The organism is Streptomyces sp. NPDC002577, from assembly GCF_053594815.1.
Window position 1 is genome coordinate 56,058 of the sequence record NZ_JBSFWK010000007.1, and the last position, 56,580, is coordinate 112,637.

A 56,580-nucleotide genomic window follows, 5' to 3' on the forward strand; every position below is an offset into this window, starting at 1 on the left:
GCGGAAGGCGCCCTCCCCCGTGAGTGCCTTGCCCAGGACCAGCGTGTGCACCTCGCTGGTGCCCTCGTACGTCAGCACCGACTCGAGGTTGTTGGCGTGCCGCATCACCGGATACTCCAGGGTGATGCCGTTGGCGCCGAGGATGGTGCGGCACTGCCGGGCGATGTCGATCGCCTCCCGCACGTTGTTGAGCTTGCCCACGCTGACCTGCTCGGGCGTGAGCCGGCCGGAATCCTTCAGCCGGCCCAGGTGCACGGCGAGCAGCATGCCCTTGCCGAGCTCCAGCGCCATGTCCGCCAGCTTCTGCTGGGTCAGCTGGTACGAGGCCAGCGAGCGGCCGAAGACCGTGCGGTCGCCGGCGTAGGAGATCGCGGTCTCAAGGCAGTCCCGGGCGGCGCCAAGAGTGCCGAACACGATGCCGAACCGGGCCTCGTTGAGGCAGCCCAGCGGGCCGGACAGGCCGCGGGCGCCGGGGAGCACCGCGTCAGCGGGCAGCCGCACGTCCTCCAGGACGAGTTCGCTGGTCACGCCGGCCCGCAGGGAGAGCTTGCCCTTGATCTCAGGGGCGCTGAACCCGGGGGTTCCGGCGGGCACCAGGAAGCCCCGCACACCCTCGTCGGTGCGGGCCCACACCACGGCGACGTCGGCCACCGAGCCGTTGGTGATCCACATCTTGGTGCCGCCCAGAACCCAGTCGGAGCCGTCGCGCTTGGCGCGGGTGCGCATGGCGCCCGGGTCCGATCCGGCATCCGGCTCGGTGAGTCCGAAGCAGCCGATCTTCTCGCCCGCGGCCATGCCCGGCAGCCACTGCTGCTTCTGCTCCTCCGAGCCGTGCTTCCAGATCGCGTACATCGCGAGCGACCCCTGCACGGACACCAGGCTGCGCAGCCCGGAGTCGACCGCCTCGAGTTCGAGGCAGGCGAGACCGTACGACACGGCGTTGGTGCCGGCACAGCCGTAGCCCTCCAGATGCATGCCGAGCACACCGGTCTCGCCCAGACGGCGGGCGAGTTCGCGGGCCGGGATCGCGCCGTGCTCGAACCACTCGGCGACGTGCGGGCGCAACTCGCGTTCTCCGAGAGTCCGGACGGTCCTGCGGATCTCGCGCTCCTCGTCGGACAGCAGCCCGTCGATGGCGAACAGATCGAAGGGGTGGACGGGCGATGACGTCATTCCGGCCTCCTGGCTGTGACTCCCCACCGAGACCAGTGCCGGCCCCGGCCCGGAGGGCACCCTAGGCCCTGACGGTTCCACGCTCCGGCTGCCGGCCGCTGGTCGGCACAGGCGCGCCCCACGTCCACCGTCCGTCCGCCTATGCCGTTCGGCACTCCGGGTGGCCCCACCCCTGCGCGTTCTTGGCGATGGACTCGCCGGCCGCGTACGAGCGGCCGCAGACGCACCGGCCCGGGAACTTCGCCTTGATCGTCCGTGAGCCTCCCGAGGCACGCTGCCGCGGCGCAGCGGCCGCCTGCGCCGGGCCGCCCGCAGAGCGGCGGCGCGCACCGCCGGCGGGGACGACGTCGGGTGCGTGCGGCGGCTCCGGGGAGTCGTACTCGCTGCCCGCCGGTTCCTGGACGAGCGCTGCGTGGCTCGCGGCCCGGTCGGCGAAGTCGTTGAGCCGGTCGCCGTCGACCTGGTGTGCCGGGACGTAGCGGAACTCCACCGAGCGGCCGTCGAGCAGCGCGTCGATGCGCTCGACGAGCTCCTGGTTGGCGACCGGCTTGCCCGCCGCCGTCTTCCAGCCCTTGCGCTTCCAGCCGGGCAGCCACGTCGTGACGGCCTTCATCGCGTACTGGGAGTCCATCCGGATCTCCATCGGCACGGACGGGTCGACGGCCGTCAACAGCCGCTCCAGCGCGGTGAGTTCCGCGACGTTGTTGGTCGCCTTGCCCAGCGGGCCGGCCTCCCACCGGTCAGGGATCTCCTCGGCCCCGGCGATGACCCAGGCCCAGCCTGCGGGCCCCGGATTCCCCTTCGAGGCCCCGTCGCACGCGGCGACAACACGTTCCACCATGTCTCCGATCATGCCAGTACCGTGAGGGTGGCCCGGCCACACCGGCCGGAGGCCGCCGCCCGGCTCGTCTGCTCCGGAAGGACCGCGATGAGGAAGATCGTGCTGATGATGTCGGTGTCGCTCGACGGCTTCTTCGAGGGACCGGACCGCGAGATCGACTGGCACATGGTCGACGACGAACTGCACGACCACTTCAACGAGCAGCTCAGAGCGATGGGCGCGTTCCTGGACGGACGCGTCTCGTACGAGCTCATGGCGGAGTTCTGGCCGACGGCCGACTCCGATCCCGCCAGTGCCCGGCCCATGGTCGAGTTCGCCGCCATCTGGCGGGACATGCCCAAGATCGTGTACTCGCGGACCCTGGAGCGGGCCGACTGGAACACCACCATCGTGCGGGACGTGGTGGTCGACGAGGTCATGGCGCTCAAGGCCCAGCCGGGCGGAGATCTCGCGCTCGGCGGTGCCGGCCTGGCCGCGGCCTTCATGAAGCACGATCTGATCGACGAGTACCGTCTCTACGTCCACCCGGTGCTCATCGGCCGGGGCAGGCGCCTGTTCGAGGAGACGGACACAACGACCCGTCTTCGGTTCGTCGAAACGCGGACGTTCGGCAACGGAGTTGTGCTCCTCCGTTACGAGCGGGTGGACACCTCCCCTCGCTGATCAGCTCAAGTCCGGCACTCGATATCGTGTCGCCACGAATCGAACGCAGGCAGGCAGGCGGAGGGGTGCGCTGTGTCGGACGAAGGGCGGCTGGTCGCCGGGCGATACCGGCTTACCGAGCAGATCGGCCGTGGGGGCATGGGCACCGTGTGGCGTGCCCAGGACGAGCTCCTCGGCCGTCAGATCGCGCTCAAGCGGCTGCATGTGCAGCCGCATCTGGCCGACGACGAGCTGATCACTCTCTATGAACGCACCCGCCGCGAGGCGCGCAGCGCCGCCCGTATCGCTCACCCCAACGTGGTGGTGGTCCACGACGTCGTCGAGGACGACGGACTGCCGTGCATCGTCATGGAGTACGTGCCCTCGACCACCCTCGCGACGCTCCTCAAGGGCGGCAGGACCATACCGCCCACGGAGGCCGCCCGCATCGGGCGCGGCATGATCGCCGCGCTGAGGGCCGCACACGCGGCCGGGGTCCTGCACCGCGACGTCAAACCCGGCAACGTGCTGCTCGGCGCCGACGGCCGGATCGTCCTCACCGACTTCGGCATCGCCATGGCGACCGGAACCTCGACGCTCACCAAGCCCGGGGAGGTCGTCGGGTCGATCGACTTCATCGCGCCGGAGCGGATCAGGGGCAGGACGCCCGGTCCCGCCTCGGACCTGTGGGCGCTGGGTGCCACGCTCTATCAGGCGGTGGAGGGGCGTCCGCCGTTCCGCAAGGACACGGCGGTGGAGACGGCGTACGCGATCGCGGTCGACCCTGCGGAGCCGATGAAGCAGGCGGGGCCGCTCGAGCCCCTGATCAAGGCGCTGTTGGCCAAGGACCCCGAGGAACGGCCCTCGGCGGAGGAGGTCGAGCGGGGGCTGCGGGCACCGGAGGCGCAGGCGGCGACGGCGATGACGCCGGTCGGGACCCCGGCCCCGCAGCACAGCGTCTCGGACCGGGGCGCCTCGAGTCTGACGTGGGACGGCGTGACCGTCGTGGACGACGCGGCCTCGGGCCGGGACGGCGAACTGTCGTATGCGGCAGCGGACCCGGCGCCGGGCGGGAATGCGGCGGCGCCGGAGCCGGTACGGAGCGGTGGCGACGGCAGGAGCGGCCGCGGTCGCCGGAGCCGTGCGCCGCTGTGGACCGCCGTGGCGGTGGTGGTCGTGGCCGCGGCCGTGGCGGGTGGGCTCTATGGAATGTCGCGCAGCCCGTCCGGCACCCCGCACAGCGCGTCCGGCGGCGGCACGGCGACGACCGCCGCTGCGACCACCCCCGCGGCCGCACCGACGTCGTACGCGCCTTCGCCCGTCCCCCAGGGCTACCACCTGGTCGAGGAACCGAAGCTCGGGGTCGCCTTCCCCGTACCGGACGGCTGGAGGCCCGGCGAGCGTTCCGCCGAGCAGGTCAACTACATCGACAGTTCGGGCCTGGTCGGCATCACGATCGGCGTCGTGGACCCCGCGGGCTCGGACCCGCTGGCGCACTTCGAGGACGTCGAGACGAACACGAAGGTCAACTATTCCGTGTACCGGAGGCTGTACCTTCAGCACGCCACGTTCCGCGGGCAGCGCGCGGCGGTGTGGGCGTTCACGTTCCAGGGGCGGGTGCGCGGGTTCCGCGCCGTCGAAATCGGGTTCACGCAGGACGGCAAGGAGTACGACATCTACCTCTCGGCCCCCGAGACGACGTGGGACAAGTACCAGCCGGTCTTCGACAGGGTCAAGGACGGCTTCCGTCTGAGCTGAGCCCGTCCGGCGACATGGCCGGTGCCGCGTCAGAGCACCAGCTCCGGGTCCGTGGTGACCTCGACGACGACCCACGGGTTGTAGGGCAGGGCGGCGAGCTCGTCGCGCAGCGTCCGCCGCACACGGTCCTCGTCCGTGACGTTCCAGCGGCCCGGCGGTACCACGAAGCCGACCTCGACGTAGAGCTTCTGGCCCACCTTGCTCGTGCGCAGCACCGGCTCGGGCAGCCGTTCCACGACCCGCACGCTTTCGACGGCATCGCGGATCAGCTGCTCCACGGCCGGCTCGGGCGCGGACTCCAGCAGTTCGGACGCGGCCTGACGGAGCATGCGCACGGGCAGCCGGGCGAGCATCACGCAGGTCACCAGGACCAGCACCGAGTCGGTGTACGCCCTGGCGCCGCGCCACGCCGTCGTGCCCAGCAGGATCGCGACGACGCCGCCGGCCACGACGACGAGGCTGGTCACGGTGCCCGCGAGCCAGGCCGTCGCCTCCGCCCGGATCAGGTCCGACTGCGGACCCCGCCGCACCAGATAGCCGTACGCCGCGAGGCTCGCGAGTCCACTCACCGCTCCGTACACGACCAGGGCCCCCGCCGCCACGTCGGACCCGCCCTCGAGGATGACCCGGACGGCCTCCACGGCGGCGTAGACGAGCGTCCCGAGCAGCGCAAGGCCCTGCACGCCCACGACGAGGGGCACGAGCGACTCCCGGCCGAAAGGGAAGCGCGGCGTCGGGCCGGCGGCGGCGAGGCGTGAGGCGTACAGCGCGAGCCACGACAGCCCCAGGCCGAGGACGACGTAGACACCGTCGAGCAGGATCACCTGCGAGCCGGCTGCCAGCCCCCAGGCCAGAGCCACGACCGCGAGCGCGACCGAGACTGCCATCGAAGCCCTCAGCGCGCGCTGCTCGTACCGCGCCGACCGGGACGGTTCTCCACCCGCCATCACACCATGGTCACGGGGTCCGGCTGCTACGGCGACCGGACTGTACGCGGCCGTCGTTCTAGAGGCCGACGATGAGCTGGATGCAGACGATCTTCACGAGGATGGCGAGGGCGAACAGCGTCGAGTAGCCGGTGTTGACGCGGCTGTCGGTGACCCGGCTGTTGGCGTACGCGGTGATCGCCGGATTGCCGACGTACCCCGCGAGCAGGCCCATCGTGCGCTCGCGGCTCTGCCCGAGCAGTCGGCACGCCACGACCAGCAGCGCATAGCTGACGACGGCTCCGATCAGCAGAACGACCAGGAGTTTCAGGCCGAACAGCGAGAAGGCGTCCCGTCTGAAGGAGTAGCCGGAGGTCAGCCCGACGCAGGCGAGGAAGACCAGCAAGCCGATCTGACGCAAGGTCACGTTGGCCCGGGTCGGCAGCGTCCATACCAGCGGCCCGGTACGACGCCGCCAGCCCAGCACCATCGCCACGAGCAGCGGGCCGGCAGCCGTGCCCAGGGAGAGCGTGGTGCCGCCGATGGTCAGGCTCGGGATGCCGATCAGGAAGCCCAGGGCGAGTCCGAGGCCGAGACTCACGGCGCTGACCTCGCTGACCTTGGCCTCGGTGTCGCCGAGCAGGTTCGTCACCTCGGTGGCCCTTTCGCGCGGCATCACCACGCGTACGCGGTCGTCGAGTTGCAGCAGGAGCCCGCCGTGCGCCAGCAGGTCCACGTCACCACGCCGTACCCGGGACGCCATGGCTCCGAAGCGGCCCTCGAGGTCGAGTTCGCCGACGGTGCGTCCGGCGAGGTCGGGGTTGGTGAGCAGAATGCGCCGGTAGTCGACGGTGTCGCGCCGGTCGAGGAGGTGGTCGGGCGCGTACTCGCCGAGGGCCTTCGCTCCCGCTTCGACCTCGTCGGGCCCGCCCACCAGGACCAGTTGGTCGCCGGCGGCCAGCTGATCGAGGCTGTGGGCGACACTTGTCGCCCCGTCGCGGGAGCGGATCGCGCTGGCCAGCAGACGTCTCTCGGCGACGCCGGGGACCCGGGCCCACTCGGTGGGCCGCGTCACCAGGACCGTTCGGGTGACGAGCCGGTCGGGCAGGCCCTCACCGGGGTCGCGGCGGGACGGCCAGTTGCGCCGCCCCGCGATCGCGGCGACGAACATGATGGTGACGATCACGGCCAGGGGGTAGCCGATCGCGTAGCCGGTGGCGGGCTCGGTCGGGTCCGCGGAGGCGGCCTGCGCGGCTGCCAGGCCGGGTGTGGTGGTGCCGATGCCCGCATAGCCGCCCGCGAGGAAGGGGCCGCTGATGCCGAACACCGAGTTGCCCAGGAATCCCACCGCCAGGGCGGTGATGACGAGGGCTGCCACCGCACCGAGCATCACGATCAGTTGCGGCCTCAGTTCGCGGAAGAAGGCCGGTCCGGCCTCCAGGCCCACGGTGTAGACGTACAGCGCCAGCCCGAACACCGAGAGTCCGGCGGGCACCGCCGGGCCGATGTCCGGATCCAGCGCCCCCACCAGCAGGCCGACGAACAGGACCCCCGCCGCCCCCAGCTTCACCGGCCCGAAACGCACCATGCCGAAGAGCGACCCCAAGGTGATCACTGCGAAGAGCGTCTCCCAGGGGTTGTCCGCGAAGAACTGCCACATACGCACACTCAGCCACACCGCCGGGCGGTTCGCATGTCCACCCGGGCAGCCGAACGACGGGCGGACCGCGGGCGCGCCGGACTGGCCGACGGCGGGGTCCGGCCGGCCGCGTCAGGTGATCGCGCGGAGGATGCGGTCGGGTCGGCGGCGCAGCCGCTCCATGGCCTGCGCTGTCGCTTCGTCGGCGGGCAGCAGAACGACCAGTTCCTGCGCGTCGGTTCTCGGCAGTTCCAGTCTCTCCCGGTGCCAGCGCAGCTCGTGCGCGGTGGGGTGGTTGAGCCGGAGCGGGAGGTGCGGTGGGGGCAGGTGGTGGTTGAGTCGTCGGGTGAACTCGGTTCCGGCGACGGGGGCGAGCTCGGCCTGGAACCACTCGGCGGTTCCCGCGGTCGGCGCGAGCCACAGATCGAAAGCTTGTTCGTCGGCGACCTGGTCCCAGTCGGCGAAGAACGTCCGGGCGCGCGGATCGGTGAACACGTACCGCGTCAGGTTCGGCGACTCGGTCTCCAGCAGCCCGATCCCGCGCATCACCAGGTCGAACCCACTGGTGTGGGCGAGCAGGTCGCCCAGGCGGTTGGTGACGAACGCGACCCCGGGCTCGAGAAGCCGGAGGGTCTCCAGCACGGTCGGCCGCACCTGGCGGTTGGGCGGTGCCGGCCGCTGATGCCCGACGCAGGCTCCGCCAGTGATCTTGGCGAGGTAGCGCAGGTGATCGCGCTCGGTCGCATCCAGGCTGAGGCCGTCTGCCAGAGCGTTCACCACGGCAGGGGACGGGTTGCGGTCTCGTCCCTGCTCGATGCGGGTGAGGTACTCGACGCTGATCCCGGCACGCATGGCCAGGTCCGAGCGTCGCAGTCCCGGGGAGCGGCGGCGGCCGCGGTCGGGCAGCCCCAACGACTCCGGCTGGATGCTGTCGCGCTTGGCGCGGATGAAGTCGCCCAACGGCGTGCTCATGTTCAGGAGTCTATGGCGATACCGACGTCCCTTGACCCCCGCAGGGTGGCCCTGCGGGGGCCAGTCTGCGCCCGGCCTGGTTGCCCTCGTCGCAGCGATGGATCGTTGAGCGCATGAATGAGAAGCACAGGTTGGTCATCATCGTCGGAAGCGTCCGAGAGGGCCGGTTCGGGCCGGTCGCCGCTTCCTGGGTCGCCGAACAAGCACGTGAACACGGCGGGTTCGATGTCGACATCGTCGACCTCGCCGATGTCGAGATTCCGTTGTCGTTGCCGGCGGTGTCACCGAAGTTCGCCGGCGACGCCTACCCGCGCCCGGAGTCGATGGCGTCCCTGACGTCCCGTCTGGACGAGGCGGACGCGTTCATCGTGGTCACGCCGGAGTACAACCACAGCTACCCCGCCTCGCTGAAGGCCGCCATCGACTGGCACTTCACCCAGTGGACGGCCAAGCCCGTCGCTTTCGTCAGCTACGGAGGCGCGGCCGGCGGCCGCCACGCCGTCCTCCACCTGGAGAACGTACTCACCGAACTGCACGCGGTGACGATCCGCGACGGCCTGGCGTTCCCGAACTACTTCACCACCTGGGAGGACGGCCGGCCCCTGGACCCGGAGACGCCCGGATACGCCAAGACCCTCCTTGACCAGCTCGCCTGGTGGGCCGCCGCGCTGCGTACGGCACGCGATGCGGCCCCGTACCCGGCCTGAGGGTTCGGCTGCCGATCCGTCAGGCCGTCTGCTCCCGGGCTGTCGCGGCGCCCTGTGGTGCGTATGCGGCCGCCCAGTCCACGATCTGCACGGCCGCACCGGCGGACTCCAGGCCCTGGCAGTGTGCGTCGTGCCTGCGGCCGATGCCGTCCAGGTCGAGGTGGGAGCCGAAGGCGGCCAGCGACGCCAGACGACGGGCGTACGCCCACAGCCGGGGGTGACCGGCGATGCGGTGCACCGCTGCGGCGTCCAGGTGGCGGCGGTGCACGGTGTCCAGCTGCAGCAGTGTGACCCACACCTGCACGTCGGCGGTCGTCAGTTCGCCGCCCAGTACGTGGTCCTGGAACGCGAGCCGCCGCTCCAGCTCGTCCAGCGCGGCGAAGAGGGTGCCGAGAGCGGCGTCGCGGGCAGTGCGGTCGATGCCGGGCTGCCCGGCGCGCTGCGCGGCTTCGTTGATGCCCTGCTCACAGAGGCACCCGAGGGCGTCGCTCTCCTCCTCTGAGCCGTAGGGCTGCAGATCCGGGCTGCGGTCGCCGAACTGCCGTACCAGGTCTCGCAGGATGTCCGGGGTGTGCGTACTGACGATCCGTCCCGTCCATCCGTCGCTGAGCACCGGAGCCGCGGCAGGTCCCGGGTACTGGTGCGCACTCGCCTCGTACAGCGGACGCAGAGCGGCATGGCTGCCGTCGGGACCGTCCGGCACGGACGGCAGCAGCGTGACGGGGAGCGCCTCGCCGAGGCCGAGCAGGCTGTGGGTGATGGCGATCTGGAGACAGTAGGGGCAGGTGAGGGAGAGATGGAGCCGGTAGCGGTGCGGTGCGGCGTAGTAGCCGCTGCGGGTGTCGCAGCCGATCCTTCCGCGGAAGGGCGGCGTTGCAGTCGAAGGTGCGGCGAGCATGGGTCTCCCTCGGTCCGGTCCGGGTTGCGGCACGCGGCTGATGGCGGGCGGTCTGCTACGTCGGGTTGGTGACGCAGACATGCGGCGGGCGTGGCGCGCGGCGGCGTCGGCGCGCGACCAGGCACCTGGAGATCAGGAGTCGGGAACGCGAAGTGGGAGGGGGTGCGGTGTCACAGCCGCGACGTCGCTGCTGCCTGCGGAATTCCGCTGCTACCGCTGCCGCCTCACGCAGGAAGACTCGCCGCGCTGCAGACGCGCAGCAGATCGACGTGGCGACGGGAGGTCAGCAACGGCAGCTGGAGCGCGCGAACCGCGCGGCTGGTGCCCAGCTCCGAACGCTCCATGATCTCCTGCCCGTTCGCTCGCATACTGCCTGGAGTGTCGAACTACTCGCGGGCCTCGTCAAGAGTGTCTGCGGTGGCGCTCGTTGACCCCGCGGGCACGGCCCCCCCTCTAGGGGTTCGTCCAGGCCTCCGGGTCCTCGGCGAGGCCCAGCACCTCGTCGGGCAGCTTGGCAGCCGCCACCTCGGCGAGGGTGACCTCGCCGAGGATCTTGCGGACGTTGGCGCGTACCGCGATCCACAGCGGCAGGAGAGCCTCCGCCGGCCCGCTGTACGACAGTTCCGGCGGGCGCACGCCTCGTACCGACACCAGAGGGCCGTCCACGACCCGGATCACGTCGGCGATGGCGATCGAGTCGGCCGGACGGGCCAGGCGGTAGCCGCCCTTGCCGCCCCGCTGGCTGGCCACCAGCCCGCCCCGGCGCATATCGCCCAGGATGCCCTCGAGGAACTTGTGCGGGATGCCCTGCGCCGTGGCGATCACCTCGGCCTTGACCGAGGTGTCGTCCCCCGCCGCGGCCAGCTCCAGCGCAGCCCGCACCGCATAGTCCGCCCTCGCAGAGATCCGCATGCCGCGATTATCCGACACCGGTGCGCGGGCGGATCGCCGGGCACGCGCGCGGGGCAGCGGCGGTGGTCTGGCCGTTCCGTACAGCTGACTGCATGCGATCACGAGGGCAGGACGAAGGGAGGGTGTGAACCATTGAGGAAGTAGTCCCCGACCTCACGGAGTCTGTGGGCGACGGGCTCGTAGAGGGTGTGCGTGCGGGCGTTGCGCCAGAAGCGGTCGAGGCCGTGGCGCGAGGATGCGGAACCGGCGCCGATGACGTCCAGAGCGCGGGCGGTGATCTGCTGGGCGGCCCGGGATGCGGCGGCCTCTGCCGCGGCGGCGAGTACGGCGATCTCGGCGCACTCGTCGTCGTCGAGGTCCTCTCCCCGTGCAAGCCCCTGATCGAGGGCGTCCAGGGCCTGGTCGGCCAGGGCGGCCGCGGCGCGCGCGGCCACGGCGAGCTCTCCGTAGACGGTGAGGACGTAGGGGTCCTGGGGCGGGCTGTACGGCTGCGCGTGTGAGTTGACCGGCCTGCTGTACTCACGGGCTTCGGCGAGTACGCCTTCGGCGATGCCTAGGCAGAGCTGGACGGAGATCAGACGGGCGGCGGGTGCGGCGAGGCCGGCGAAGGGAGAGAGCACACCCTCATCGGGGGAAAGAGAACCGAAGACGCCGTCGTCGGCGACCGGCACGGAGTCGAACTCGACGCCGCCGCCGGCCGCCAGCCGCTGTCCGAACGTTTCCTCGTCGTCGCCGCACACGACGCCCGGGTGCGCGGGATCCACGAGGACGGCCAGGGGCTCGCCGGTGTCGGACCGGACGGCGCGGACCGCGAGCCGGTCGGCGACCCTGGCTCCGGTGGGATAGCTCTGGTAGCCGTCCAGCAGATAGCCGCCCCCGGTCGCCGTGAGGGTCAGATGCGGTTCACCGGGGGCGAAGCCGCCTCCCCAGCACCACTGGCCCGCCGCGGACTCCCGCTGCACACGTGCGGACAGGGCGGGCCCGGCGAAGAACCGGGCGCTGTACGACAGGAAGTAGTGGCAGCCGAGCAGTTGGCCGATCGCGCCGTCGGCCGTGGCGATGTGCCGGACGACGGCGTAGGCCGTGCGCCAGTCCGCGCCTCCTCCGCCGTGTTCGGCCGGGATCAGCAGCGTCAGCAGTCCTGCCTCCCGCAACCGGGCCACCTCGTCGAACGGTGCTTTCCCGGCCTGCTCGCGGGCGACCGCGTCCATGGCCAGGTCGTCCGCCACCTCGCGGGCGATGTGCAGCCACCATGCGTGGTCGGGGCCTTCGTCCGCTGCCCGCCGCTCCACTGCCGTCGCGTCCGTCGTCACGCCGGCTCTCCCGTGGCCGGGTGGCGTCGGCTCGTACAGGTGCCGTCGTCGGCACGGACCTCCCGGCTGCGGCGTGGGCGTGCGGTGCCGGTACAGATGGGCGGCGCAGCGACGCCGGACGGAGCTGGGGCAGTGCCCACTGAGGCCTCCAAGACTGTCGACAGGGGGTGTGAACACGGCGGCGGGGAGATTCGAACTCACCGTGTTCGAGAGCAGCTCGGCCCGTGCCCGGCCTCCGTGCGCCTGCGTGAACGCCGCGCGGTGGCGATGGCAACGGGGTCTCTTCGAAGACGCGGATACCGCCTGGGCAGTACCCGCCGGGGCCGGGAGACGGGCGGGGCGCGGGAACGGTTCAGCCGCGGCTCGGCACACAACAGCAGGCGGCGCTGGCGATGCGACAGAGGTCGACATGCCGACGACGAACGAGCGGCTGCTGCGTGTGGGGCATGCACCTATCCTGCTCAGCCCGCCGACCCGGCGTCAATGTTTCCCTAGTAAATCGATAGGAAAACTAGGGATCAGAATCGGCCAGGGGCGCGACCGGGTGCCTTTGCGCCGAATGGGGGAATTCGACGAAATCCTAACGGTGCCTTAACGCCCGTCTGCCCCCTCACCGTTACCCCTGACGCCCATGTGCCGACTTACGCTCGCGCCGTGTTCAACGTGACCGGTGTCCTGAAACGCTTGGTGATCGGCCGGGCCATGCGCAGCGACGAGCTGCACGAGACGCTCCTGCCCAAGCGGCTCGCCCTGCCGATCTTCGCGTCCGACCCGCTGTCATCGGTGGCGTACGCGACGCAGGAGATCCTGCTCGTGCTGACGCTGGGCGGGCTGGCGTATCTCCACTTCACGCCGTGGATCGCGGCGGCTGTGGTGGTTCTGATGACGGTCGTGGTGCTGTCCTACCGGCAGGTGGTGCACGCCTACCCCAGCGGCGGCGGCTCCTACGAAGTGGTCTCCACGAACCTCGGCCCGTCGGCGGGGCTGGTGGTCGCCGCCGCACTGCTGGTCGACTACGTGATGACGGTGGCGGTATCGGTCGCATCGGGCGTGGACAACATCATCTCGGCGCTGCCCGCGCTGGCCGACCACCGCGTGGCCATGGCCATCGGGTTCGTCGCCCTGCTGACCGCCATGAACCTGCGCGGCGTCCGCGAGTCGGGCAGAGCCTTCGCCGCGCCCACGTACCTGTTCATCGGCGGCGTCCTGATCATGGTGGTGACCGGCCTGATCCGCTACGTCCTCGGTGACGCGCCTGTCGCGGAGAGCGCGCAGTACGGCATCGTGCCCGATCCCGCGGAGGCCCATCTCACCGGTCTGGCGCTGCTGATGCTCGTGCTGCGCGCCTTCTCCAGCGGATGCACCGCGCTGACGGGCGTGGAGGCGATCTCCAACGGCGTACCGGCCTTCCGTAAACCCAAGTCGGCGAACGCGGCCGCCACGATGACCGCGATGGGCGCCATCGCGGTCGCGATGTTCGCCGGCGTCACGGTGCTCGCACTGATCTCCAAGGTGCACATCACCGACGACGCGTGCCGGCTGACGGGCCTACAAGGCTGCGGCAGCTACACGCAGCGCACCGTGATCGCCCAGCTCGCCGCGGCCGTCTTCGGCGGCGAACACAGCATCGGGTTCTTCTTCATCCAGGCCGCCACCGCCCTGGTGCTGATCCTGGCCGCGAACACCGCCTTCAACGGCTTCCCGCTGCTCGCCTCGATCCTCGCCCAGCACCGCTATCTGCCCCGCCAGATGCACAACCGCGGCGACCGGCTGGCGTTCTCCAACGGCATCGTGGCGCTCGCCGTCGTCGCCGCGCTGCTGCTGTGGGGCTATCACGCCAACGTCACCAGCCTCATCCACCTGTACATCCTGGGCGTGTTCACCGCCTTCACCCTCTCCCAGCTGGGCATGGTGCGGCACTGGAACCAGGAACTGCGCACCGAACGCGACCCCGCCGTACGCCACCGGCACCACACCGCCCGCGTCATCAACGGCTTCGGCTCCCTCGTGACCGGGCTCGTCCTGGTCATCGTGCTGGCCACCAAGTTCACCGAGGGCGCCTGGCTGGCGGTGCTCGCGGCGATCGTGCTGTGGGTGATGATGCGGGGCATCCGCCGCCACTACGACACGACCGCCGCCGAACTCGCCGTCACCGACCCCCACGGCGAACTCGTCGCGCCATCCCGGGTGCTGGGCATCGTCCTGGTCTCCACCCTCCACAAACCCACCCTGCGCGCCCTCGCCTACGCCCGCGCCTTCCACCCCGACCGGCTCGAGGCCCTGACGGTCTCGGTCGACCGTGACGAGGCGGCCGCACTGCGGCGGCAGTGGGAGGAGTACGGCCTGGAGGTTCCGCTGAAGGTCATCGACTCGCCCTACCGCGAGGTGACCCGGCCGGTCGTCGAATACGTGCGCTCCATCCGCCGGGAAAGCCCCCGCGACGTCGTCGCCGTGTTCATCCCCGAGTACGTCGTGGGCCACTGGTGGGAGAACCTGCTGCACAACCAGTCCGCGCTGTGGCTCAAGAGCCGCCTGCTGTTCACGCCCGGCGTGATGGTCATCAGCGTGCCCTGGCAGCTGACCTCCTCCGCCCGGGCCGACCGCCCTGCCGCCCGTGCCCCCGGCTCCGTGCGCCGCGGCGAACCCCCGGTGAGGGCCGCCCACGAGCACCACCGAATCCGGACGGGACGCCCGTAGGCGGCCCGGGCGAGCTCTGGGCGAGGGGGGTCAGTACACGTCCCGCACGTACCGCTTGTCGGCGGCAAGCTGCTTGAGGTACGCCGCGGCACCGTCCTCGTCCAGGCCGCCGTGGGTGATGGCGACGTCCCGCAGCGCCCGGTCGACGTCCTTCGCCATCCGCGATGCGTCGCCGCAGACGTAGAAATGGGCCCCGTCCTGGAGCCAGGACCACAGCTGGGGGCCGTGCTCGCGCATCCGGTCCTGTACGTAGACCTTGGCGCGCTGGTCGCGGGAGAAGGCGGTGTCCAGGCGGGTGAGGGTGCCGTCGTCGAGCAGGGCGGTGAGCTCATCCTCATAGTAGAAGTCGGTGGCGCGGTGCTGTTCACCGAAGAAGAGCCAGTTCCGGCCGCGGTGGCCGAGGGCGCGGCGCTCGTCGAGGAACCCGACGAAGGGGGCGACGCCGGTGCCGGGGCCGACCATCACCATCGGCGTCGCGGGGTCGGCGGGCGGCCGGAAGTGCGGGGAGCGCTGGACGAAGACGGGCACCGGCGTACCCGGCTCGGCGTCGGCGAGGAAGGGCGAGCAGACGCCCTGCCGCGGGCGGCCCTTCAGGTTCTCGTAGCGGACGACGGAGACCGTCAGCGAGACGAGGTGGGGGTCGACGAGCGGGCTCGACGATATGGAGTACAGGCGCGGCTGCAGCCGCTTGAGGACCTTGGCCCACTCCTGGGCGGAGGCGCGTACGCCGTACTCGGCGACGACGTCGATGGCCTGGCGGCCCCAGCACCACTGTGCGAGTCCGTCCTTGTTGTCGGGACGGAGCAGCCTCTTCAGGTCACGCGGGTCGTGGGTGCGTTCACTCGCGAAGCGCAGCAGGTCGGGGGTGATCCTGGTGATGTCGAGGTGCTGGTGCAAGGCCTCACCGAGCGGGAGCTCGCCGGCGCCGTTCACCTCCACGGGAGCGGAGGCGTCGAGGCCGGTGACGGCGAGCCATTCGGTCACCAGGTCGGGCTGGTTGACCGGTCGTACGCCGAGTGCGTCCCCGGCCTCGTAGGTCAGCGGGGTCTCGCTGTCTCGGGTGTCGAAGGTGAAGCGCCGGACCTCCTTGCCGGCGCCGCGGAGGCTGAGCAGGCGGTTCCCGGTGAGGCTGGCGGTGACCGGGGTGGGCTTCCTGGAGCTGGGAGAACGGGGAGAGCTGGGAGCGGAGGCCGGAGCGAGGACGGGCGTCGGCCCCGGGCCCGGAGCGAAGGTACCCGGAGCGGGAGCCACCGGTTCCCCGGTCAGGGCGGTGAGGACCTGATCGAGCCAGGCCTGGGCCGAGGGCTCGTAGTCGGGTTCGCAGTCGGTGCGCGGGGCGAGTCGCACCGCACCCAGCTCGTCCATGCGCTGGTCCAGGCGTCGTCCGTGGCCGCAGAAGTCGTCGTAGGAGGAGTCGCCGAAGGCGAGGACCGCGTACCGCAGGCCGTCGAGGCGCGGGGTGTCGGGTGCGGCCAGGGTGTCCCAGAAACCAGTCCCGTTGTCGGGAGCGTCGCCGTCGCCGAAGGTGCTGGTGATCAGGAGGACGTCGGCGCCGGGCGGGAGCGCGCGCAGGTCGGTGTCGTCCATGCCGGCGAGGGTCGTCCTGTGTCCGGTCCCGGCGAGCCGCTCGGCTGTCGCCGCCGCGAAGTCCTCGGCGTTGCCGGTCTGCGAGGCCCACAGGACGACGACTTCCCGTACGGGGGTGCGGGGTTCCGCGGTCGGCGACGGGGTGGTCCGGGAGTACATCCCGGCCAGCACGCCGTTCACCCACAGCGCGTGTTCCGGGCTGAAGGGCGCCCCGGACGGGAGCACGGGCACGCCGGGGCTGCCGGAGTCGATCCCGGCGAGGAAGCCGACCAGGTACTGGCGCTCCTGCGCGGTGAGCACGGGCGGGGGGGCAGGCTCCAGACCGAAGACGCCCGCGGCCGAGCCGGGGGTGACGGCGGTGGGTATGACAGCGACGGGCGTGACCGCGGAGGAGGCGGCCTCGTCCCTCGTGACGGAGTCCGCGGGGGCGGCCGCAGGCGCCGACGCCACCTTCGTGAGCGACACCGCGCACACCTTCAGCTCCGGCTGGAAGGAGAGCGGGTCTACGGCGTCGCTGGTCACGGCGTTGACGCTCAGATACTCCCCGAAGAGATCGTTCCAGTGGAAGGGCGCGAAACAGCCGCCCGGCTGCACCCGGTCGGTCACCACCGCGGGCAGCACGGCCCGGCCGCGCCGCGAGGCGACCTCCACCGAGTCACCCTCCGCGATGCCCAGTGCCTCGGCGTCCTGCGGATGCAGCTCGACGAACGGCCCGGGGTTGAGCTTGTTGAGCTTCGCCACCTTCCCCGTCTTGGTGAGGGTGTGCCACTGGTGCTGGAGCCGTCCGGTGTTCAGGACGTACGGGTAGTCGTCGTCCGGCATCTCGGCGGCGGGGATGTGCGGCCTGGCGTGGAACACGGCCCGCCCGCTCGCCGTGGGAAAGACCGGCCCGCCGTCGCCGTCCACGTACCGGATGGGGTTGCGGTCCGGGCCGTTCTCATCGGACGCGGGCCACTGCACGGAGGTGTCCCGAAGCCGCTCGTATGTGACACCGCGCAGGTCGTAGCCGGTCTTGGGGTTCCAGGCGCGCTTGATCTCCTCGAAGATCTGCTCCGCGCTGTCGTACGTGAAGCCCTTCTCGTAGCCCATCTCGCACGCGACGGCGGCGATGATCCGCCAGTCCGCCAGGGCATCGCCCGGCGCGTCCACCGCGGGCTGGGCGAGGGTGAGGTTGCGCTCGCTGTTGATCAGGACGCCCTCGGTCTCGGTCCACAGGGCGCCGGGCAGGACGATGTCGGCGTACGCGTTCGTCTCGGTGTCGGCGAAGACGTCCTGGGTGACGACGAACTCGGCCGCCTCCAGGCCCTCGATGACGGTCCTGCGGTTGGCGACGGAGGCGACGGGGTTGGTGCAGATGATCCAGCACGCCTTGATGCGGCCGTCCGCCATCTGCTGGAACATCTCCACGGTGCCCTTGCCGACGCCGTCCTTCCTGATCGTCGCCGGGGGCAGCTCCCACAGGTCCTCGACGAAGGCGCGCTCGTCGTCCACGAGCACCGAACGCTGACCCGGCAGTCCCGGGCCCATGTAGCCCATCTCGCGGCCGCCCATGGCGTTGGGCTGGCCGGTCAGCGAGAACGGTCCGCTGCCGGGACGGCAGATGGCACCGGTCGCGAGGTGCAGGTTGACCAGGGCGTTGGTGTTCCAGGTGCCGTGGGTGGACTGGTTGAGGCCCATGGTCCAGCAGCTCGTCCACTCCCCGGCCTCGCCGATCAGCTCGGCCGCCCGGCGGATGTCCTGCTCCGGGATTCCGGTGATCTCGGAGACGGCGGCGGGCGGGTAGTCGGCGAGGAACTCCGGCATCGCCTCCCAGCCCTCGGTGTGCTCGGCGATGAACGCCTCGTCCGTGTGCCCGTTCTCGTACAGCAGGTGCAGCAGGCCGTTGAGCAGTGCCAGGTCGGTGCCGGGCTTGATCTGCAGGAACAGGTCCGCCTTCTCGGCGGTCGCGGTGCGTCGCGGATCGACCACGATCAGCTTGGCGCCGGCCTTGACCCGGTCCATCATCCGCAGGAAGAGGATCGGATGGCAGTCGGCCATGTTGGAGCCGATGACGAAGAAGACGTCGGCGTGGTCGAAGTCCTGGTACGAGCCGGGCGGGCCGTCCGCGCCCAGCGAGAGCTTGTAGCCGGTGCCGGCGCTGGCCATGCACAGGCGCGAGTTCGACTCGATCTGGTTGGTGCGTACGAAGCCCTTGGCCAGCTTGTTCGCCAGGTACTGGGCCTCCAGGCTCATCTGCCCGGAGACGTAGAAGGCGACCGCGTCAGGACCGTGCTCGTCGATGATCGCCCGCAGCCGGCGCGCCGTCTCGCTGATCGCCGCGTCCACGGGGGTGGGCAGGGACTCCTCGTCGCGCCGGGCGCGCACGAGCGCGGTTCCCAGCCGCCCGGGGGCGGCGAGCATGTCGGCGGTGGTGGCGCCCTTGGTGCAGAGCCGTCCGGAGTTCGCGGGGTGCGCCTTGTCGCCGTACGCCTTGAGGACCGTCCGCCGCCCGTCCGGGCCCATGCCGATGTCGAGGACCATTCCGCAGCCCACACCGCAGTACGAGCAGACCGTTCGCACCTGGTCGGCGGTCTCGGTCACGGGCGGCCCCTCTCGTGCGGTTTCAGCACGTCGACCGTACGAAATGCCCGTTACGCCGATGTGACACGAGTGGATCATGACCGGTTACGCGGTCTGCACAGCGGGTGGTGGGGGCGTGTGAGCGGCGCCGGAGAGGGCGGCGGAGGTGTGTCTTCCTGTTACGGAAGACACACCTAGGCGGCGAAGCCGACGTTCGTGACGTACTCGTACTGGCCCCACTCGGAGCCGAGGTCGACGATCTGGTCGGTCCATGCGTCGTCGAGCGCCTGCGCGTCGCCCGCCGCCCAGGCCTCGACGATGCGGTCCCCCGCGGCCCGCGAGGCGGGCCTGACGGTGACGGACCGCACGCTCAAGGCATGGCTCGAGGGCAGGCGCAGCCCCACGCACCGCGGGCACCGTACTTGCCGAACTCGATGGTGCGCTCAGGCACGTGCGGTTCCTTCCGTCACCGGGCCGGGGTCCGAGCCGACGGTGTAGACGTCCTTGACCTTCACCTCGGCAACGCCGCGGCCCTCGGCGAAGACGCGCCGCCAGTCGCCGATGACGTGCAGCTCGTCCGTACCCATCGCGCGCACCACGGTGAGCCCATCGCCGTGGGCCTTGTACGCCTTCATCCACAGGTTGGCGAAGGCCTGGGAGCGGATGAGGCGCATCCAGTCCGGCCGGTACAATTCCCGGTTGAAGTTCGACTCCCCCATCGTCGCGACGAACTTGGAGTACATCGCCTTCACATACTCCGGCGCCACCTCGTCCTCGTCGGCGATCGCCCTGTCCCGCGCGTCCTTGAGCGCGACACGGAACTTCTCCAGCAGGTTCTCCGTGGCGCCGGAGGTGAACGACTCGTGGATCACCGGGGGTTCGCACAGCCCGTACTGCGGGCCGGACAGGCGCAGCAGCAGGCGCAGTGTGGGTTCCGTGACCCACAGCGGGCCGGGTTCGTCGCGGTTGCCCAGCGGGTTGGGCAGGACCGCGTCGTGCTGCCAGTCGGGCGGCGTGATCAGGTGCACGCCGGCGCGGCGGCGGTCGTGGCCGAAGCCGGCGGAGTGCTCCAGCTGACCGATCGGCAGATGTGTCTTGAGGGCGGACAGATACGCGCCGTTGACGTCCAGGGCCGTCACCTCATGGCGGCCCACGGGCAGCTCCGGCCGCGCCCACTTGGGCCGCGCCTCCCAGATCTGGTCGGCTCCGCGGGACGTCTGCTTGCGCAGGATGTCGGGGATCCAGGGGTACGCCACGATGTCGTACCGCCCGCCCTTGCGCGCCTCGTCCAACAGCGCCATCGCGTCCGGGATGGCGCGCTTCACCAGGGCGGCCGTCGCTGCCTCCACGTCACCGGCGTGCTGGGCGAGCGCCGCCGCGACCGCCTCGCCGATCACGTCCCGCGTCTCGGACGCCTCCTGCGTCCGGCGGCCGACCGGCACCACCTTCACCGGGCGATGCCCGGCTCGGTCGCGCCCATCGCCTCCATCTGCCGCGGTCCGGTCGGCTGCTCCCGCGGGGGGCGCCGAACCGGTCTGTTCGGCGGCCCCGGCGCACTCGGCCGGATCGAGGTGCTGAGCGAACCCGGCGACCTGATGGGCGGCGGGCTGCCCGCACAGTACGCACGGCTGGGGCACCGCCTCCTGCCAGCAGTGCGTCGATCGCCTCGAAGCCCGTCACTGTGCCGCCGCCCCCTTCGTCGTGCCCGCATGACGCCGACGGCCCGTACGCGCAGAGCTGCGGCGACGCCGGGAAGTCAGGGATTCGCAGGCCCGGGTGGGACCGGCGAGCAGGTCGAGGACGTCGATCCCGTAGTGCGCGGCCAGCGCGTCGCAGTCGTCCAGGCTCCACGCGGCACTGCCCGTCTGACGGCGGCTCACCTGCGTCTGGTTCACGCCGAGCGCGGCGGCGAGCTCCGCCTGGGACTCGCCGGTGATCTGCATCAGCGCTGCCACGGTGACCCGCACTCGCTCGCCAAGAGACATTCCCACGGCGCACAGCCTAGCAAGTCTCATGCGGAAAAGGCCTGAATCTCGCAGATTCGGCATAGAGCCCCCATGCCTGGCGAAGCAGTCGGCAACCGGTGACGGTCGGTGAACGGTACGCGGCGGCGAACCAGCCCCCGAAACCCGGTCGGCTCGCGGTCGGCAGCGCACCGCAGGCATGATCACCGAATCAGACATATGGTGCATATTGGCTAGTCGGTGGCCCGGGAGGCACCATGTCAGAACCCCTCGTGATCGGCTCTCCTCAAGCCCGGCATCGCAGCCAGGAACTTGCCGCCCAGCTCACCGGCGCGGACCGCTGAGGAACGCAGGCCGCGGGCGGGGCCTGCGCCCGCCAGGGCCAGAGCCCGCCGCACACGGCGCGCCGTCCATCGCCCCCGGCCGTGCGTCACCGACCCTCTGAACCCGGAAGGAGCGTCATGCAGCCCGCTCTCAGCCCCTCCGCCCTTTCCCGACTGCGCCAGCCGCGGCCGTATCCGGCGGTGTCCCTGCTGATGCCGACCCACCGCCGGGAGCCGGACAACTCCCAGGACCCCGTCCGCCTGCGCAACCTGCTGGCCGAGGCCAAGAAGCAGCTGGAGGCCGACCCCGCCGTCACCCGGGAGCGGCGGAACGACGTCCTCCAGCAGCTCGAGAGGGCCACGTCCGACATCGACCTCGTCCACGCCGAGGACGGCCTGGTCATCTTCGCCGCTCCTGGAGAGCACGAGGTGTGGTCCCTGGCTCGCTCCGTGCCCGAGCGTGTGGTGCTCTCCGACACGTACCTGACCCGCAACCTCGTCGCAGCGCAGGCCGCCGAGCGCACGTTCTGGCTGCTCGCGGTCTCGGCCGACCGCGTCACCCTGTGGAACGGCGGTCCGGACCGCGTCGTCGAGGAGCGCAGGGGCGGCTTCCCGCTGACCCGGAGCCTCCAGGACCCGGACGCCGAGCCTCGGGGCCAGCAGCAGATCGGCGATGTTCCGAGCACGTTCCGTGACGAGGCGTCGCGCCTGTGGCTGCGGGAGGCCGACAACGCGCTCGGCCGCGTCCTCGACGCCGAGCCGCGGCCTCTGTACATCACCGGCGAGCCGGCGGCCCTCTCCCTGCTCCGCGAGGCCGGCACGGCAGCCAAGAACGCCACCCCCGTCCCGCACGGCGGGCTCGCGCACCGCACTCCCGAAGCCGTGTGGCAGGCCATCCAGCCCGTCATCGCCGCCGAGGAGAAGAAGGAGGTCGCCTCCGTGCTGTCGGACCTGGAGAAGGCCCGTGGCCGGAAGGAGTTCGCCGCCGGCGTCGACGAGGTCTGGCAGGAGGCGAACGCCGGCCGGATCCGCCTGCTCGCCGTCGAGGAGAACTACCGCCTCACGGTCCGCGACGACGGCGACCACCTGGTCCCGGCCGAGAGCACCGACCTGGACGCCCGCGACGACATCATCGACGAGATCGTCGAACAGGCCCTGGAAACCGGCGCCGACGTCCGCTTCGTCCCGGACGGCACCCTCGACGAGACACAGCACATCGCGGGCGCCCTGCGGTACTGATCCCAGCCGCGCCCACCCGGGCCTTGCCCGGCGACAGAACCGATACGAAGAGAGGCGGCGCCCTGCCCGGCCTCGGGCAGGGCGCCTCAGTCTGGTCGGAGGACCGCTCGGCAAGCTTCACCACTCGTCGTCGAGCCGGACGTCGCGTCAGTAGTCGGCGAGGCTCTGCTCGGCCCAGATCGTCTTGCCTGCGGACGTCTGGCGCGTCCCCCACGCCTGGGTGAGCTGCGCGACCAGGAGGAGTCCGCGCCCGCCCTCGTCGAAGACGCGGGCCCGGCGCAGATGCGGAGCGGCGCTGTTGGCGTCCGACACCTCGCAGATCAGCGTGCGGTCGTGGATCAGGCGCAGCTGGATGGGCGAGCTGCCGTAGCGGATGGCATTGGTGACCAGTTCGCTGACCACCAGCTCGGTCACGTACGCCGCCGCCTCGCCGAGGCCCCACGTCGCCAGCTGACCAGCGACGAGCGAGCGTGCCTCGGCGACCACGGCCGGTTCCGAGGGGAGCGTCCAGGTGGCGACCTGGTCCGCGGTCAGGGCCCGGGTACGCACGGTAAGCAGCGCGACGTCGTCGGAGGGGCGGTCGGACAGCAGGGCCTTGAGCGCCGACTCGCAGGTGGCCTCGAGGGAGGGCGCCGGTTCCGCGAGGGCGTGCAGCAGTTCGCTCAGCCGGACACCGACGTCGCCGTCACGCGATTCGATGAGCCCGTCGGTGTAGAGGGCGAGCAGGCTGCCCTCGGGCAGTTCGATCTCCGTGGATTCGAACGGGATGCCGCCGAGGCCGAGGGGCGGGCCCGCGGGCATACGGATGTAGCGCGCCGTTCCGTCCGGTGTGACGAGGGCGGGTTCGGGGTGGCCCGCGCGGGCGAGGGTGCAGCGGCGGGAGATCGGGTCGTAGACCGCGTACAGGCAGGTGGCGCCGATGTCGCCCCGGGCGCCGTTCGGCTCCTGTTCGGCGTTGAGGCGGCTGACCACGTCGTCCAGGTGGGTCAGGAGTTCGTCCGGGGGCAGGTCGACGTCGGCGAGGGTGCGCACGGCGGTGCGCAGCAGGCCCATCGTCGCGGAGGCGTGGATGCCGTGGCCCACCACGTCGCCGACGACGAGGGCGACCCGGGTGCCCGACAGCGGGATGACGTCGAACCAGTCGCCGCCGACGCCTATCTGGGGCCCTGCGGGCAGATAGCGCGAGGCGACCTCGACGGCCGCCTGGGGCGGTAGATGGCCCGGCAGCAGGCTGCGCTGGAGCGTGACGGCGGTACTGCGCTCACGGGTGTAGCGACGGGCGTTGTCGATGCAGACGGCGGCGCGCGCCGCGATCTCCTCGGCGAGGAACAGGTCGTCGTCGTCGAAGGGGAGCGGCTGCTCGTGGCGCATGAACAGCAGGAGCCCGAGCGTGGTGCCCCGCGCCCGCAACGGCACGCTCATCAGCGAGTGGACCCCGTACCGGCGGACGCTCGCCTCGCGCCGCGGGTTGGCGTGGAGCCAGGCATGGACCTCGGGATCACCGACGTAGTGGCGGGTGGCGCGGCCGGTTACCAGGCAGCGGGCCAGCGGTGAGATCGCGGGGTACTCGTGTGCCTCCCCCGACGCGACCACCGATTCGGGATGTCCCTCGAGGACCGACTCCTGGGCCATGCGGACCAGCGTGACCGAGCCGTCCGGCGGAGGCACCACGCCCGGGGCCTCCAGCTCCTGTTCCAGCAGGTCGACGGTTGCGAAGTCGGCGAGCATCGGAACCACCAGCTGCACCGTCTCCTCGGCGGTGCGGTGTACGTCCAGTACTCCGCCGATACGGGTACTGGCCTCGTTGAGCACCGTGAGGCGCCGACGGGCCCGGTACTGCTCGGTGACGTCGAACAGTGCGGTGCACGCGGCGCGCACCTCTCCGGCCGGGTCCTTCAACGGCGAGATCACCGTGGTCCACGCGCGCACCTGGGTCTCCGGCGGCACACGGTCCAGGATCTCCTCCATGGAGGGCTCGCCTGTCCGGAGCGCGAGTTCGATGGCCCGGTCGAGGCGCGTGGCGGTGCGGGTGGCCGGGGCGATGTCCGGAGCTCTCAGGCCGCGCATCTGCTCCTCGGAGCGGCCCAGGATCCGTGTCATCTCGCTGTTCGCCCGGATCATCCGCCGTTCGCCGTCGTGGAGGGTCATGGCGATCGGGGACTGGTTGAAGACCCATTCCAGCAGTTGGGCGACATCGTCGGACGTGGTCGGCTGCGCCGGCTGCCGCAGGGTGAGGAACCACAGCGGCCGTCCCTCGCCGTCCAGCAGCGGCACACCGCGCAGGTACACCTCCAGCAGGCGGCCGTCGCGGTGCACCATGGTGACCGACTCGGTCCACTCGGTGGTCTGCCCAGCCGCCGGGAACCCGGCCATGGCGGCCTCACGATCTTCCGCGTCGATCAGCCCGGCCAGCGGCCGGCCGACGACGTCCGCCGGTGCGTGGCCCAGCAGCCGCTGAGCCCCGGCGCTCCAGGCCGTGACGTTCCCCTGCGCATCGACCGCGACGGACACGGGTTCCGGACCGGACGTCCGCTCGCCCGCGTTGTCCCGCCCTGTCATACGAGGGCCCATCTCGTATCGCCGATCTTTCCTCGATGTGCTCGGTCCAGGCACCAACCACGCGCCACCAACACCAACACCAACACTCGGCACTAACCATGCTGCCTCGCCACCGCCGGATCGGCCGCTCGGCGGCTGCCGTGGACGGCGCCCATGCGCGACCGGGCGCGCACGGCGGAGTGCGCCTGCCTCGGATCAACTCGGCGTCGCAGGCCCGCCGAAGCCGGCTTCCGCTCGCAGGTGGCGGCCCAGCATGAGCGACGCGGTCATGGCGGTGGCGGCGAGAAGTCCGGCGGCCAGCCAGAAGGCGACCTGGGCGGCGTGGAGCGCGCCCGCCGCGCGGGCGGCGCCGACGCCGATGGTGCGGAGGAAGGCGGTCCCGAGGACAGCGGTACCGAGCGTCGCGCCCAGTTGCTGTACGGCGTTGAGCAGACCGGCGGCCGAGCCGGTCTCATGGGGCCGGACACGCGACAGGGCGGTGGTGAAGAAGGGCACGGTGAACACTCCGTTGCCGGTCCCGACGGCTGTGAGAGCGATGAGCAGAGACCATGGATAGGTGCCGGGCCGTGCGGTGTGGCAGACGGCGACGGCACCGAGCAGGCCTGCGAGCATGACGGCAAGCCCGGCGAACATCGTCCGCGGTCCGTAGCGAGGCACCAGACGAGCACCCGAGACCCATGATGCGACGGCCATCGCGGCCGTCCACGGCAGCAGGGTGAGCCCGGCGGTCATGACATCGCGGCCGAGGCCGAGCTGAACCTGCAGTACGACCACCACCATCAGCCCGTTCATCACCGCGAAGAACAGCGTGGAGGTCGCAAGAGCGGCGGGGAAGCCACGGTCACGGAAGAGGCTTGCCTCAATCAGCGGGCTGCGACCGCCTCGGGCGCGGTGCCGCTGGTGGAGGCCGAACAGCGTCAGAACGGCGCATCCTGCGACGAGTGAGTACCGGCTCCATACGGGCCAGCCCACAGCGCTCGCCTGGATGAGCGGATACACGATCAGCGTGGTGCCGATCACCGCCATCCCCGTGCCGGTCGCGTCCAGGCACCCCGGCCGGCTGCCTTCACCGGCGCCGCGACCGGGCAGCAGAGGCACCATGCCGAGCACGACGATGGCGAGGGGAACGTTGACGAGGAACACGGCCCGCCAGGAAGAGCCGAACAGATCCGCGTGGGTGAGCGTGGCCCCCAGCAGCGGTCCCAGGATCGCCGCCAGACCCATCACCGGTCCGATGCTGCCCACGGCCCGGGCCAATTCGGCGCCGTCGAACATGGAGCGGATCAGACCGATGGTCTGCGGAATGATCAAGGCGGCCGCGGCCCCCTGCACGGCTCGGGCACCGATCAGCAGTCCGGCCCCGGGCGCCAGCGCACAGAGCACGGATGCCAGCGTGAACACGGCGACTCCCAGCGCGAACACCCGCCGCCGCCCGGCCACGTCTCCCAGTCGGCCGCCGCTGACCAACAGCACTGCGAACGGCAGCGTGTACGCGGCGGCGAACCACTGGACGTCAGAGGCCGCACCACCGAGATCGGCACGGATCACCGGCGCCGCCACGGTCACGATGGTCGCATCCAGCAGATTCATCGCCTCGGCGATCAACAGCGTGATCAGCGCGAACCAACGCCACCGATAGGCCCTGACGACCTGAACTTCGTCCTGCACCAGCATGGCTCCCCCCTCATCCCGGCAGTCCGTCCGGAATCAGGGTCGGTCCATCGCTTCGCTTGCTCCATCCATGCCGGCCGACTGGGAGTTTTCTTCCATGAACTGGGTCCGGGTGAGAAAATACGTCCATGCTGGACGATCTCGAGCGAGGCATTGTGCACGCCCTGCACATCGACGGGCGAGCACCGTTCAGCCGGATCGCCGAGGTCCTGGGCGTATCCACCCAGACCGTGGCGCGCCGCTACCGGCGGCTCCGTGCCGAGTCGGGTCTGCGCGTCGTCGGCCTTCCCGATCGAGACCGCTCCGGCGAGACGCAATGGATGGTCCGGATCACCACCACGCCGGCCGCCTCCCAGGCGCTCGGGCACTCACTGGCCCGGCGCTCCGACACCTCATGGGTCAAGCTGACCTCCGCGGGCACCGAGATCTTCGCCATCGTCCACGCCCCCCACGCCGAACAGCCACTGCTGCTGCGCGACGTCCGCCGCGGAGCGGGCATCACCGCGGTCTCCGCGCACTGCCTGCTGCACACATACCTGGGCGGGCCCACGGCATGGCGTGGTCGCCTGCAGACACTCAGCCGCCACCAGCAACAACAGCTCCGGCCGACGCTCCCGGTCCCTTCCGGTCATGGACCACTGAGCAGTCAGGGACCGCTGAGCAGCATGGACCATGCCCTCATCGACGCCCTGCGCCATGACGGCCGCGCCCCGTACGCTCAACTCGCCGCAGCCACCGGCTGGTCACAGGCCACGGTTGCCCGGCGCCTGAGCGATCTACGCGCCCGCGGTAACGTCTTCTTCGACGTGGAGATCGACGTCGCCGCATACGGCGTCAGAACCCAGGCGCTGCTGTGGATGGCCGTCGCACCCGCGGACCTCGATCATGTCGCGACCACTCTCGCCACCCACGACGAGCTCGCCGTGGTCGTCGCCACCACCGGGCCGACCAACGTACTCGCCCAGGCACTGTGCTCCGACCCCGCCGACCTGCACCGCTATCTGACTCGCCGGCTCGGCACCCTCGACGGGATCCGCACCCTTGAGACCGCCCCCGTCCTCCGCACCCTCAAGGCCGTCGGCCATGTCACCCTCACCCCTGGGACAGCTGTCCGATCGCCGGGGACGGTGCAGCGGATCTGAGCGACGCAGGACGGAGTCTCTTCGGCCGTCAGGCCGATTCCCGCTTCACGAGCTCGGTCGGGAGTATCACGGCGGACGGATCCTCGCCGCCGATCTGTGCCAGCAGCACCCGTACCATCTCGGCGCTGATGCGGTCCCAGGGCTGCCGGATCGTGGTGAGGGCCGGGCTGGCCGCGGTCGCCGCGGGCGAGTCGTCGAAGCCGCCGACGGCGACGTCCTCCGGCACACGCCGGCCCGCCCGCTGCAGGGCGGTCAGCGCACCCTGCGCCATCAGGTCGGATGCGACGAACAGCGCGTCCAGGTCCGGTACGCGGGAGAGGAGTTCGGCCGCTCCGGCCTCACCCCCGGCCCGGCTGTAGTCACCGGGGACGATGAGGCGTTCGTCGACCTCGACGCCCGCCTCGCCGAGCACCTCGCGGTACCCCGCGAGGCGTTCGACGCCGCCCGGGGTGTCGAGCGGGCCGGTGATCATGCCGATGCGCCGGCGGCCCAGCGACAGCAGGTGCTGGACCATGTCGCGGGCGCCGTCCCGGTCGTCGGCGGCGACGTAACTCACCTTGGAGGCCTGCCCTATGGGCTTGCCGCAGGCCACCAGCGGCACCCCCGCGTCGCGCAGCTCGGCGGCGACCGGATCTCCGGAGTGGCTGGAGACCAGCAGCACTCCGTCGACATGGCCCGCGGTGATGTACCGGCTTATCCGCCGCCGCTCGTCCTCCGTACCCGCGATCATGAGCAGCAGCGGGATGTCGTGCGCGGCGAGCGCCTGGGTGCACCCTCGCAGCAGCACGTTGAAGTTCGGGTCCTCGAAGAACTTCTCCTGCGGCTCCGTGAGCAGGAAGCCCACGGAGTCCGAGCGGCCGGTGATCAGCGACCGGGCGTGCCGGTTGACGACGTATCCGGTCTTGCGGATCGCGGCGTTGACCGCCTCCTGCGCGGCGGGGCTGACGTAGTGCCCGCCGTTGAGGACCCGGGAGACCGTGCCCCGCGAGACTCCGGCCTCGCGGGCCACGTCGTGGATCGTCGGCGGCCTGCGCCTGCCCCCCGCCTGATTGCTCATGGTCACGACTTTACGGCCCCGGACAGCAGGTCCAGGCTCCAGAACCGCTGGATGACCAGGAACAGGGCGATGAGCGGGATGATCGCCAGCAGAGCGCCCGTGATGACCAGGGTGTAGAGCGCCGGCGTGGTGTTGCCCTGGTTGAGCAGGGTGAACAGGCCGAGCGTGATGGGGAACTTCTCGTCGTCGCTCAGCATGATGTACGGCAGCAGGAAGTTGTTCCAGATCGCCACGAACTGGAAGAGGAAGATCGTCACCAGGCCGGGCACCATCATCGGCAGCCCGATCCGTGCGAAGATCCGCCACTCCCCGGCACCGTCCATACGTCCCGCCTCCACCACATCGGCCGGCACGGCCGCGGTGGCGTAGATCCTGCCGAGGTAGACCCCGTACGGGGAGAGGACCAGCGGCAGCAGCACGGAGGCGTAGGAATCCGTCAGGTCGGCCTTGGCCAGCAGCAGGTACTGCGGTACAGCGAGGATGACCGGTGGCATCAGCACACCCGCCAGCAGGATGTTGAAGACAGTCTCGCGTCCGCGGAAGCGGTAGATGGCGAGGGCGTAGCCGGAGACGGCGGAGACCGCGGTCGACAGCAGCGCCCCCAGTCCCGCATAGAGGGCCGAGTTGCCCATCCACTGCCAGTAGATGCCGTCGCGGTAGGCGCTCAGGTCCGAGAGGTTCTGGGCGAAGCCCGTGCCCGGGAGGAAGGTGAAGGTGGAGAACAGCTCCTTCCCCGACTTGGTGGCGGCCATCACCACCCAGACGACGGGCAGCAGGCAGTACACGGCGCCGAGCAGCAGCGTGAGGGTGGGGATGAAGGCGATACGGCGGCGCAGCGGCGGCCCTTGGGCCGTGCCGGGGGTGGTGCCGGCGGCCGGGGCGGCCTTACGGACGGCAAGAGAACTCATCGGGCTTCCTCCTGCTTGGAGCGGGCGTTCGCGACGCGCAGGAATCCGAAGGACAGCACCAGGGTGGCGACGGCGATGATCACGGCCTGGGCGGCGGCCGAGTAGATGTCGTTGTTGCCGAAGGCGTCCTGGTACACCTTCATCAGCGGACTCCAGGTGGTGGAGACGGAGTTGGTCAGCGGCTTGAGGGTGGTCGGCTCGGCGAACACCTGCAGCGTCGCGATGATCGAGAAGAAGAAGGTGAGCACCAGCGAGGGCGCCACCATCGGGATCTTGATCCGCAGCGCGGTCTGCAGCTGGGAGCAGCCGTCCAGCTTCGCCGCCTCGTACACCTCGGCCGGGATGGACCTCAGCGAGGTGTAGATGACGATCATGTTGAAGCCTGTGCCGCCCCAGATCGCGATGTTCGACAAGGCGATGAACAGCGGTCCGCCGTCCAGCAGGTTGGGCTCGGGGAGGCCCGCCTTGTCGAGCAGGAAGTAGAAGGGACTGACGCTCGGCAGGTACAGGAAGCCCCACAGCAGGGCGGCGATCACACCGGGGATGGCGTAGGGAAGGAAGATCGCCAGCCGTGTGAAGGGGGCGAGCCGCACCCGGTCGGTGTCCAACATCAGCGCGAAGAGCAGCGCGGAACCGAGCATCACGGGGACGACGATCGCGCCGTAGCCGAGGACGCGCAGGGCACCGTGCACCAGCTCGGAGTCGGAGAGGGCGGCGGTGTAGTTGGACAGCCCCGTCCACGCCTCGTGCCGAGCGCCGGATCCCAGGCCCAGGCCCTTGACCTCGACCTTGCGGAGGCTGAGGTAGACCGCGTAGCCGATGGGCAGGACGAAGAACAGCAGGAACAGGACGACGGCGGGGAAGAGGAACGCGTACGGGGCGCGCCGCACGCTTCCACCAGTGGCGCGGGCGCGCGGCGCGCGGCCGGAGCCGCGCGCCACCTTGCCGGTGATCTCGGTGGTGCCGGACATCACTCGGAGACCTCGAAGCCCTGCTTCTTCATGTCGGCGACGGTGTCGTCCTGCATGGCGGTCAGCGCGGACCCGAACTGGGCCTTGCTCTTGGCCTTGGCGGCCTTGCCGAAGGCGTCCTTGAAGGTGGTGTAGGCGACGTTGACGTTGGGACCCCAGGCGGACGGCGCGGTGGTCTTCGCGATCTCGGCGGCCTTGGTGTAGAAGTCCGGCTGGTTGGAGAAGAAGTCCGGGGCCTTGGACAGGGCGTCACCGGTCTGGGCGGCCGTGGCGGCCGGGTAGATACCGCCGTCCTTCACCATCGCGGCGAGGGCCTCGTCGTCGGTGTTCAGCCAGGTGGCGAACTTGGCCGCGGCCTCCTTGTGCTGGGAGTCGTTGGTGATGCCGGTGGAGGAGCCGCCCCAGCTGCCGGTGGCGTTCTCGCCGGCGCTCCACTGCGGCAGCGGGGCCATCGCCCACTTGCCGGCCGTGTCCGGGGCCGCGGTGGTCAGCACGCCGGGCGCCCAGACCGCGCTGACCCAGGCGATCTGCTTGCCGGTGTTGAGCGCCTTGTTCCAGGCGGGGGTGTACATCGGCTGGTTGTCGATGGCGCCCTCCTGGACCAGGCCCCCCCAGAAGTCGGCGACCTTCTTGGTGGCCGCGTCGTCGATGGAGACCTTCCACTTCTGGCCCTCAGCGGTCCACCACTTCGCTCCGGCCTGCTGGGCGAGGCCCGCGAAGAGACCGGAGTCGTTGGAGGAGAAGGTGGTGAGCGCCTTGGAGGAGTCCTTCTTCTTGAGCGCGCGGGCGGTCTCCGCGAACTCGTCCCAGGTGGTCGGGACGGACAGCTTGTACTTCTTGAAGAGGTCCTCGCGGTAGTAGAACATCAGCGGCCCGGAGTCCTGGGGGATCGCGTAGGCGCTGTCGGTGCCGAGGGTGACCATCTGCCAGACGCCGGGGGCGAACTTGTCCTTGGTGTCCTTCACGTCGTCCGTGATGTCGGCGAGGACGTCATTGCTGACGAGGGTGGGGAGCGCCTGGTACTCGGCCTGCACCAGGTCGGGGGCCTTCTTGGCCTTGGCAGCCGTGATGATCTTGGTGACGAGCTCGTCACCGGATGCCTGCTTCTTCACCGTGACCTGGATCTCGGGGTGCTCCTTGTTCCAGATCGCGACGACCTTGTCCATGCCAGGGGCCCACGCCCAGTAGGTCAGGGAGACCGGACCGGAGTCGGCCGAGTCCTTGCCGTCGGAGTCGGAGCTGCAGGCGGCAAGCGTGGTGGCACCGACGGCAACGGCTATCGCGGTGGCCACGAGGCGGCGGCGCATCGTGAACTGCATGGGTGGTCTCCCCTGACAAGGGCCTGAAGGCGTTGGATCAGCAAACCGGCCATGCGCGGTGTGCTGTGCTCTGTGAGCGTTCACAGTAGAGAAACATCCCAGACACTTGTCAATGGTTGTTGCTGTGCGGTTATGTTTGACTTACGTCGCCGCCGCCGTGTGTGCACGTTCCCAATTGATCGATAGTTTTCAGGAGACATCCATGCCGGACGGCTCGGAAGCGGCGCAGACCGCGAAGTCGGCTCCCCCTGCGGTCGCGGGGGCCGCAGCACCCAAGGGCCTCACCCGGCTGGCCTTCGGCGGGGACTACAACCCCGAGCAGTGGCCGGAAAGCGTCTGGCACGAGGACGTCGCGTTGATGCGCGAGGCCGGCGTCACCATGGTCAGCGTCGGGATCTTCTCCTGGGCCCTGCTGGAGCCCGAACCGGGAGCCTACGACTTCGGCTGGCTCGACCGACTCCTGGACCTGCTGCACGAGAACGGCATCCGCGCCGATCTCGGCACGCCGACCGTGTGCCCGCCGGCCTGGTTCTACAAGGCCCACTCCGACGCCCTGCCGGTGACCCGCGAGGGCGTCCGCCTCTCCTTCGGCTCGCGCGGCGCGATCTGCCACAGCAACCCGGCCTACCGGGACGCGGCCGCATCGATCACCACGCAGCTCGCCGAGCGCTACGGATCCCACCCGGCCGTCGCCATGTGGCACGTCCACAACGAGTACGGCGTGCCGGTCTCGTCCTGCTTCTGCGACACCTGCGCCGCGCACTTCCGCCGCTGGCTCGGCACCACGTACGACTCGGTGGACGCGGTCAACGATGCCTGGGGCACCGCCTTCTGGGGCCAGCGCTACGCGTCCTTCGACCAGATCGACCCGCCCCGGCAGACGCCCACCGCCGCCAACCCGGCCCAGCAGCTCGACTACCGCCGCTTCGCCGACGCCACGATGCGGGAGAACTTCGTACGAGAGCGCGACATCCTGCACCGCCTCTCCCCCGGCGTCCCGGTGACGACCAACTTCATGACGGCGCTCAGCCAGTGCGACTCCGTCGACTATTGGGCCTGGGGCCGCGAGGTCGACATCGTCACCAACGACCACTACCTGATCACCGACGGCCGCCGTACGCACGTCAACCTCGCGATGGCCGCCGACCTCACCCGCTCCGTGGGCGACGGCGCGCCCTGGCTGCTCCTGGAACACTCCCCGTCCGGCGTCAACTGGCAGCCGCGCAACCCCGCCAAGGCGCCCGGCCAGATGGCCCGCAACTCCCTAGCGCATGTCGCGCGCGGCTCCGACGGCGCCATGTTCTTCCAGTGGCGGCAGTCGCGGCGCGGCGCCGAGAAGTTCCACTCGGCCATGCTGCCGCACGCGGGCACCGACTCTCGGGTGTGGCGCGAGGTGGTCCAACTGGGCGCGGACGTCGATACGTTGAAGTCGTTGCAGGGTACGCGCACGGTCGCCGACGTCGCGATGGTGTGGGACTGGCAGTCCTGGTGGGCGCAGTCCCTGGAGTGGCGGCCCAGCGAGGACCACGACGCACGCGAGCGTGCCGACTCGTTCTACGAGGCGCTGTACGACCGCCACCTCACGGTCGACTTCGCCCACCCCGAAAGCGACTTGTCGGCGTATCCCCTTGTCGTCGTCCCCGCGCTCTACCTGGCCACCGAGGCTGCGGGCCGGAACCTGCGCGCATACGTGGAGAACGGCGGCACCCTCGTCGTCTCCTACTTCTCCGGCATCGTCGACGAGCACGACGCCGTCCACGAGGGGCCGTACCCGGGGGCCCTTCGGGACGTACTCGGCCTGACGGTCGAGGAGTTCTCGCCGCTGCTCCAGGGTGAGCTGGTGCGGATCACGGCAGCGGACGGCTCGGAGCTCTCCGGCGACGTGTGGACGGAGTTCGTCACCCCGCGCGGCGCCGAGACCGTGTGGACGTACGCGGACGGGCTCGCTGCCGGAGGCCCGGCCGTCACCCGCAACAGCCTCGGCGAGGGCACGGCCTGGTACGTCTCCACGCGTCTCGCGCCCCGCGACCTGGACGTCCTTCTGGGCTGGGCCTGCGAGGACGCCCGGATCGCGCCGCGCACCGACCTCCCGCGCGACGTGGAGGTGGTGACCCGCTCCGGCGAGTCCGGCCGCTACCTCTTCGCGATCAACCACACCGCTTCGGACGCCAAGGTGCCGCTGGAGGCACACGGCACCGAGCTGCTGACGGGCGAGCGCGCCGCGGGCCGTCTCGCGGTGCCCGCCGGCGCCGTGCGGGTCGTGCGCCTCGACGGCTGACCGCCCGGGGTGAGCGCCTGGACGGCTGACCGTCCAGGCGCACTCCGCAGGGGCTGACCGCAGCGGCTCGTACGCCCTCGCGCGGCCGCCCCCTCTGATCGCCGACCGGGACCGCAGGGGGATCCCCGGCCGGTACGTGCGGCGTCCTGTTCGGGCAAGGGGCAGGACGCCGCCACTCTCAACCCACCCCCCACCTCAATTGAATCTCGTCGAAGGGACCGACGATGTTCCATACGAGACGCACCCTGCGGGCCCTGCTCCTCCCGCTGGCAGCCGGCCTCGCGTTCACCGCACTGCCTGCCACCGCCGCCCACGCGGCGTCCACGCTCACCAACGGCGGCTTCGAGTCCGACGGCACCGGCACGGCGATCCCGTCCGGCTGGTCGACCTACTCCGCGGCCGGCCAGAACTCCGCCTCCTACACCGAGGCGGGCGGTCACAGCGGCAGCTACCGCCTCACCCACTGGTCGTCGTCCGCGTACAAGGTGGAGACGTACCAGTACCTGTCCGGGCTGACCAACGGGAACTACACCCTCACCGCGTGGGTGCGCTCGGGCGGCGGCCAGAACTCCGCGTACATAGCACTGAAGAACTGCGGAAGTTCGGAACAGCGCACGGACCTGCCGGTCTCCGCGAGCGGCTGGATACGCATCGTCACCTCCATCGCGGTGACGAACAACCAGTGCACGATCAGCATCAACTCCGACGCCAACGCGGGCAACTGGATCAACGTCGACGACCTGACCTTCACGTCGGGCCAGACCGGCCTGTCCATCAAGGGCTCCGACGTCTCGTCGCTCGCCAAGAGCGAGGCACTCGGCGGCGTCTACAAGAGCAGCTCCGGCACCACCGGCGACGCGCTCGCGATCCTCAAGTCCGCCGGGCAGAACTACGCCCGCCTCAAGGTGTGGGTGAACCCCGCCGACGGCTACAACAACAAGACGCGCGTGCTGGCGATGGCCAAGCGCATCAAGGCGCAAGGCATGAAGCTGCTCGTCGACTTCCACTACTCGGACACCTGGGCCGACCCGGGCGCGCAGACCAAGCCGGCCGCCTGGTCCGGGCACTCGTACAGCCAGCTCAAGACGGACGTCTACAACCACACGTACGACGTCCTGAACGCCCTGAAGGCGCAGGGCACCACGGCCGACATGGTGCAGATCGGCAACGAGATCAACGGCGGCATCCTCTGGTCCGAGGGTTCCACCGACAACTGGTCACAGCTCGCCGGACTGCTCAACTCCGGCTACGACGCGGCAAAGGCGGTCAGCTCGTCCACGACCGTGGCACTGCACCTCGCCAAGGGCGGCGACCTGTCGGGCACCCGCTGGTGGTTCGACAACGCGGTCGCCAATGGTGTGAAGTTCGACGCCATCGGCCTGTCCTACTACGGCTACTGGCACGGTTCGCTCTACGACTTCCAGACCACCCTCGACGACGCGGCGTCCCGCTACGGCAAGCCGGTCTTCGTCGCCGAGACGGCCTACCCGTTCCGGCTGGACAGCGAGGACTCGCTGACCAACATCATCGACACGACCGGTGAGCTGGTGTCCGGCTACCCGGCCTCGACTGCGGGGCAGTCCGCCTGGCTCCGGGACGTCATGAACATCGTGGAGGCCGTCCCGAACGGCCGCGGCCTCGGTGTCTTCTACTGGGAGTCCACCTGGACCGCGGTCACCGGCAACGGCTGGGACCCGACGGACTCGGCCTCGGGCAACGGCTGGGAGAACCAGGCCCTGTTCGGCTACGACGACAAGGCCCTGCCGGCGATGTCGTGGTTCGGGGCGCACAGGTAAGCACCCGACAGGCGGCCGCCGCTCGATGCCTCTGGCGCTTCGAGCCGGCTCCGTGCCGGGCACGGCGGCGGCCGCCCCAGAACTGGAATCCGCTGTCCCGGCACCCCGGCGTTGCTCATGTCTGCCGCCTCGGGTTCCAGGTCGGCCAGACGCCGTGGCTTCGCGGCTCGGTCAGTCGTACGTCGACTGATCGACAGAAATCGAGACCTTGATAACGGGACGGTTGCAGAACCGGCCGGATGCATTGCCACGCGATCGCGGACGACGTTGGTCAAAGCATGAACGCTTCTGCTGGTAATCCGATTCCGACGCCCGACGCGGGGCTTACAGGTGCCTACTGGCTGGACAGCCCCGTCGGACACGCGGAGGACTGCCCGTGGTGTGAAGAGCTGCGCGAGTCGGAGAAACGTCGCACCGATGATCAGACAGTAAGCAGGAACCTTTCCGTCCCTGCCAAGCCCAAGACCACCCTTGCGTACGCCCCACGGCCGGCCGAGCTGAACTGCCTCACCGTCCGAGCGGCCATGCTCGCGACCGCACTTGCCACCATCATCGCGGCGGCTGCCTCGGTGGTGCTGGGCTGAGGGGCGGAGATCTGGCGAGTGCGGGCGACCAATAAGGGACGCCGGACGCCAGACGGCGGCCGCGGACCGGCCCGCTCCGGGGTCCGGCGTCCGGCGTCCGGCGTCCGGCGTCCGGCGTCCGGCGTCCGGCGTCGAAGCCTTCCGCCCCTCCGGACGGCCAGTGCTCAGTCCTCCCAGTCCAGCTGCTCTTCGGGAATGCCGATCGAGCGGGCGTACTCCTGCACCTCGGCGCGCGAGGCGGCATCCCCTCGTGGGTAGCGGAAGACCCGACCGGCGAACACCACGAACGCCTCCGTCGTGGTGTTGTAGTTGACGTACCAACCGCCCGTCGGCTCCAGGCACTCGGCGACCGCGTCAGCCAGCCGCTCGGCTTCCGCCTCCGGGGCCTGAAAGTCCAGCAGGGTCCACCGTCCGGGCTGCCCAGCGCCCGCACTGCCGACCTCGATCCTCCGCACCGTCGTGACCTGCAACGGCACCCTGTTCAGCTCGCTGCCCACACGCAGGCTCTCTCCGATCAGTACGCCACTGAGCACGGCCCGCTCCTCGTCATCTCGTCATCTCGTCACCTGCAACACGACATCAGCGAGACCACACGCTACGACGGCGCAGGGTCGGCTGGCTCCTCCCCTGGGCCAAGGGCTTTCCGGTGTCCTTCGGCGGTGGGGGCTCGGTGATGTGACTCCACAGACGCCCCGATCACGGCCGTGCCGTCCTCGGCGAGGACCGCGCGCGGGGCAGGGTCGCGCGCCACCGCCTCGGCGGTACGCCCCTCCGCACGCAGCGGGAGAAAGAGCCCTGTTCCTCGCGTCGCTTCCGGCCGGATGCCCCGACGGCACGGCCTCACACAGTCATCAGACGGAACGAGGTAGCGGAAGAGAACGAGGTAGCGAAAGGGGAGGAAAAGGGGGCACTCGTCTCGCATGCCGCAGAAGGGAGACCAGGAATGAGCCGCACCGACCAAGGCAGGAGCCGCTACAACAAGGACGACGGCTGCCACGGCCGGAGCACCGGCGACGGCAGCGGTACCGGAGACGGCGGCGGCAACACCGAATACGGGCGCAGCACCTTCACCCGGTCCAAGAGCCACTTCGCGGATCGCATCACCGCGGACGGAAGGGACGGCTGGCCGGTCGAGGAAGGCCGCTACCGCCTGGTCGTCAGCCGCGCCTGCCCATGGGCGAGCCGTTCCCTGATCTCGCGCCGCCTGCTGGGGCTGGAGAACGCACTCTCCCTCGCCATCGCCGATCCCATACAGGACGACCGCAGCTGGCGGTTCACGCTTGATCCTGACGGCCGTGATCCCGTCCTCGGCATCCGCTATCTCAGCGAGGCCTACGACGCCCGGGAGACCGGCCACCCCGGCGGCGTCAGCGTCCCGGCGATCGTGGACATACCCAGCGGCCGGCTCGTCACGAACGACTTCCAGCAGATCACGCTCGACTTCGCCACGGAGTGGACGGCGTTGCACCGGCCTGGCGCGCCCGACCTCTATCCGGAACGGCTGCGCGAGGAGATCGACGAGGTCATGGCCGACGTCTACCACGACGTCAACAACGGCGTGTACCGGGCGGGGTTCGCCACGCACCAGAGCGCATACGGCGAAGCCTGCGCCGGCGTCTTCCGGCGCCTGGAAGCGCTCTCGAAGCGGCTCACCGACCGCCGTTATCTGGTCGGAGAGGCGCTGACGGAGGCGGACATCCGGTTGTTCACCACACTGGTCCGCTTCGATGCCGTCTACCACGGCCACTTCAAGTGCAACCGGTGGAAGCTGGCGGAGGACACCGTCCTGTGGGCGTATGCCCGCGATCTCTATCAGACACCCGGCTTCGGTGACACCGTCGACTTCGATCACATCAAGCAGCACTACTACCGCGTGCACACCGGCATCAACCCGACCCGCATCGTGCCCGTCGGCCCGGATCTGGCCGGTTGGCTCACGCCCCACCACCGGCATGAGCTGGGCGGTCGGCCGTTCGGCGACGGTACGCCGCCGGGACCGGTGCCTCCCGGCGAGGAGGTCCCGGCTACCGGACGTCCCTGACCCCCCGCGAACCCGAGGAAGGAGACTCAAGGTGCGCAAGAAGAAGAAGCTGCCGGGCGTCTACAAACCGTTCGGCGTCGTGCTCGGCTGGGCGAGTGGAGCGCTGGCCGGTCTGGCCTTCCAGGCGACGTGGAAGGCGCTGCGCCACGAAGAGGACGCCCCCGACGCCCTCGACAGGGAGCGGACCTGGCGCGAGGTACTGCTGGCGGCCGCCGTTCAGGGAGCGATCTTCGCCGTCGTCCGCAGTGTGGTCGACCGGGCCGGCGCCAAGGCCATCGAACGCACGACCGGCGCCTGGCCCGAGAGCAGCAAGGGCAGGGACAGGGACAGGGACAGGGACAGCAAGGGCGGCAGGCACTGACGCGTGCCTCTGCTGCCTCGACCGCGGGGTGGGCTGTTCGCCTGCGCCCGATGGCGTGTGCCGGCGGGGAGGCGTACGACGGAAGGGCGACGGGACCCGGCCCGGGTCCCGGCAACCCGAGGAGGAGCCATGCCGCAGCCCGGAACCGCCACCACGCTGAGCAAGGAGATGCAGGAGTGCGTCGAGGCCTGCATGTCGTGCCACAGCATCTGCGAGGAGACCATGAGCTCCTGCCTGCAGATGGGTGGTCAGGCCCAGATGCAGATCATGCGGGCGCTGATGGACTGCACCGAGATGACCCGCATATGTGCGGACATGATGATGCGCAGGTCGCCCATGGCGACCGAGATGTGCAGGATGTGCGCCAAGGCATGCGACATGTGCGCGGAGGCGTGTATGGCCATGCCGGAGGATCCGCAGATGAGGCGGTGTGCGGAGTCCTGTCGCCGCTGTGCGGAGACGTGCCGCACGATGACGGGTGCTGCGGCCTGAACCGCCTGAAGCACCCGCCGACCCGACCGCGAGTCCGCTGAGCCGACCGCGAGTCACGCGGCCGGTGCCGGAGGCGTCTCGCGCGTCCTCGGCACCGGTCGCCGTGGCCGCCTCGGCGCCATGACCATGGAATCAGGCCGTCAGGCCGTTCCAGTTTCCCCTTCGAGGTAACGGCTGACCTGCGCGGCGATGCTGTCCTTGGCGGCGCCGGGACGCTTTCCGCCGCATGCCGAAGGCTGCGGCGCGCCGATGCCGCCGACCCACACGCCACGACGGGTCCATTCCTCGTCGGCCCTCAGCTGGATCTGGACGTCGACGATCTCCAGATCGTCTTCCGGACCGGCGGCGAAGATCGTGGCTGTGGCGCGACGCAGGGGGTAGACGTCGAAGCCCTCGATGAACTGGGAATTGCGCCAGTCGAGAAACGCGCCTTCGCCGTCGCCACCGATCCGGACGTCCAGTTGACCGTCCTCGAGCTGAATGGCCACCGATTCCGCGGAGCGATTCTCCACGGTCACGCGGAAACTGAAGTAGATGAGATCTTTCGCGTGGTCGTCTCGACCCCGCGGAGGCTCGTCCTTTTTCAGATCATGGACACGAACACGGAGACCTGGGTGCTCGTCGTCGTACTCCTGCCAGTCCCCCACGATGTTCGGTTCCTGCACAATTCACCCCTCGGCTCCACAGAGCTGTTTCCTACCCGCGCGCGCAGCGGGGTGTCAAATACCCGAAACCAACATCGTTTCGCAGTTTTTTCGGTTCCGTAGCCGGTGACCAGGGCATCCTGATGGGAACTGATCAATAAGGGTCGTTTTCTGCTCGAGCCCCGGTGTCGCACATCACTTACGGTCTCTTGATCCCCTCTGCTCAGGGCGTAATGACACGCGCCTCAGCGGGTCGGCAGTTCCAGTACGGGCATCGCGAGGAGCGGCTCGCACGCCGTGCGGGTCCGAGGCGGCTGAGTGAACCTGGAGCCGCGGGCCCGTGACCTCGCGGGCCGGGCCGGAGGCGCCGGTCCGCCGGCAGGAGGTGCCCATGGATTCCGTCGAGGCACTCAAGCGGATCGCGTTCCTCCTGGAGCGGACCCAGGCTCCGACCTACCGCGTACGGGCCTTCCGCACCGCCGCCGATGCCGTCGCGGCCATGACGGACGAAGAGGTGGCGGCCCGTGTCGCCGCCGGGACGCTGGAAGCGCTCAAGGGCATCGGGCCCAAGACGGCGAACGTGGTGCGCGAGGCCCTGGCCGGCGAGGTGCCGGGCTATCTGCAGCGCCTCGAGCAGGACGCCGCGTCGCCGCACGGGGCGGACGGCAGCGCGGACGGTGGTACCGGGCGCGCAGGCGAGCGGTTGCGTGCGCTGCTGCGCGGCGACTGCCATGTGCACTCCGACTGGTCCGACGGCGGGAGCCCCATCGAGGAGATGGGGCGGACGGCGGCGCAGCTGGGACACGAATGGGTGGCGCTCACCGACCACTCCCCCCGGCTGACCGTGGCACGCGGTCTCTCGGCCGAGCGGCTGCGGGAGCAACTGCGCGTGGTGGCCGAACTCAACGCGACGTGGGCGCCGTTCCGGCTGCTCACCGGCATCGAGTGCGACATCCTGCCGGACGGGTCGCTCGACCAGGAGTCCGAGCTGCTCGAACTCCTGGACGTCGTGGTCGTGTCCGTGCACTCCAAACTCCGCATGGACGCCGCCTCGATGACGCGCCGTATGGTCGCGGCAGTGCGCAATCCGTTGGCGGACGTGCTCGGACACTGCACCGGGCGGCTGGTCTCCGGGCGCGGGCGGCCCGAGTCGGAGTTCGATGCGGACGAGGTTTTCGCCGCCTGCGCCGAGTCGGGCACGGCAGTCGAGATCAACAGCCGTCCGGAACGCCTCGATCCGCCGCGGCGTCTGCTGCACCGGGCCGTCGAGGCGGGCGTGCTGTTCTCCGTCGACACGGACGCGCACGCGCCGGGCCAGCTCGACTGGCAGATCCTGGGCTGCGCCCGGGCCGAGGAGTGCGGGGTGCCCGCCGAGCGCGTGGTCACCTGCTGGTCCGCGGAGGAGCTGCTGACCTGGACCCGTACGCGCCAGACGCCTCATCGCACCCGCTGAACGCGCTCAACGGCCCGCCACCGGTGACCCGCGGTGACGATTTGCCCTGTTCACACGCCCTACCCATAAAGAAGAAATAAGAGCAAAATGAACATGTGCGGCATTCCGCCGCGCAACGCGGTCAGACTTGCAGGAACGGTAAGGAGACGAGTCTCATGGCCGACGTTTCGCACCGGGGAGACATAACCGCTCACCCCGACGTTTCCGAGATGCGGGACCGTTACGCCCGCATACTGGGCGGACGTGATGTGGTACTCGTGGATGCGCCGGTGTTCCTCATCGGCCTGTACTGTGCCGCATCCCCGTGGATCCTCCACTTCGGCGCCAGCCAGCCCGCGCTCGTGGGCCACAACCTCATCATGGGGGTCGCCATCGGCCTGCTGGCCCTCGGCTTCACCGTCAACCCCGCCAGGATGTACGGCCTGAGCTGGGCCATGTGCGCCATCGGCGTCTGGATGATCATCTCTCCGTGGGTGGTCGGCCGGAGCCCCGACGTCGGTGTCATCGTCAACAACGTGGTCATCGGCGCCCTTACCGTCCTGCTCGGCCTCGTCTGCGCCGGAGCAGCAGCGAAGACCGGCCGCGGGACCACGACCGCCCGGGCGGCACGGAGCGAGCAGTTCGGCAGCCGGACAGAGGCGCGACCTGAGGCGTGACGCCGAAGGCGCGAGCATTCACGCGATTCGAGCGAGGAGTCAGCCGCGCACCACGGGGCCTGCGGCCCGGGGGTACGCGGCTGCTCTGCGGTGAAGTTGAAGCGCCAACAAGAGGCATTCGGGTGAAGGCGCGAAAATTACTCCTGGAGCAGCCTGGCGTACAGCCCGGCACACGGCCAGGTGTAACGACATGGCCCGCTCGGGTGGCTCTTGCGCTCGGCGTCCGGCACAACGAATCCCAATCCGTCCCGGAGGGGAGTAGTGCAATGCTTCAGCCCGACAAGGCACGGGTCGCCCGCCTTCTCAACCGTTATCGCGCCTGGGAACGCATGATGCTCGCAGATCCGTCCAATCTCACGGTGCGCCGAAGGTTCGAGGACACCGCCTACACCTTGTGCGTACTCATGGGCCGGCGCAACGCACGCGAGGCCGCCGTGGCGGCGGAGAGCTATCTGTGGCCGTCGCACCGCGCGCGGCCGGAGGCCGCCTCGGTTCCGCATGAAGCCGACACATAGACATCCGGCATGAAGAAAAGACGCGATAAACACCCGTAAGTGACCGCTTGTACGCTTGCCTCTGTTCTGCCTAATCCCCACAGCCCGCACGATTGGCCGGAGCACTCCCCGGTTACCCATCAGCTCACCTGAACACTCAGCGCATCCGTGGTGACCAGGAGTGAAGGTGGCCCATGCTGTTCCGCAAGCGGAGGGAGAGGCTGACAGCGTCCGCGAAAGCGGGGGCGGTCACCGGTTTCGAGGCCCTTGATGCCCGCCTGCCGGCGTCCGAGGCGGGCCGGGGCCTGATGCGGAAGGTGTTCCCGGACCACTGGACCTTCCTGCTGGGCGAGCTCGCTCTGTACAGCTTCGTGGTCCTCGTCCTGACGGGCACCTATCTGACCTTCTTCTTCCAGCCGGGCATGACCCCGAGCGTCTATGAGGGCAGCTACGAGCCGCTGCGGGGCCAGGCCATGACGCAGGCCTACGCCTCCACGCTCGACATCAGCTTCGACGTCCGTGGCGGGCTGCTGATCCGGCAGCTCCACCACTGGTCGGCGCTGGTGTTCGTCGGTGCCATCGGGCTGCACATGCTGCGGATCTTCTTCACGGGTGCCTTCCGCAAGCCGCGCGAGATGAACTGGGTCATCGGAGTGACCCTGTTCCTTCTCGCCCTCCTGGAGGGCTTCGCCGGCTACTCGCTGCCGGACGATCTGCTGTCGGGCACGGGCTTGCGCACGGCGAACACCATCGTCATGTCGATTCCGGTCCTCGGCACCTATCTCAGCTTCTTCATCTGGGGCGGCCAGTTCCCGGGTGAGGACATCCTTCCCCGGCTCTACGCCATCCACATTCTGCTGGTGCCCGGCCTTCTGGTGGCTCTGATCGCCGTCCATCTGATGCTTGTCGTGTATCTCAAGCACACACAGTGGGCCGTGCGCGGCCGGACCAACCGCAATGTGGTCGGGCAGCCGATGTTCCCGCAGTTCACCGCCAAGTCCACGGGCCTGTTCCTGATGGTCTCCGGTCTGCTGACCGGCCTGTCGGGGGTCGCGCAGATCAACCCCGTCTGGTTGTACGGCCCGTACCGCGCCGACCAGGTGGCCACGGGCGCGCAGCCCGACTGGTACGTCGGTTTTCTGGAGGGGGCCATGCGCATCATGCCGCCGTGGCAGACCACGGCGGCCGGGCACACGGTGATGTGGAACGTGTTCCTTCCCGCGGTGGTCCTGCCGGGCGTGCTGTTCCTCGTGCTGTTCGTCTATCCGTTCTTCGAGCGGTGGGTGACGGGCGACCGGCGGGAGCATCACCTGTGCGACCGGCCTCGTAACCGGCCCACCCGCACCGCTCTGGGCGTCGCCGCCGTCGTGTTCTACGGCGTCCTGCTGCTCGCGGGCGGCAATGACGTGATCGCGTATTCCTTCCGGGTCTCCGTCAATGCGCTGACGTGGAGCTTCCGTATCGCCGTCATCGCCGGGCCCGTTGTGGCCTTCGTCGTCACGAAGCGGCTCTGCCTGGCTCTGCAGGACCACGAGCGGAGGCTCCTGCTCGAAGGGGAGGAGACCGGCGAGGTGAGCCAGAGCGTCTACGGCGGGATCAGCGAGAGCCACCGCCCGCTGAACGCGGGGCGGCGCTACCGCATCCTGGTGCGCGACGTGCCCCGCCCCCTGCCGCGGCCGCAGCGGCCCGCGGCGCGTCTGCAGCGGCTTCGGGCCGTACTGAGCTCCTGGTACTACGGCGATCGCGTGGAGATGCCGATGACGCCCGAGCAGCAGCGCCGTGTCGAGGAGATCCTCGCCGAACCGTCCGCTGCCGAGGGCAGGAAGTAGCGCCCGGAAGCGGCCTCACTCACCCCTGTGGACGTACTCGAAGGCCATCCCCACCACGCCGCCGACGAGCACCACCAGCCCGATCACGAAAAGCCACAGGCCGAACACGACGCCCAGGGCCGCCACCGCCGCGCCCAGGGCGGTCACCGGCGGAAAGCCACTGCGCGGCGGGAAGAAGTCCAACGCGCCCACGCGTTCGGCCACTTCCCCGCGTTTGCGGTCCTCCGGCCGCGTGCCGCCGAGCCGGTATTTCCGCGTGAAGAAGAGCGCGATCAGTCCGGCCATCAGGAACGAGACCGTCAGCGCCGCGGTGCCGGCCGGGTCCTGGGCGAACCAGGCATAGCCGATGTCCGTGACGATGAAGAATGCCGCTACCCCGGCGAAGAGCCATGCTTCGGTTTTCACACGCCGTGCCTTCCGTGCGAGTCGGGGCTCCGTCTCTCCCTGTCCTCTCCCGTTGTCTCCTCGTCGCCGACCTCGGTGCGGATTCTCGGCCGGGCCTCAGGGTGATGCAGGTCGAAGGCGGGCGAATCCGAGCGGATTCTCGGCAGTGCAACGAAGTTGTGGCGCGGCGGAGGACAGGACGTCGCCCACTCGAGGGACCGCCCGAATCCCCAGGGATCCTCGGTTTCGACCCTGGGCCCGTGTTTCGCGGTCTTCCACAGGTTGTAAAAGAACGGCAGATTGGACAGGCCCACCAGAAAGGCACCGATGGAGGAGATGCTGTTCAGCACGGTGAATCCGTCCGCGGCGAGGTAGTCGGCGTAGCGCCGTGGCATGCCCATCTCGCCGAGCCAGTGCTGGACGAGGAACGTCGCCTGGAATCCGACGAAGAGCGTCCAGAACTGGATCTTTCCGAGGCGTTCGTCGAGCATGCGACCGGTCCACTTCGGCCACCAGAAGAAGAACCCGCCGAACATCGCGAACACCACGGTGCCGAACAGAACGTAGTGCAGATGCGCCACGACGAAATACGAGTCGGTGAGATGGAAGTCCAGCGGCGGCGAGGCGACCAGCACACCGCTGAGTCCGCCGAGCAGAAAGGTGACGAGAAATCCGATCGCCCAGAGCATCGGCGTCTCGAACGAGACACTGCCGTGCCACATCGTGCCGATCCAGTTGAAGAACTTCACTCCCGTGGGCACCGCGATCACGAACGACATGAGGGCGAAGAACGGCAGCAGAACCGCTCCGGTGGCGAACATGTGGTGGGCCCAGACGACCGCGGACAGCATGGTGATGGCGAACGTTGCTCCGACCATGCCCAGATATCCGAACATCGGCTTGCGGCTGAACACCGGGATGATTTCACTGACCACGCCGAAGAACGGCAGAGCGACGATATACACCTCGGGGTGGCCGAAGAACCAGAACAGGTGCTGCCAGAGGATCGCACCCCCGTTGGCCGCGTCGAAGACAAGGGCACCGAATTTCCGGTCCGCGACCAGGCAGAGCAGTACGGCGGCCAGTACGGGAAAAGCGAGCAGCGCCAGGATGGACGTGAACAGGATGTTCCAGGTGAAGATCGGCATCCGGAACATCGTCATGCCCGGCGCGCGCAGGGACACGATGGTGGCGATGAAGTTCACCGAACCCAGCGTGGTGCTGAGGCCCGCCAGCACGAGCCCCATCGCCCACAGGGTCCCGCCCGCGCCGGGTTCGCGAACGGAGCTGTTGAGCGGCGCGTACGCGAACCAGCCGAAGGCGGCCGCGCCACCCGGGACGACGAACCCGGAGACGACGATCAGCCCGCCGAACAGGAACAGCCAGTAGGTCAGTGCGTTCAGCCGCGGGAAGGCCACATCGGGTGCCCCGATCTGCAGCGGCATCACGGCGTTGGCGAAGCCGGCGAACATCGGCGTGGCGAAGAGCAGCATCATGACCGTGCCGTGGATGGTGAACAGCTGGTTGTACTGCTCCGACGACACCAACTGCAGTCCCGGCCGGGCGAGTTCGGCCCGCATCAGCATCGCCAGGAAACCGCCCAGCAGGAAGAACCCGAAGGCGGTCACCATGTACATGTTCCCGATGACCTTGTGGTCGGTGGTCGTCAGGTAGTTCAGCAGCCTGTTCCCGGCGGAGATCCGGCGGCCCGGCCCCATCGGTCCCGCCTCCGGTGCCGACTGCGCCACCTCTTCGCCGAGTTGCGGCATGCACCCTCCGTACGCCGAGGACAGGCCTGACGCCATCACGGCATCAGCGCGGCAGGTGCTTAGCCGCAGCCGGGCGCCCGCAAACCTGCAACTCGGCCGTTCGGTCCAGCGCGCCGGCACGCGTCCGGCGTCACATGCGCAACGCGCCCGGGCCCTCCTCTGCGGAGCGGGGTGCGATGGTGAACAGACCGCCCTCCACGTCGCGCAGAGTGATTTCCTCGCCGAGGCTCGTCTTCTGCTCCTCCATGATCGTGCCGCCGAGCCCGACCGCCGCCTTGGCCGCCTCGTCCACGTCGGGGACGGTGAAGATGACCTGCCAGCGGGGTCTGATCGTGGGGTCCGCGGCGGCTTCGAGGGCACCGGAACTCAAGCGGGCGAGGATGTGCCCGCCGCAGCGCAGATGGACTTCGTCGTCCCGGTACTCGACCTCGCAGGAGCCCGGCTTGCCGCTGGCCCAGCCCAGGACTTCGCCGTAGAAGATCGCCGCCTCGAAGGCGTCCCTGGTGCGCAGCCGCAGCCAGGCCGGTGCCTCGTCCTGCCATGTCCCCCAGCCCGCGAAGAGCTCGCCCTCCCAGATGCCGAAGACGGCGCCTTCACGGTCGGCCGCGAGCGCACCGCGTCCCGCAGAGAAGGTCAACGGCCCGACCGCGATCGTGCCGACGCGCTCCCTGACGCGCGCCGCGGCCTCGTCGGCATTGCTGACGGCGAAGTACGGCGTCCAGGCCACGGCCACCTGCAGGGCGTGCGCGAGAGCGCCGATGCCCGCGACCGGCACACCGCCCGAGAGGGCGACGCTGAATTCGTCGCCGAGCCTGGTCGGCCTGAAGTGCCATCCGAGGACCGCGCTGTAGAACTCCTGCGCCTCCTCGAGATCGCGGGTCATCAGGCTGACCCAGCAGGGGGCTCCGTAGACGGCATCGCTCGTGGTCATGTGTGCCGGGTTTGCCGTGGTGTTCTTGTCCATCGCAGTCAGCGTCTCGTTCGTGTGAAGGCTCGCCGGGCCCATGGGGGCCGACGATCACCTCTGTCTTCCGATCGACGGACGTCCCCCGGGGCCGCTGCCCCTGGGAAGCAGAGAGCCAGGACGCCCATCGTCCGCCTGAAGGCCGTGCAGCGCTCGTCGGCGGACTTGAGCCTATGGGCAAGTACCCACTTCCGAGCGCCGGACACGGAGGGGCATTCCGTAATGAATGCGCCACGCATGCGCCACGGCTTCGGGGACGTCAGGCCCGCTGCCGCACCAGGCGGGCGGCGGGCACGACCTCGACCAGCTCACGCTCCGGCTCCCGGACGTCGTCCAGGCCGATGAGCGGTATGCCGACCGGGACCAGCGACGGACTCTCCGGACCCCGCTTCGCCTCCTGCAGGAACGGTGCAGGATTGGACCAGGCCAGCGGTTCGCGGTCGAGGGCCTTGACGCGCCTCGAGAACCAGACGAGCTTGCCGTCGGGGGTTCCGTAGGCGCCCCAGCCGTCGCTCATGGCCGCGATCCGCGCGAGACCGCCCTGCGTGGGGCCCAGCAGCCGCGGCATACGGCGGTCGTAGTCGGCCACGGCGGCTATCAGGTTCTTGCCGTTCCACCACAGCTCGACGACGCATCGCTTGTCGTCGCCGGTGTGCTCCACGACGTTCAGCATCAGCTCGTCAACACCGCGGCACATCGGGCCGATGTGGTTCGCGAGTCTCCAGTACCTGAGATGCGCGGCCACGATGCGCCTGATCTGCGGAACCCGTTCTCGGCGCGCTTCTACTTCGACTAGGTAGTAGCTGCTGTTGACCGGAACGTTCATTTCTTGGCTCCTCACCCGCGAAGCTCACTGCATTCGCCTCACCCGGATGGGAGAGTCCCGAACACGAAGCGTGAGCAGTGGTCGCTTCTGAGTTGCCTCCAGCGTGGGGGCATGGCTCCACTCCTGCAACAGGAGCACCCTGGGTAGCCGACCATGCCCCTGACCTGCACACTCTCTCACCCCAAATCCGCCGGAACCGATACGCTGTGTAACTTCACTGCAACATGGAGTGGTCGGCCGCCTGGGCGTGGCGCTCCCCATACGGAGTAGGCGATGGCGCTCCTCGTACGGAGCAGGGGGTGTGGCGAACACGCGACCGCACCGTCGGGCGCGTGCATCTCCCCGACGTATGGATCACTCCCTGCGGGGCACCCGCAAGCCCGACGGAAGCGAGTGGCCGGTGTGCCGCGTGACGGAGGTGTCGGATGACCACGGCAGCAGCCGTGCGGCTGCCCGGAATGGATCACGTCCTTGCGCCGCCAGGGGTGTACACGCCGCAGGACGACACATATCTGCTGGCAGAGGCCCTACGCCGGGAAGCCGTGGGAGCCGGCACGGACGTGCTCGACGTGGGAACCGGAAGCGGAGCACTGGCCCTGTACGCCGCGCGCCTGGGAGCCCGGGTCACCGCGACGGACATCTCACGGCGGGCCGTTGTGACGGCGCGGCTCAACGCGCTGCTGGCCGGACGTCGCATCACCGTCCACCGAGGTGACCTGCTGGAGCCGGTACGCGGCCGGTCGTTCGACGTCGTCCTCAGCAACCCTCCCTATGTGCCCACGCCTCCCGGCCCTCCGCCGCGAGACGGCATGGCCCGCTCATGGGACGCCGGTTTCGACGGGCGGGCGTTCGTGGACCGCATCTGCGACACGGCGCCGGCCCAGTTGCGCCCGCACGGTGTGCTGCTCCTCGTGCACTCCGCCCTGTGCGGGACCGAGGCCACCCTGAGGCGCCTGTCCGCCGCCGGGCTGTGGGCCGAGGTCGCCGACCGGATGTCCGTCCCGTTCGGGCCGGTCGTCCGCTCCCGGCTGTCGTGGCTTCGCTCGCGCGGCCTGCTGGACATCGACGACGAGCAGGAAGAGCTGGTGGTCGTCCGTGCCGAACGCATCTGACCGCCCCCGCCGGGTCACCATCGACCGCGACGGGCCCATCGTGGTGGAGGGCCCCGTGGAGGTCGTCCTGGCGGACGGCAGCATCGTGACCTCGCAGCGGTTCGCCGCAGCGATCTGCACCTGCCGGCGCAGCCGTACGTATCCGTGGTGCGACACGAGCCACCGCCGCCGCGTCAGGGGCGAACGGCAGCGGCCGGGCTCCGCTTCGGACGGAGCGGCAGGATGACCACCTCCCAGGAAGGCCGCCCGATGCCCTCGTCCCGGGAAGAACGGCGCAGGCTGGTGCGGTCGCAGCTCAGGCGACCCGCCGGTACCGCACTTCCGCAGCCGCGCGGCCCCCTGTCCTCCTCGGTGATCCCGGCGCTGCAGGGCGCCGCGCACCCCCTGCCGGTCCACGCGGACGTGGCCCGCGCCGATCCGTACGGCGAGGATCTGCACCTGGCCCTCTACATCCTGTACGAAATGCACTATCGAGGCTTCGAGGGAGTCGACGACCACCTCGAATGGAACGCCGGTCTGCTGGGCCTGCGCGGCATCCTGGAGGACCGCTTCCTCACCAGGTTGCGGGCCGACACCCCGCACGGCAGGAGCGTGGACGACGCGCTCGCGGACCTGCTCGTCGAACCGGTCGGCGACGACGGCACCAGCGTCACGCACTTCCTCAGGGACCACGGGCAGTTGTGGCACCTGCGCGAGTACGCCGCGGTGCGTTCGCTCTACCACCTCAAGGAGGCCGACCCCCACGCCTGGGTCATCCCCCGGCTGCGGGGCCGCGCCAAGGCCGCCATGGTCGCCGTCGAGTACGACGAGTTCGGCGCCGGCCATGCCGAGGACATCCATGCCCGGCTCTTCGCCGACCTGATGGCGGACCTGGGTCTGGACACCACCTACGGCCACTACGTCGACGTCGCGCCCGCCGAAGCGCTGGCCACGGTCAACCTCATGTCGCTGTTCGGACTGCACCGGGTCCTCCGCGGCGCTCTGGTCGGGCACTTCGCGTTCGTCGAGGTGACGTCGCCGCCCGGCTCGCGGCGCCTCGCGGAGGCCATGCGCCGTACCGGCGCGGGCCCGGCCGCCGAGCGCTTCTACGCCGAGCACGTGGAGGCCGACGCCGTGCACGAACAGGTCGTCCGGCATGACGTCATCGGCGGCCTGCTCGCGGACGAGCCCGCGCTCGCCGACGACGTGGCCTTCGGCATCGACGCCACCGGTCTGCTCGAGGACCGGCTCGGGCGCCGGCTTCTCGAGGCCTGGCACGACAACCACACCGCCCTGCGCACCCCGCTCCCGGAATCAAACTCATCGAGTTCCGAATCCGTTGAATCGCCCCGATGACGATCACGCGCGAGGATGATGGGACGTCAGCGACACACGAAGCGGAACGACGGAGGAACCTGTGCCTCTTGAGGGCGAGTACGAGCCGAGCCCGACCCGTTGGGCGCGTGACCAGGTCGAGCTCTACGAGAGCTCGGGCGGCACCGAAGGAACGACGATGCGGGGCAAGCCTGTGATCATCCTGACGACTCGTGGCGCCAGGACCGGCAAGATCCGCAAGACCCCGCTGATGCGGGTGGAGCACGACGGCGTCTACGCCGTGGTCGCCTCACTGGGCGGCGCCCCCAAGCACCCGGTCTGGTACCACAACGTCATGGCCGACCCCAGGGTGGAGCTCCAGGACGGCCCGGTGCGCCAGGACATGACGGCGCGTGAGGTCACGGACGAGGAGAAGGCCGTGTGGTGGGAGCGCGCGGTCGAGGCGTGGCCGGACTACTCCGAGTACCAGAAGAAGACCGACCGGGTGATCCCCGTCTTCGTACTGGAGCCGGCCGCAGAGGATCACTGAAGGGGCGGCGTCGGTCGTCGCGGAACGCGAGGTCGGCCGGTCGCCTCAGCGGCCCGGGGCGGCAACCGGTGCAGCCGCACCTCGGTCAGCCGGCCCTCCTCCACGACGACGGTCATGTACGTGCAGTGGGGCTGGCGGCGCCGGTCGGTGGGCGAGCCCGGGTTCAGCAACCGCAGACCGCCGGGCGCCGTGCTGTCCCAGGGGATGTGGCTGTGGCCGAACACCAGGACATCCAGGTCCGGGAACCGCTCACTGCAGCGCCGTTCCCGCCCCTCGGCCGCACCCGTCTCGTGGACGACTCCGAGGCGCAGGCCGCCGAGTTCGGCCCGCGCCACCTCTGGCAGCCGTGCCCGCAGCTCGGGACCGTCGTTGTTGCCGTACACGCCGATGACCCGCCGCGCGCGGCTCTCCAGCAGGTCCAGGGTGGCCGTGTCCACCCAGTCGCCGGCGTGGATCACCACGTCGGCGTCCGGAAGCTCGGCGAGGAGCTGCGGGGGAAGTTCCCTGGCCCGGCGGGGCAGATGCGTGTCGGACATCAGCAGCAGGCGCACGCCCTCCACCGTATCGGCCGCCCTGCCGGTTGTGGTGCCGCGGAACACATGGGGACACGACGGCACCACAGCCGGCGGTCATCACCCGCTGGGACAGGTGTAGTCGAACGTCGGATCAACCGCCTGCACCGCATCGACCACGGTGTTGCAGACGTCGTCGGGCAAGCCGGAGAGGTAGTCCAGCAACGAGTAGAGGAAATCGTCCGGGAAGTCGATCGGAGGGACGTCGGTCAGGACGCCCTGGACAGTGACGTCGGTGTCGGCGTCGGCCACCGCGGCGCCTGCGCCGCCGAAGATCGCGCCGACGGCCAGGACGGCCGCGGCGGCCGTGGTACGGATCCGCATGAGAATCTCCCATGGTCGAGGGGGGTTTGCGGGTCCATGGGACAGCAGGGGCGGTACGGCACATCCGTGTTGATCCAGGCGTGGGCATGGCGATGAGGGCCAGGTGGAGCAGCGTCCTGACCAGCGTGAAGACGGGGCGTCACCTCACCCTATGGCGATCTCGCACCAGACCTGTTTGCCGCCACCGGCGGGGACGGTGCCCCAAGCCGCCGACACGGCCTCGACCAGGAGGATTCCGCGTCCCCCGGTGGCCTCCCAGCCGAGGTTCGCGGGCTTGACCGGCGTACGGGGTGAGGCGTCGGCGACCGCGACGCGCAGCCGGTCCTCGATCCGTGTGAGGTCGAGCCGTACCGGCCCTTCGGTGTGCACCAGGGCGTTGGTCACCAGCTCCGACACGACCAGCAGCACGGTGTCGGTCTCACGTGTCACCGCCCACTTCCGCAGGGTGCGCCGGGTGAATCGGCGCGCGTGGCGGGCCGCTTCCGGAACCCGCCACACCGTCCAGGTCTCGCGGGCGGGCCGTACGGCCATGCCGTCGTAGCGCATCAGCAGCAGCGCCACGTCGTCGCCCCGGTGCGCGTCGGAGAGCAGTGCGTCGGCCATGAGGCCGAGGTCGTCCTGCTGCGTGGCGGACAGTGCGCCGCGCAGCCGGCGCATGCCGTCGTCGAGTTCGAGGTCCGCGGACTCGACCAGGCCGTCGGTGGTGAGTGCCAGGAGCGCCCCGGGCCCGAGCCGCAGCGGGGTCATCGGGAACTCGGCCTCGGTGATCACACCGAGCGGCGGCCCGCCCTCGGTCTCCACCACTTCGGCGGTCCCGTCCGGGTGGCGCAGCACCAGGGGCAGATGACCTGCCCGTACGCACCAGGCTGTGCCGTCCTCCATGTCGACGTCGACGTAGCAGCAGGTGGCGAAGAGGTCGGTCTCCATGCCCACCAGCAGGCGGTTGGCGTGGGAGACGACGACGTCCGGGGGGTGCCCTTCGATGGCGTAGGCGCGCAGGGCCGTGCGCATCTGGCCCATGAGGGTCGCGGCTCCGGCGTTGTGTCCCTGGACGTCGCCGATGACGAGGGCCACGTGGTTGTCGGGCAGGGGGATCACGTCGTACCAGTCGCCGCCCACCTCCAGGCCGGCCGTGGCGGGCAGATAGCGAGCGACGGCCTCGCCGCCCGGCAGCGTCGGCAGTCTGCGTGGCAGCAGGGTCCGCTGCAGCATGCCGACGAGTTCGTGCTCGGCGTCCAGGGCGTGGACCCGCATCAGCGCCTGCCCCGCGAGGCCCGCGACCGCCGTGAGCAGGGCGCGTTCGTCGGCGCCGAAGTCGTGCGGGGTGTCCCAGCCGATGAGGCAGACCCCCGCCATACGGTCGCCGGCCGGCAGCGGGAGAACGGCGAGCCCGCCGCTTCCGACCTCGGCGAGCGGCGGCTCGAGCTCGGTCCCGGCCGGCCAGACCGCGGCGCGCCCCTCGCGGAGCGCCGCCGCCAGTGTGGGCATGGCGCGCACCGGGGCGTCCGGCCACTCCGAGCGCCATTCGCTGCGCCACACCTCGGGCCAGGCCTCGGGTTCCGGCGGATCGAGGACGGTGACCACGAGCCTGTCGCCTTCCAGCTCCGCCAGCGCCATCCGGTCGGCCTCCATCGGTGACCGCAGGGCGCTCACGACCGCCTGGCTGACCTCGCGGACGGTGCCCGCCGTGGCCAGCACCGCGGCCAGCCGCTGTACGCGGGCGACGTCGTTGCCCCGGGTTCGCAGGTCGGAGGCGTCGACGACGGTGCCGAGCAGCCGGGCCGGACGGCCGTCCCCGGCGGAGAAGAGCTGTCCGCGCAGGCGCAGCCACCGCTGTTCACCGGAGGGCTGCCGGATGCGGAACTCCAGCTCACGGTCGCCGATGGTCATGTGGTCCGCTTCGACGACGGACATCAGGGTGGGAAGGTCCTCCGGCACGGTGAGCGCCAGCAGCGTCTCCACCTTTCCGTCGAACTCGGCCGGCGCCAGCCCGAAGAGGTCGAGCACCTGTTCGTCCACGTCGATGCGCCCGGTGTCCATGGCCAGGCTGAACGAGCTGTCGCGCCCGGCGGCATCCCCGCGGGCGGCGGGGGTGGCCGACTGCGCGTGGGACGCCTCGGGGACCTGCGCATCGGGCGCATGCGAGGCCCCGGGCTGCGACGGGACGTGAGGGGAGACGGGAAGCGACGATACGGGCGTGACCGCGGGTGCGGGCATGTGCGGAGACGGCAAGAGGCCCGTTGCCGCCGTGGCATACAGCTCCAGGCACCGCCGCTCGTCAGCGCCGAATCCGTCCGGGCCGTCCGTCACGGCGAGCAGGCACCCGGCCGTGCGCCTGCCATCGCCCAGCGGCAGGACGGCCAACGAGAAGTCGTCGGCGGGCATGTTCTCCGAATGAGCGGCGGCGAGCTCCTCGGGCGTCAGCCACAACGCCCCACCGGAACGGTGTGCGGCCGCCACCGGTGATCCTCCCGATACGGGATAGGCCTCCCGCAGCCCGTACAGCGCCCGTGGTAAGCCGGCCGACGCGACCAGACCCAGCGCGCCGGCCGCTCCGTCGATCGCGTAGACGGCCACCAGTGTCGCCCCGGAGAAGACCAGTGCCTGCTCGACGACCGAGCGGAGCCGGTCTTGGGGACCGGCGTCGGCGGGGAGCGTCTTGAGGGCGAGTTCGGCACGGAGGGTCCGCGATCGGCGGTCCGCTGCACCCTCACTCCGACTCCCCACGTCCGCAATTACAGCGCTTTCGGAAGCCTTGCGCAGCCCTTGTGACCATTTCTCGAACACTCTGCGTCCGCTCTGTGTCGCATGCTGCAGCGACAGCACGACGAATCACCGGGTTCGCCGGACGTCCGCTCGGTCCGAGACCAGTACGCCGACGCCTGTGATGCGTCCATGGGCGAGGTCCGCCAGCGCCCGGTCCGCCTCCCGCATGGGGTAGCGCACCAGCCGGACGCCGGGCCGCAGCCGCGCCGCCTCCGCCAGGAAGGCGCGCCCGTCCTCGCGTGTGTTGGCGGTGACGCTGCGCAGGGTGCGTTCCTGGAACAGATGGCGTGCGTAGTCGAGGCCGGGCACCGCGGTCAGATGGATGCCCGCCACGGCGAGCGTCCCGCCCCGGTCGAGCGCCGTGAGCGCCACCGGCACGAGGCCGCCGGCCGGCGCGAAGAGGACGGCGGAGTCCAGCGGCTCCGGCGGTCCGTCCGCGCCGGCCGACGCGGCTCCCAGCTCCAGTGCGAGGCGTTGGGCGTCGGCGGAGCGGGTGACCACGTGCACGGTGGCTCCGCGGGCGATCGCGAGCTGGGCCGTCAGATGCGCGGAGGCACCGAAGCCGTAGATGCCGAGCCGCCCTCCGGCGGGCAGATCTGCGCGGAGCAGTGCGCGGTAGCCGATGATTCCGGCACAGAGCAGGGGCGCGGCCTCCTCGTCCGTCCATCCCTGCGGCAGCTCGTAGACGTACCGTGCGTCGACGACGGTGTGTCCGGCGTAGCCACCGTGGATGTCCCAGCCGGTGTACCGGGACCCGGGGCACAGGTTCTCCCGTCCCGACCGGCAGAAACGGCACTCTCCGCAGGTCCCCGCCAGCCAGGCGGCCCCCACCCGGTCTCCGGCACGCACCCCTTCCACGGCCTGACCGGCGGCGACGACGCGTCCGACCACCTCATGGCCGGGAGTGCACTGCGGCATCCGCGGGGCGAGGTCGCCTTCCGCCAGATGCAGGTCGGTACGGCACACACCGCACGCCCGCACCTCCAGCAGCAGCTCGTACGGCCCCGGCGCCGGTACCTCCCGCTCGACCCGCCGCAGCGGGCCGTCGTCGACCGGCCCGGGCCTCGCGACGACCCAGGCGGACGTGGTCAGGACACCCCGCGGTGCCATGCCTCCATCATGTCTGCCGCTCCCACGGCATGTCCTACGAGCCCCCCGGCCGCCGCGTCAGAGCCTCATCCGAAGCCGACCCGCTCCCACCAGAGGTCGAGCAACTGTTCGTCGCCGAAGACCTCGAAGGCCTCGCTGTGCGCGGGCAGTCGGCGGTAGACGAGGAGCAGCAGGTCGGCGAGGCGGCCGCGCACGGCGACGGCGGCCTTCTCGTGTGCGCGGCGCCAGACGATGGCGTCACCGGTGAGGTCGACCAGCCACTCCGCACCCGCCTCCGGCGGGGTGTCGGTGGCATGGAAGTGGAGCGTGCGGCCGGGGCCCAGCAGCTCGCGCATCTCCGGGTGGTACTCGAACATCTCCGGCAGCGAGTGGAGCTCCATCCACTCGTCGAAGGCGTCGAGGGCGACCTCCTCGTCCACCGTGAAGTCTTCGCCGAGCGCCAGTGTGGCGTCGGCCCCGTGGATGAGCGTCTCGTGCGCGAAGCGGCGGGCGTAGAACCGGGCGG

Annotated in this window: 48 protein-coding genes and 3 pseudogenes (2 of these 51 running past the window's edge); 21 read left to right on the forward strand and 30 right to left on the reverse strand. The window is 70.2% G+C overall.

Annotated features, from left to right (window positions below; translation table 11 throughout):
- Window positions 1-1,173, reverse strand: the 5' portion of a protein-coding gene (locus ACWD4J_RS12500; protein WP_451395310.1) for an acyl-CoA dehydrogenase family protein. The gene continues 3 nt to the left of window position 1, outside the view; 1,173 of the gene's 1,176 nt are visible here — the first part of the coding sequence; it begins with the start codon at window positions 1,171-1,173; its stop codon lies off the left edge, out of view.
- Window positions 1,174-1,312: 139 nt separating this feature from the next.
- The gene (locus tag ACWD4J_RS12505; RefSeq protein WP_451395311.1) at window positions 1,313-2,026 is read right to left on the reverse strand and encodes a ribonuclease H family protein; all 714 of its coding nucleotides are present in this window, start codon (window positions 2,024-2,026) and stop codon (window positions 1,313-1,315) included.
- Window positions 2,027-2,101: 75 nt separating this feature from the next.
- On the opposite strand from ACWD4J_RS12505, the gene ACWD4J_RS12510 reads away from it, so the two are divergent.
- Window positions 2,102-2,677 (forward strand): dihydrofolate reductase family protein, encoded by a 576-nt coding sequence (locus tag ACWD4J_RS12510; protein ID WP_451395312.1) that lies wholly within the window; start codon window positions 2,102-2,104, stop codon window positions 2,675-2,677.
- 72 nt (window positions 2,678-2,749) lie between these two features.
- Window positions 2,750-4,414, forward strand: a complete 1,665-nt coding sequence (locus ACWD4J_RS12515) for a protein kinase domain-containing protein (protein ID WP_451395313.1) — start codon at window positions 2,750-2,752, stop codon at window positions 4,412-4,414.
- A 29-nt stretch (window positions 4,415-4,443) separates the two neighbouring features.
- On the opposite strand, the gene ACWD4J_RS12520 is transcribed toward ACWD4J_RS12515, so the two are convergent.
- The 3 genes from ACWD4J_RS12520 to ACWD4J_RS12530 all read right to left on the reverse strand — a co-directional run bounded on the left by ACWD4J_RS12520 (window position 4,444) and on the right by ACWD4J_RS12530 (window position 7,951).
- Window positions 4,444-5,361 carry a cation diffusion facilitator family transporter gene (locus ACWD4J_RS12520; protein WP_451395314.1) on the reverse strand — a complete coding sequence of 306 codons (918 nt, stop codon included), beginning with the start codon at window positions 5,359-5,361 and terminating at the stop codon, window positions 4,444-4,446.
- Window positions 5,362-5,419: 58 nt separating this feature from the next.
- Entirely contained in the window at window positions 5,420-7,000 is a 1,581-nt protein-coding gene (locus tag ACWD4J_RS12525) for an aspartate:alanine exchanger family transporter (RefSeq protein ID WP_451395315.1), read from the reverse strand.
- Window positions 7,001-7,111: 111 nt separating this feature from the next.
- Window positions 7,112-7,951 carry a helix-turn-helix domain-containing protein gene (locus tag ACWD4J_RS12530; RefSeq protein ID WP_451395316.1) on the reverse strand — a complete coding sequence of 280 codons (840 nt, stop codon included), beginning with the start codon at window positions 7,949-7,951 and terminating at the stop codon, window positions 7,112-7,114.
- 113 nt (window positions 7,952-8,064) lie between these two features.
- Here ACWD4J_RS12530 and ACWD4J_RS12535 point away from each other — a divergent pair, with 113 nt between their 5' ends.
- Window positions 8,065-8,658, forward strand: a complete 594-nt coding sequence (locus tag ACWD4J_RS12535; RefSeq protein ID WP_451395317.1) for an NADPH-dependent FMN reductase — start codon at window positions 8,065-8,067, stop codon at window positions 8,656-8,658.
- 19 nt (window positions 8,659-8,677) lie between these two features.
- Here the strand turns inward: ACWD4J_RS12535 and ACWD4J_RS12540 are convergent, their stop codons facing one another.
- From ACWD4J_RS12540 to ACWD4J_RS12555, 4 genes are all read right to left on the reverse strand, one after another.
- A complete protein-coding gene (locus tag ACWD4J_RS12540; RefSeq protein ID WP_451395318.1) occupies window positions 8,678-9,556 on the reverse strand; it encodes a glutathione S-transferase C-terminal domain-containing protein in 879 nt (292 codons plus the stop codon).
- Between the two features lie 224 nt (window positions 9,557-9,780).
- The gene (locus tag ACWD4J_RS12545) at window positions 9,781-9,900 is read right to left on the reverse strand and encodes a putative leader peptide (protein WP_451395319.1); all 120 of its coding nucleotides are present in this window, start codon (window positions 9,898-9,900) and stop codon (window positions 9,781-9,783) included.
- Window positions 9,901-10,009: 109 nt separating this feature from the next.
- On the reverse strand, window positions 10,010-10,468 hold the full coding sequence (locus tag ACWD4J_RS12550) for an RrF2 family transcriptional regulator (RefSeq protein ID WP_181658398.1): 459 nt from the start codon (window positions 10,466-10,468) through the stop codon (window positions 10,010-10,012).
- A 98-nt stretch (window positions 10,469-10,566) separates the two neighbouring features.
- On the reverse strand, window positions 10,567-11,781 hold the full coding sequence (locus tag ACWD4J_RS12555) for an acyl-CoA dehydrogenase family protein (RefSeq protein WP_451395320.1): 1,215 nt from the start codon (window positions 11,779-11,781) through the stop codon (window positions 10,567-10,569).
- A 702-nt stretch (window positions 11,782-12,483) separates the two neighbouring features.
- Between ACWD4J_RS12555 and ACWD4J_RS12560 the strand changes: the two genes are divergently transcribed.
- Window positions 12,484-14,478 (forward strand): APC family permease, encoded by a 1,995-nt coding sequence (locus tag ACWD4J_RS12560; RefSeq protein ID WP_451395514.1) that lies wholly within the window; start codon window positions 12,484-12,486, stop codon window positions 14,476-14,478.
- 30 nt (window positions 14,479-14,508) lie between these two features.
- Here the strand turns inward: ACWD4J_RS12560 and ACWD4J_RS12565 are convergent, their stop codons facing one another.
- Together ACWD4J_RS12565 and ACWD4J_RS12570 are read right to left on the reverse strand one after the other, a co-directional pair.
- Window positions 14,509-18,585: a molybdopterin-dependent oxidoreductase gene (locus ACWD4J_RS12565; RefSeq protein ID WP_451395515.1), complete on the reverse strand. Its 4,077-nt coding sequence runs from the start codon at window positions 18,583-18,585 to the stop codon at window positions 14,509-14,511.
- A 233-nt stretch (window positions 18,586-18,818) separates the two neighbouring features.
- A pseudogene (locus ACWD4J_RS12570) lies at window positions 18,819-18,950 on the reverse strand (transcriptional regulator); the annotation flags it as partial.
- Between the two features lie 4 nt (window positions 18,951-18,954).
- Here ACWD4J_RS12570 and ACWD4J_RS12575 point away from each other — a divergent pair.
- Window positions 18,955-19,029: pseudogene (locus tag ACWD4J_RS12575) on the forward strand (transcriptional regulator); the annotation flags it as partial.
- Window positions 19,030-19,067: 38 nt separating this feature from the next.
- On the opposite strand, the pseudogene ACWD4J_RS12580 reads toward ACWD4J_RS12575, so the two are convergent.
- Together ACWD4J_RS12580 and ACWD4J_RS12585 are read right to left on the reverse strand one after the other, a co-directional pair.
- Window positions 19,068-20,264: pseudogene (locus tag ACWD4J_RS12580) on the reverse strand (transcriptional regulator); the annotation flags it as partial.
- 36 nt (window positions 20,265-20,300) lie between these two features.
- Entirely contained in the window at window positions 20,301-20,615 is a 315-nt protein-coding gene (locus tag ACWD4J_RS12585; protein ID WP_451395321.1) for a helix-turn-helix domain-containing protein, read from the reverse strand.
- A 434-nt stretch (window positions 20,616-21,049) separates the two neighbouring features.
- On the opposite strand from ACWD4J_RS12585, the gene ACWD4J_RS12590 reads away from it, so the two are divergent.
- Complete coding sequence (locus ACWD4J_RS12590; RefSeq protein WP_451395322.1) at window positions 21,050-22,150, forward strand: baeRF3 domain-containing protein; 1,101 nt, start codon at window positions 21,050-21,052, stop codon at window positions 22,148-22,150.
- Between the two features lie 147 nt (window positions 22,151-22,297).
- Here ACWD4J_RS12590 and ACWD4J_RS12595 read toward each other — a convergent pair whose 3' ends face one another.
- Window positions 22,298-24,709, reverse strand: coding sequence for a SpoIIE family protein phosphatase (locus ACWD4J_RS12595; protein WP_451395323.1), 2,412 nt, complete (start codon window positions 24,707-24,709; stop codon window positions 22,298-22,300).
- A 195-nt stretch (window positions 24,710-24,904) separates the two neighbouring features.
- A complete protein-coding gene (locus ACWD4J_RS12600) occupies window positions 24,905-26,383 on the reverse strand; it encodes an MFS transporter (RefSeq protein WP_451395324.1) in 1,479 nt (492 codons plus the stop codon).
- Window positions 26,384-26,508: 125 nt separating this feature from the next.
- Here ACWD4J_RS12600 and ACWD4J_RS12605 point away from each other — a divergent pair, with 125 nt between their 5' ends.
- Window positions 26,509-27,522: an Lrp/AsnC family transcriptional regulator gene (locus ACWD4J_RS12605; RefSeq protein ID WP_451395325.1), complete on the forward strand. Its 1,014-nt coding sequence runs from the start codon at window positions 26,509-26,511 to the stop codon at window positions 27,520-27,522.
- A 28-nt stretch (window positions 27,523-27,550) separates the two neighbouring features.
- Here ACWD4J_RS12605 and ACWD4J_RS12610 read toward each other — a convergent pair whose 3' ends face one another.
- The 4 genes from ACWD4J_RS12610 to ACWD4J_RS12625 are packed head-to-tail and all read right to left on the reverse strand — an operon-like array spanning window position 27,551 to window position 31,777.
- Window positions 27,551-28,585, reverse strand: coding sequence for a LacI family DNA-binding transcriptional regulator (locus ACWD4J_RS12610; RefSeq protein WP_451395326.1), 1,035 nt, complete (start codon window positions 28,583-28,585; stop codon window positions 27,551-27,553).
- On the reverse strand, window positions 28,582-29,487 hold the full coding sequence (locus ACWD4J_RS12615) for a carbohydrate ABC transporter permease (protein ID WP_451395327.1): 906 nt from the start codon (window positions 29,485-29,487) through the stop codon (window positions 28,582-28,584). The genes ACWD4J_RS12610 and ACWD4J_RS12615 overlap by 4 nt, the downstream gene beginning before the upstream one ends.
- Window positions 29,484-30,458, reverse strand: a complete 975-nt coding sequence (locus ACWD4J_RS12620; RefSeq protein ID WP_451395328.1) for a carbohydrate ABC transporter permease — start codon at window positions 30,456-30,458, stop codon at window positions 29,484-29,486. Before ACWD4J_RS12620 ends, ACWD4J_RS12615 begins: the two co-directional genes overlap by 4 nt.
- Complete coding sequence (locus ACWD4J_RS12625) at window positions 30,458-31,777, reverse strand: ABC transporter substrate-binding protein (protein ID WP_451395329.1); 1,320 nt, start codon at window positions 31,775-31,777, stop codon at window positions 30,458-30,460. The genes ACWD4J_RS12620 and ACWD4J_RS12625 overlap by 1 nt, the downstream gene beginning before the upstream one ends.
- 202 nt (window positions 31,778-31,979) lie before the next feature.
- Between ACWD4J_RS12625 and ACWD4J_RS12630 the strand changes: the two genes are divergently transcribed.
- The 3 genes from ACWD4J_RS12630 to ACWD4J_RS12640 all read left to right on the forward strand — a co-directional run bounded on the left by ACWD4J_RS12630 (window position 31,980) and on the right by ACWD4J_RS12640 (window position 36,435).
- Entirely contained in the window at window positions 31,980-34,055 is a 2,076-nt protein-coding gene (locus tag ACWD4J_RS12630) for a beta-galactosidase (RefSeq protein ID WP_451395330.1), read from the forward strand.
- 224 nt (window positions 34,056-34,279) lie between these two features.
- A complete protein-coding gene (locus tag ACWD4J_RS12635) occupies window positions 34,280-35,851 on the forward strand; it encodes a glycoside hydrolase family 53 protein (protein WP_451395331.1) in 1,572 nt (523 codons plus the stop codon).
- A 278-nt stretch (window positions 35,852-36,129) separates the two neighbouring features.
- Complete coding sequence (locus tag ACWD4J_RS12640; RefSeq protein ID WP_451395332.1) at window positions 36,130-36,435, forward strand: hypothetical protein; 306 nt, start codon at window positions 36,130-36,132, stop codon at window positions 36,433-36,435.
- Window positions 36,436-36,599: 164 nt separating this feature from the next.
- Here ACWD4J_RS12640 and ACWD4J_RS12645 read toward each other — a convergent pair whose 3' ends face one another.
- A complete protein-coding gene (locus ACWD4J_RS12645) occupies window positions 36,600-36,968 on the reverse strand; it encodes a hypothetical protein (RefSeq protein WP_451395333.1) in 369 nt (122 codons plus the stop codon).
- 410 nt (window positions 36,969-37,378) lie between these two features.
- Between ACWD4J_RS12645 and ACWD4J_RS12650 the strand changes: the two genes are divergently transcribed.
- From ACWD4J_RS12650 to ACWD4J_RS12660, 3 genes are all read left to right on the forward strand, one after another.
- A complete protein-coding gene (locus ACWD4J_RS12650) occupies window positions 37,379-38,476 on the forward strand; it encodes a glutathione S-transferase family protein (RefSeq protein ID WP_451395334.1) in 1,098 nt (365 codons plus the stop codon).
- 31 nt (window positions 38,477-38,507) lie between these two features.
- Entirely contained in the window at window positions 38,508-38,837 is a 330-nt protein-coding gene (locus ACWD4J_RS12655) for a DUF4235 domain-containing protein (protein WP_451395335.1), read from the forward strand.
- Between the two features lie 129 nt (window positions 38,838-38,966).
- Entirely contained in the window at window positions 38,967-39,329 is a 363-nt protein-coding gene (locus tag ACWD4J_RS12660; protein ID WP_451395336.1) for a four-helix bundle copper-binding protein, read from the forward strand.
- Window positions 39,330-39,469: 140 nt separating this feature from the next.
- Here ACWD4J_RS12660 and ACWD4J_RS12665 read toward each other — a convergent pair whose 3' ends face one another.
- Window positions 39,470-39,994 carry a hypothetical protein gene (locus ACWD4J_RS12665; RefSeq protein ID WP_451395337.1) on the reverse strand — a complete coding sequence of 175 codons (525 nt, stop codon included), beginning with the start codon at window positions 39,992-39,994 and terminating at the stop codon, window positions 39,470-39,472.
- 370 nt (window positions 39,995-40,364) lie between these two features.
- On the opposite strand from ACWD4J_RS12665, the gene ACWD4J_RS12670 reads away from it, so the two are divergent.
- From ACWD4J_RS12670 to qcrB, 4 genes are all read left to right on the forward strand, one after another.
- A complete protein-coding gene (locus tag ACWD4J_RS12670; protein WP_451395338.1) occupies window positions 40,365-41,426 on the forward strand; it encodes a PHP domain-containing protein in 1,062 nt (353 codons plus the stop codon).
- Window positions 41,427-41,581: 155 nt separating this feature from the next.
- On the forward strand, window positions 41,582-42,082 hold the full coding sequence (locus tag ACWD4J_RS12675; RefSeq protein ID WP_451395339.1) for an SPW repeat protein: 501 nt from the start codon (window positions 41,582-41,584) through the stop codon (window positions 42,080-42,082).
- A gap of 266 nt (window positions 42,083-42,348) precedes the next feature.
- On the forward strand, window positions 42,349-42,597 hold the full coding sequence (locus ACWD4J_RS12680) for a DUF5133 domain-containing protein (protein WP_451395340.1): 249 nt from the start codon (window positions 42,349-42,351) through the stop codon (window positions 42,595-42,597).
- A gap of 173 nt (window positions 42,598-42,770) precedes the next feature.
- Window positions 42,771-44,405: a cytochrome bc1 complex cytochrome b subunit gene (qcrB, locus tag ACWD4J_RS12685; RefSeq protein ID WP_451395341.1), complete on the forward strand. Its 1,635-nt coding sequence runs from the start codon at window positions 42,771-42,773 to the stop codon at window positions 44,403-44,405.
- 15 nt (window positions 44,406-44,420) lie between these two features.
- Here the strand turns inward: qcrB and ctaF are convergent, their stop codons facing one another.
- The 4 genes from ctaF to ACWD4J_RS12705 form a co-directional block, all read right to left on the reverse strand.
- Window positions 44,421-44,810, reverse strand: a complete 390-nt coding sequence (gene ctaF / locus ACWD4J_RS12690; RefSeq protein WP_451395342.1) for an aa3-type cytochrome oxidase subunit IV — start codon at window positions 44,808-44,810, stop codon at window positions 44,421-44,423.
- The gene (ctaD, locus tag ACWD4J_RS12695; RefSeq protein WP_451395516.1) at window positions 44,807-46,507 is read right to left on the reverse strand and encodes an aa3-type cytochrome oxidase subunit I; all 1,701 of its coding nucleotides are present in this window, start codon (window positions 46,505-46,507) and stop codon (window positions 44,807-44,809) included. Before ctaD ends, ctaF begins: the two co-directional genes overlap by 4 nt.
- Window positions 46,508-46,688: 181 nt before the next feature.
- Window positions 46,689-47,522 carry a VOC family protein gene (locus tag ACWD4J_RS12700; protein ID WP_451395343.1) on the reverse strand — a complete coding sequence of 278 codons (834 nt, stop codon included), beginning with the start codon at window positions 47,520-47,522 and terminating at the stop codon, window positions 46,689-46,691.
- Window positions 47,523-47,781: 259 nt separating this feature from the next.
- Window positions 47,782-48,348 (reverse strand): ATP-binding protein, encoded by a 567-nt coding sequence (locus tag ACWD4J_RS12705; RefSeq protein WP_451395344.1) that lies wholly within the window; start codon window positions 48,346-48,348, stop codon window positions 47,782-47,784.
- A gap of 425 nt (window positions 48,349-48,773) precedes the next feature.
- On the opposite strand from ACWD4J_RS12705, the gene ACWD4J_RS12710 reads away from it, so the two are divergent.
- From ACWD4J_RS12710 to ACWD4J_RS12725, 4 genes are all read left to right on the forward strand, one after another.
- Window positions 48,774-49,460: a HemK2/MTQ2 family protein methyltransferase gene (locus ACWD4J_RS12710; protein WP_451395345.1), complete on the forward strand. Its 687-nt coding sequence runs from the start codon at window positions 48,774-48,776 to the stop codon at window positions 49,458-49,460.
- The gene (locus ACWD4J_RS12715) at window positions 49,444-49,686 is read left to right on the forward strand and encodes a CDGSH iron-sulfur domain-containing protein (protein WP_451395346.1); all 243 of its coding nucleotides are present in this window, start codon (window positions 49,444-49,446) and stop codon (window positions 49,684-49,686) included. Before ACWD4J_RS12710 ends, ACWD4J_RS12715 begins: the two co-directional genes overlap by 17 nt.
- Before the next feature lie 23 nt (window positions 49,687-49,709).
- The gene (locus ACWD4J_RS12720) at window positions 49,710-50,795 is read left to right on the forward strand and encodes an iron-containing redox enzyme family protein (RefSeq protein ID WP_451395517.1); all 1,086 of its coding nucleotides are present in this window, start codon (window positions 49,710-49,712) and stop codon (window positions 50,793-50,795) included.
- 61 nt (window positions 50,796-50,856) lie between these two features.
- Window positions 50,857-51,303 carry a nitroreductase family deazaflavin-dependent oxidoreductase gene (locus ACWD4J_RS12725; protein WP_451395347.1) on the forward strand — a complete coding sequence of 149 codons (447 nt, stop codon included), beginning with the start codon at window positions 50,857-50,859 and terminating at the stop codon, window positions 51,301-51,303.
- On the opposite strand, the gene ACWD4J_RS12730 is transcribed toward ACWD4J_RS12725, so the two are convergent.
- From ACWD4J_RS12730 to ACWD4J_RS12750, 5 genes are all read right to left on the reverse strand, one after another.
- On the reverse strand, window positions 51,297-51,854 hold the full coding sequence (locus ACWD4J_RS12730; protein WP_451395348.1) for a metallophosphoesterase family protein: 558 nt from the start codon (window positions 51,852-51,854) through the stop codon (window positions 51,297-51,299). The genes ACWD4J_RS12725 and ACWD4J_RS12730 overlap by 7 nt on opposite strands.
- Window positions 51,855-51,935: 81 nt before the next feature.
- Window positions 51,936-52,199, reverse strand: a complete 264-nt coding sequence (locus tag ACWD4J_RS12735) for a hypothetical protein (protein WP_451395349.1) — start codon at window positions 52,197-52,199, stop codon at window positions 51,936-51,938.
- A gap of 144 nt (window positions 52,200-52,343) precedes the next feature.
- Window positions 52,344-54,776, reverse strand: coding sequence for a SpoIIE family protein phosphatase (locus ACWD4J_RS12740; protein ID WP_451395518.1), 2,433 nt, complete (start codon window positions 54,774-54,776; stop codon window positions 52,344-52,346).
- Between the two features lie 255 nt (window positions 54,777-55,031).
- Entirely contained in the window at window positions 55,032-56,075 is a 1,044-nt protein-coding gene (locus tag ACWD4J_RS12745) for a zinc-dependent alcohol dehydrogenase family protein (RefSeq protein WP_451395350.1), read from the reverse strand.
- 65 nt (window positions 56,076-56,140) lie between these two features.
- Window positions 56,141-56,580, reverse strand: the 3' portion of a protein-coding gene (locus ACWD4J_RS12750; protein WP_451395351.1) for a maleylpyruvate isomerase family mycothiol-dependent enzyme. Its footprint extends 352 nt past the window's final position; 440 of the gene's 792 nt are visible here — the last part of the coding sequence; its start codon lies off the right edge, out of view — the gene reads right to left on this strand; the stop codon is at window positions 56,141-56,143.

What these genes read in the sequence shown, in the direction of transcription:
- ACWD4J_RS12505 (WP_451395311.1), bottom strand. Translation starts at nt 2,026, where the DNA reads ATGATCGGAGACATGGTGGAACGTGTTGTCGCCGCGTGCGACGGGGCC.
- ACWD4J_RS12510 (WP_451395312.1), top strand. Translation starts at nt 2,102, where the DNA reads ATGAGGAAGATCGTGCTGATGATGTCGGTGTCGCTCGACGGCTTCTTC.
- ACWD4J_RS12520 (WP_451395314.1), bottom strand. Translation starts at nt 5,361, where the DNA reads ATGGCGGGTGGAGAACCGTCCCGGTCGGCGCGGTACGAGCAGCGCGCG.
- ACWD4J_RS12525 (WP_451395315.1), bottom strand. Translation starts at nt 7,000, where the DNA reads ATGTGGCAGTTCTTCGCGGACAACCCCTGGGAGACGCTCTTCGCAGTG.
- ACWD4J_RS12530 (WP_451395316.1), bottom strand. Translation starts at nt 7,951, where the DNA reads ATGAGCACGCCGTTGGGCGACTTCATCCGCGCCAAGCGCGACAGCATC.
- ACWD4J_RS12535 (WP_451395317.1), top strand. Translation starts at nt 8,065, where the DNA reads ATGAATGAGAAGCACAGGTTGGTCATCATCGTCGGAAGCGTCCGAGAG.
- ACWD4J_RS12540 (WP_451395318.1), bottom strand. Translation starts at nt 9,556, where the DNA reads ATGCTCGCCGCACCTTCGACTGCAACGCCGCCCTTCCGCGGAAGGATC.
- ACWD4J_RS12545 (WP_451395319.1), bottom strand. Translation starts at nt 9,900, where the DNA reads ATGGAGCGTTCGGAGCTGGGCACCAGCCGCGCGGTTCGCGCGCTCCAG.
- ACWD4J_RS12550 (WP_181658398.1), bottom strand. Translation starts at nt 10,468, where the DNA reads ATGCGGATCTCTGCGAGGGCGGACTATGCGGTGCGGGCTGCGCTGGAG.
- ACWD4J_RS12560 (WP_451395514.1), top strand. Translation starts at nt 12,484, where the DNA reads ATGCGCAGCGACGAGCTGCACGAGACGCTCCTGCCCAAGCGGCTCGCC.
- ACWD4J_RS12565 (WP_451395515.1), bottom strand. Translation starts at nt 18,585, where the DNA reads ATGGTCCTCGACATCGGCATGGGCCCGGACGGGCGGCGGACGGTCCTC.
- ACWD4J_RS12590 (WP_451395322.1), top strand. Translation starts at nt 21,050, where the DNA reads ATGCAGCCCGCTCTCAGCCCCTCCGCCCTTTCCCGACTGCGCCAGCCG.
- ACWD4J_RS12595 (WP_451395323.1), bottom strand. Translation starts at nt 24,709, where the DNA reads ATGACAGGGCGGGACAACGCGGGCGAGCGGACGTCCGGTCCGGAACCC.
- ACWD4J_RS12600 (WP_451395324.1), bottom strand. Translation starts at nt 26,383, where the DNA reads ATGCTGGTGCAGGACGAAGTTCAGGTCGTCAGGGCCTATCGGTGGCGT.
- ACWD4J_RS12605 (WP_451395325.1), top strand. Translation starts at nt 26,509, where the DNA reads ATGCTGGACGATCTCGAGCGAGGCATTGTGCACGCCCTGCACATCGAC.
- ACWD4J_RS12615 (WP_451395327.1), bottom strand. Translation starts at nt 29,487, where the DNA reads ATGAGTTCTCTTGCCGTCCGTAAGGCCGCCCCGGCCGCCGGCACCACC.
- ACWD4J_RS12620 (WP_451395328.1), bottom strand. Translation starts at nt 30,458, where the DNA reads ATGTCCGGCACCACCGAGATCACCGGCAAGGTGGCGCGCGGCTCCGGC.
- ACWD4J_RS12625 (WP_451395329.1), bottom strand. Translation starts at nt 31,777, where the DNA reads ATGCAGTTCACGATGCGCCGCCGCCTCGTGGCCACCGCGATAGCCGTT.
- ACWD4J_RS12630 (WP_451395330.1), top strand. Translation starts at nt 31,980, where the DNA reads ATGCCGGACGGCTCGGAAGCGGCGCAGACCGCGAAGTCGGCTCCCCCT.
- ACWD4J_RS12635 (WP_451395331.1), top strand. Translation starts at nt 34,280, where the DNA reads ATGTTCCATACGAGACGCACCCTGCGGGCCCTGCTCCTCCCGCTGGCA.
- ACWD4J_RS12640 (WP_451395332.1), top strand. Translation starts at nt 36,130, where the DNA reads ATGAACGCTTCTGCTGGTAATCCGATTCCGACGCCCGACGCGGGGCTT.
- ACWD4J_RS12650 (WP_451395334.1), top strand. Translation starts at nt 37,379, where the DNA reads ATGAGCCGCACCGACCAAGGCAGGAGCCGCTACAACAAGGACGACGGC.
- ACWD4J_RS12660 (WP_451395336.1), top strand. Translation starts at nt 38,967, where the DNA reads ATGCCGCAGCCCGGAACCGCCACCACGCTGAGCAAGGAGATGCAGGAG.
- ACWD4J_RS12670 (WP_451395338.1), top strand. Translation starts at nt 40,365, where the DNA reads ATGGATTCCGTCGAGGCACTCAAGCGGATCGCGTTCCTCCTGGAGCGG.
- ACWD4J_RS12675 (WP_451395339.1), top strand. Translation starts at nt 41,582, where the DNA reads ATGGCCGACGTTTCGCACCGGGGAGACATAACCGCTCACCCCGACGTT.
- ACWD4J_RS12680 (WP_451395340.1), top strand. Translation starts at nt 42,349, where the DNA reads ATGCTTCAGCCCGACAAGGCACGGGTCGCCCGCCTTCTCAACCGTTAT.
- qcrB (WP_451395341.1), top strand. Translation starts at nt 42,771, where the DNA reads ATGCTGTTCCGCAAGCGGAGGGAGAGGCTGACAGCGTCCGCGAAAGCG.
- ctaD (WP_451395516.1), bottom strand. Translation starts at nt 46,507, where the DNA reads ATGGGGCCGGGCCGCCGGATCTCCGCCGGGAACAGGCTGCTGAACTAC.
- ACWD4J_RS12700 (WP_451395343.1), bottom strand. Translation starts at nt 47,522, where the DNA reads ATGGACAAGAACACCACGGCAAACCCGGCACACATGACCACGAGCGAT.
- ACWD4J_RS12705 (WP_451395344.1), bottom strand. Translation starts at nt 48,348, where the DNA reads ATGAACGTTCCGGTCAACAGCAGCTACTACCTAGTCGAAGTAGAAGCG.
- ACWD4J_RS12710 (WP_451395345.1), top strand. Translation starts at nt 48,774, where the DNA reads ATGACCACGGCAGCAGCCGTGCGGCTGCCCGGAATGGATCACGTCCTT.
- ACWD4J_RS12720 (WP_451395517.1), top strand. Translation starts at nt 49,710, where the DNA reads ATGCCCTCGTCCCGGGAAGAACGGCGCAGGCTGGTGCGGTCGCAGCTC.
- ACWD4J_RS12735 (WP_451395349.1), bottom strand. Translation starts at nt 52,199, where the DNA reads ATGCGGATCCGTACCACGGCCGCCGCGGCCGTCCTGGCCGTCGGCGCG.
- ACWD4J_RS12745 (WP_451395350.1), bottom strand. Translation starts at nt 56,075, where the DNA reads ATGGCACCGCGGGGTGTCCTGACCACGTCCGCCTGGGTCGTCGCGAGG.